Source organism: Deltaproteobacteria bacterium, from assembly GCA_016180855.1.
GTDB lineage: Bacteria > UBA10199 > UBA10199 > JACPAL01 > JACPAL01 > JACPAL01.
This window is the reverse complement of record JACPAL010000009.1, coordinates 114,889-164,510: the sequence shown is the minus strand read 5'-3', so window position 1 is coordinate 164,510 and position 49,622 is coordinate 114,889. Positions and strand designations below refer to the sequence as shown.

The following is a 49,622-nucleotide window of genomic DNA, read 5'->3' as shown; positions in this document are numbered from 1 at the left end:
CGATCCCCCACGCCTCCCGATTCTCTAACGGGGACCGTTTGCCAGGCGACGCTATTTCCAAATGAAAGTGTTGAAAGCCTCGATTGAACCCCTGTGACCGTTCCACCGACCCCTCGGCCAGACGCCATCCCGACCATCCCGTCACAGAGATTCTGAACGAAGAGCTGAGAGGTACTCATGTTCGTCTCCATCCATCCCAATCTCTGCAGCCCATACGTCATTGCAACCCTGAAATAACGTCATCCCTCCCGAACTGAGCGCCGAAAGCGCCGTTGTTGAGATCAGAAACGCAGCGAGCGGTGAATGAATACCGAAGAGAGAGACGGTTTTCACAATCCCCGGCATCGCTACCTTCATCCCGAGGTTCATTGCGAGAGACGTCCCAAGCATCCCGCCCAGTCCCGAGGCGGTCGTCAGTTTTGTCCTGAATCCGTCTTTCCAGGCATCAAATTCGGTGTAGCGGGTTGAGTAGAACGGACTCCCCATCAGCAGACCGGTCGTCAGTGCGTAGTTCCCTGACGTCGGCTGGTAACCTCCACCAGAATCAACAGGCAGGTAAGTTCGAGAACCCCCGGAAAGTTGCATCTCAAAAGCGCCATCGTCTTAAAGGAAATTTGGTTACTTGAAAAATAAATTGGGGTATCTTCAAAGACGAAATGGATCTCACAAACTCCGCCAATCCGGAACTCGCGGAACTCCAGTGGAAGGAGTTGAGGACTCTTCTTGGTCCTTCCTTTAAAGAGGATCGTTTTCATCCACTCCTCTCACTCCTTGGCAATAGCCGCTTTTTGGTCGATTTCCTCTTAAGGCATCCCGAAATAATTAAAAAAAATCTGATCCGAAAAACATTTTCGGCAAGAAAAACAGAAGGGCGGATGAAGCAGGAGATCTCAACCCTGCTGAAAAAAGGGTTCCGGAACGACGACATTTCTGCCCAAAAGATTCTCCGGCTCTACAAATATTCTGAATTTGTCCGGATCACGGTTCGGGATCTATCCGCCCTCGCCTCTTTTGAGGAGATTGGCCTGGAGCTCTCATCGCTCGCCAACGCCCTGATTGATGGGGCCTGCTGGTCCGCCTTCAGGATCCTTGGAGAGAAATCGGTCCAGCCCCCCCCTTTTTCCGTGATCGGCCTGGGTAAGCTGGGAGGTGACGATCTGAATTTCAGCTCTGATATTGATATCCTCTATCTCTACCTCTCCGGCAAAGGGGCAAAAAAAAGCGGCTCCTTCAGGCAGGAACAGGAACAATTTGAATTCTTTGCAAAAGGGTCTGAATTGATTACCCGACTCCTTCAGGAACGGTCAGACGAGGGGATCTGCTTCCGGGTCGATCTCGACTTAAGACCGGAAGGGAGAAATGGTCCGATTGTCAATTCAATCGATGCATTAGAAAAATACTACGAGATTCGAGGCGCCGTCTGGGAACGACTCGCCTGGATCAAGGGAAAACATGCGGCGGGAGATGCCCGAGTCAGCAGGGACTGTCTCAAAAGGCTCACCCCCTTTGTCTATCCGCGAACCGCCAATCTCTCCGCCATTCAGGAGATTCGCAAGATGAAGGAGAGGATCAACACGGAGGTGGAGAGACTTTCCACAGGCTCCTTTCATCTCAAGCTCGGCCGGGGCGGTATTCGAGAAATTGAATTTTTTGTCTCCGCCTTTCAACTCCTTTATGGAGGCCGGGAACCGAAGCTTCGAAAGAGAAACACGCTCGATTCCCTCCGAGTGCTTAAAGGGCTTTCGCTCCTCCCGGCCCAGGAAGAAAACAGCTTGCGGGAGGCGTATATTTTTTTTCGGCGTCTGGAAAATCGCCTTCAAATGAGAGAGGAACAACAGCTTCATTCCCTTCCTTCCTCACAAAAAGAGATCAGCATCCTCTCACGACAAGCAGGATACAATGAGCCAGACCGTTTTCTGCAGCAGCTCCATCGGCACCAACGTGAGGTTGCCGCCTGCTTTGAGAGACTAGCCGGCTTTGGAGCGATGGCCGAGGCGCGTGGTCCGGTCATCAGCCACTGGAATGAACTGAATCAGGAAATTTCGGCGGAGTCCGACCTCGAGGAACGGCTGGAGATCCTGCGTCGTTTCAAGAGGTCGCGGCTAAAGCGAATCGAGGACCAGGACGAAGCAGGACGCTGGCCTCTCCCCCAACTCTTTCGAGAACTGACGATCATCGCAGAGACAATCCTTCGCGGGGGGCATCAGATCGCCTGGGAGGAGCTGTCACGAAAAATCACCCCTCCCGAAGGACCGTTCGCTGTTCTCGCAATGGGAAAATTTGGCGGGAAGGAACTCAACTACTTTTCTGACCTGGACCTGATCTTCCTCCTGGAACGACCGGACGAAATGGCTTTTTACACCAAGTTGTCAGAGAGAATCATCTCCGCCATTTCACTCCTCACGGCGGCCGGACGTGCCTACTCGATTGACACCCGGCTCCGCCCGTCCGGAAGGGCTGGCACACTCGTCTCAACACTCGATTCATTTGAAGAGTACCACCACAAATTCGGACGGATCTGGGAACGTCAGGCGCTCATCAAGGCCCGCCCTGTCCTGGGGGAGGAAAACTTTATCCGGAAGGTCGACCAGCTTCTGGACAAACTGATCTACGAAGAGCCGCTCAGCCAGGATCCGGCCCCCGAAATCTATCAACTCCGAATACGGATGGAGCAGGAACTCGCCAAGGAATCACCCGGTCATTACGAAATCAAGCTGGGACGTGGTGGGTTGGTCGATATCGAGTTTCTGGTGCAATATCTGCAATTACTCCATGGCCGGGAGGAACGGAACTTAAGAAAACAAAATACCCTCGAGGCACTCACAACCCTTCAAAGAGGCGGAATTCTCAACCAAAAAGAGGGCGAGTTCCTGCAGAATACCTACCTTTACCTAAGGGAGTTGGAAACCCGGATCAGGCTCTTTTTCGGTCGCGAGTCCGACACCTTGATTGAAAATGCCGACTGGCTTTCACAACTCGAGAACCGATACTTCAACCACTCGATCGTTGATCGATTTCTCTCATGCCGTGAGAAGACAAGGGCTATTTTCGAGAAATATCTACACCCTTAAACAGAAAACAGTTCACGAATCGGCCTTCCCTCATAGAGAATCCGATAAACATTTTCGCAGATCGGCAGACGGATCTCCAATTTTTTGGAAAGAAAATGAACTGCCTTAGAGGTCTCCAAGCCTTCAGCGACTCCGGAACCACTGGAGATGATCTCCTCAACGGATTTTCCCTGGGCCACCTCTATTCCGGCCTTTTTGTTACGAGAGAGTTCTCCCATGCAGGTGACGATCAGATCGCCGACCCCTGACAAACCATGAAAGGTTGCCGGATCGGCCCCCAGTTTCTTGCCTAAGGCGATCATCTCATGAAGCCCTTTCGTCATGAACATCGCCCGTGTGGAATGACCATAACCCAATCCATCCGCCATGCCACAGGCGATCGCAATGACGTTTTTGACTGCACCCCCGACAACGACGCCCGTCACATCGGAAGTCTGGTCAAGAAACAGACAGTCGGACTCAAAATAATTCCGAACTATCGTTCCAACCGCCTCTTCGCGACTTCCCAAGGCAACCGCACTTGGATGCCCCTCTGCCAGTTCACGGGCAAAACTGGGTCCAGAGAGGTAGGCAATCTGCCTGTGATACCGGGGAGGGGTCAACTCCTCATAAACTTCAGATAAAAGCTTACCCGTGGCAGTTTCGATTCCCTTCGCAACATTTAATAAAATACTCGGGGGGTCCAAACGCGGGATGATCTCCTTTAGAACCGGCCTCAAAAACTGGGAAGGGATAGCACAGATAACCAGTTCGGCCCCCCGAGTCGCCTCATCCAGATTCTGGGTCGCCTTAAGCGAAGGATCGAGTGGGATGCCGGGAAGAAAACTGTCATTCTGGTGTTGTTCTAAAACCTGTCGGACAATCGCCGCTTCTCTTGCCCAGAGCGTCACCGGGATCTTTTTTCGGGCCAGGTGGTTCGCCAGTGCGGTCCCATAGGCCCCTCCTCCGATCACAACGGCTGATTTCTTGTTTTGACTCATTAAATCGATCCCGCTATATCGGAAACCATGCTGATTGTCCTTAAAAAAGAAGCGGCCCAGAAAGAGATTGACGAACTCCTCGAAAATATCCGTAAGGCCGGTTACAATCCTGATTTTCTTCCCGGTGCGGAACGGACGGCGATCGGCATCCGTGGTAATACAAAGTATATTGATGAAGCAGAATTACACTTGAACAACGCCGTTAAAGAGGTCCTTCACGTCACCAAACCTTATAAGCTCGTCTCACGCGAATGGCGAATCCAGGATACGCTCATCCGACTTAAGAATGGTGTCACGTTCGGCGGCAGTAATCCCCCTGTGATTATTGCAGGGCCTTGCAGTGTCGAGAGCGAGACCCATGTTTTTGAAACGGCCGAATGCCTTTTTAAAAACAAGGTCAAGGCAATCCGCGGAGGGGCGTTCAAGCCAAGGACAAGCCCTTACGCCTTTCAGGGGCTTGGGGTCGAGGGGCTCAAATATCTCCGGAAGGCGGCTGATCAATTCGGACTTGCCGTGGTGACGGAACTGCTCCATCTCGAAACCCTGGATGAGGTTGTCCGGTATGCCGATATGATCCAGGTCGGTGCCCGCAATATGCAAAACTTCGAGATGCTGAGGCGTCTCGGAGAGATCCGAAAACCGGTTTTACTGAAAAGGGGGATGGCGGCAACGATTGAAGAATTTCTATTGGCCGCTGAGTACATCCTGGCGGGAGGGAACGATCAGGTCGTTCTCTGCGAAAGAGGAATCCGAACCTTCGAGACAGCAACGCGAAACACACTCGACCTAAACGCCGTGGCCTACATCCGGGAGGTCTCCCACCTGCCCATTATCGTCGATCCCTCTCACGGCACGGGCCGCGCCTCCCTCGTTGCCCCGCTCACCCGAGCGGCAATCGCCGCCGGGGCAGCCGGAGTGATCATTGAGATACACAAGGAACCGTCCAAGGCACTCTCCGACGGATTTCAGACACTGAATTTTCAACAGTTCGAAGAGCTGCTCCGCTCTATTTCGCTCGCGCGGAGTGAATCCGACGCTCGCTAAAGTCAAGGGAAGATCCAGCTCTCCCCTTGACAATCCCCATCGGGGATCCACGACGCGCGCAGAGTACCACGCCCTTGGACGTGGGTGAATGCTTCTGTTGTGCGCGTAGCGCGTGGTTTTAAAGTGCCATGGGTTTGCCCATGGCTATCTACTTCTCCAGCACGAAGGTAATCTTCGCGTGAATCCGAAATTCGGCAATCCGACCTTTGTCGACTTTTGCGGTCTGACGGACAATTTCGATCCCGGTAATCCCGCGAAGCGTCTTGGCGGCTCTTGTGACCGCCTGTCGTGCGGCATCATCCCAGCTTTCGGTTGATGAAGCGACCAACTCAGTGACTCGTGCGACTGCCATAATCTCCTCCTTTTTTTCTTGTTAGAACCTCACTGAAAAATCCGGTGATATAATGAAGTGCCGATCCGATTGAAACAAACAATGTCACCCACAGAAGTCCCATACCGACGGCATGAGGATTCAAAAAATAGAATTGATGATGGACCAGAAGAAATCCAAGGGCAATGGTCTGAATCAAGGTTTTCCTCTTCCCCCACCAAGAGGCGGCGATTTCTATCCCCTCCGCCGCTGCCATCGAACGAACCGCCGTGATCGTCACATCGCGCGCGACCAACAAAACGACGATCCAGGCAGGGACACGGCCCAAAGAAAGGAGCATGATGAGGACCGACATCGAAAGAAGTTTATCGGCCAGCGGGTCCAAGAATTTTCCAAACGAACTAACGACGCCGTATTTTCTCGCATAGTAACCGTCCACGGCATCGGAGATCCCGGCAATCGTTACCAACACCATGCAAATCCAACTCAATGTTTTCGTCATCAGAATACGGTCCGGATCATGATCGTTCATCATCATCATGAGAAAAACGACGATTATCACAATAACGATCCTTCCGTAAGTCAGGTAGTTCGCGATCCCCAGTAACTGATCGGTGGTAAGAGGCTTGCGAGCTCTTGTTCGCTCCATCCAGGGCATGGGAGTGGCGCTACCATAATTTGAGGGATTGCCAAAAGAATTAATTATTTCTAGGTTGAGGTTGTGGATTTATCCCTGACCACCGACTTCCTGGTGATTGGCTCCGGTATCGCCGGTCTCTCCTACGCCCTCGAGGTCGCCGCCTATGGCTCCGTCCTTCTGATCACCAAGAAGGAGAAGGCAGAGGCCAATACGAACTACGCCCAAGGGGGAATCGCAGCGGTCTTTTCCGCAACAGATTCAATCGATTCACACATTGAGGACACCCTCAAAACGGGGTGTGGGCTCAGCGATCCGAAGGTGGTTCAAACGATCATTTCCGAGGGGCCTGCCCAGATCAAACATCTTCTGGATCTGGGGGTTCATTTTTCAAAGAGAAGCACCACGGAGTTTGATCTCGGACAGGAAGGCGGACACAGTCAACGCCGTGTCCTTCATGCCAAGGATCAAACCGGGGCAGAGATCGAACGAACCTTTTTGGAAGCGGCCAAACGGAGCCCCAACCTCCGGATCCTTGAGCACCACATGGCGATCGATCTCATCATCGGAAATCAACCAAAACGTTGTCTCGGCCTCTATGCATTAGATCGCCTGACCGGGGAGATTAAAACGATCCGGGCAAAAACGATCTTCCTCGCCACGGGAGGGGCCGGGAAGGTTTATCTCTATACCTCCAATCCCGATATTGCTACGGGCGACGGCATGGCGATCGCCTACCGCGCGGGGGCCCGGCTGGCCAACCTCGAGTTTGTTCAGTTTCATCCCACTTGCCTTTTTCACCAGCAGGCAAAATCATTTCTGATCTCGGAGGCAGTCCGTGGCGAAGGGGCAATCTTGCGGCTTAAATCGGGCGCCCCTTTCATGTCCCGGTATGACTCGGCAAAGGAGCTCGCAACACGCGATGTTGTCGCCCGCGCCATCGATACGGAATTGAAGCGGACTGGTGACGACTACGTCCTTCTCGATCTCAGCCACAAACCGGCCTCCTTTCTCAAGGAGAGATTTCCCGGTATCTACAATAACTGTCTTCGCTATGGAATCGATATAACAGAACAACCGATTCCGGTTGTTCCTGCGGCCCATTATTTTTGTGGGGGCGTTATGACAGACCTTGAGGGACACACGAACATTCCGGGACTTTATGCGGCTGGAGAGGTTGCCTGCACCGGCCTGCATGGGGCTAATCGCCTTGCCTCAAACTCTCTCCTCGAGGCGGCGGTCATGGCCCATCGCTCTGCCCTCACCTCCATTCAGGAGATCCGGTCTGGTGTATCCGCCTCCGCTACGACTTCGACGGACAGGCCGATTCCGAACTGGAACCCGGGCACCGCAACGGACTCCGACGAACAGGTCGTCATCACACAAAACTGGGACGAGATTCGTCGGATGATGTGGAATTATGTCGGGATTGTCCGCTCCACCAAGAGGCTCCTGCGTGCCCGACGCCGGATGAATCTGCTCGCGGAAGAGATTAACCGTTATTACTGGGATTTTAAAATTACGCCGGATCTCCTGGAACTTCGAAACATTGCCACCGTGGCCGATCTGATTATCCAGTCAGCCCTCTGGCGGCGCGAAAGCCGCGGGCTTCACTACACACTCGACACTCCTGAGACAAAAGAAGAATTTCGGAGAGATACGATTATTTAAACTTCCAAACCAATTCAGAACTCGCCGGAATCCCGACCATTTTGAGGAGAAAGGATTCGCCCGAACGGATCGTCTTCGGAAAGCGGACCCGATAAAGGCGGGACCAGGGATCCAAATAGGAATAGAGAATCTTCTGTTTCTGCGAGATCGGCTGGTAATCGGCACTGACGGCCCTCACCGTTTGCCCCTCAGACTCCAACAGAAAATTCCAATCAGATGTTCTCGTGCCAAGACTTGAATCGCCGCCGGAACCGACATAGAGGGCAACCATAAAATCGTCATACCGGGAGTTGTCCGAGAGATCCTCTTTTTTCAACCGGTCCACCTCCTTCGGAGACATTGCCAGCAGTAAAGAAAGCTTGTCCCGCCTCGCTTCACGAAAATCAACACTCAAATAGGTTGCATGCCATTTAAGCTTCATTTCAAGGTTGTCGGTCGTGAACACCCTTGCGTGACGGCTCCAGTGATCCAGGACCTTCCCGTAATCGGAGGCAGCAGAGGCGCTAACAACAAGCAGAAAGAAGAAAAGGACCGCCCTGGCAGTCTGTTGACAAAGGGGATTGAAAGGATGTTGAGAAAGGTCCCAGATACGAGGCAGGCTGCTGAGACGCGACGCAGGCGTACTTGCCTGTACGTCGAGGAGCGATCGAAGCAGACAACGAAGTAGATGGGCCTTTCTCAACATCCTGCTAAAGATGTTTCTCAATCCATTGTTCCAGATCATAGAAGACTTTCCGCTTCTGTACCTCGTTAAAAACCTCATGATAGAACCCTTCATAGAGCTTGAAGCTCTTGTCTTCAACTGAAATCTCTTTGAAAAACTCTCTCGCCCCTTCCGCGGAACAGATCTTGTCATCCCCCGCCTGCAGAAAAAGCGAGGGAAGGTTGATTTTGGGGGCCAGCGAAAAGAGGGATTCCTGATTTTTAAGGATCAGATCCCCCAGTCGGGCGGTGATTTTTCTCTGAACCAACGGATCCTTTTTGGTCGCCAGGACCAGTTCACGATCATGAGAGATGAAATCAAACGGAATCTCGTTCGCCAGTGTCAAACGAGGGAGAATCTTTGAGAGCATTTTCCCCGCCGTTACCTTAGCGGCCGGAACCTGCAGGGCCAACCGGACGTTGGGAGAGGAGAGGACAATCCCCGTCGGCCTCCCGTTGCGCAAGCCAGAATGTTTTGCCACATAATTTAAAGCAAGCTGCCCTCCGAAGCTGTGTCCGACCAGAAAGAGCTTCTTTCTGGATCTCTGAGAGACCATTTTAAGAAAGAGGTGAAGATCCTCCAGAAAATCGTCTATTGTCTCCGCATAGGCACGTAACCCCTCGGAATGACCGTGGCCACGGAGGTCAAAGGCGTAAACCGAACAGCCGGCCTTCATAAAATAATCAAAAAACGACCCGTACCGACCGGAATGTTCCGCCAAGCCATGGACGATTGCGAGGGAGGCCTTAGGGGAAGCAACCTCCCGCCTACGGAAAAAAAGTTTAACCCCCCCCTTCCCCTTCAGAAACCCCTCTTCGAAGCCAGGACGGTTCACGAAAAAAAACCTTTTTTCTTTTTAGCGGCTGATTCGCCAGAAATTTCAGCAAACTCTTTTAAGAGCTCCTCCTGCCGCCTGTTCAGATGTTTGGGGATTTGTACCTTGAAATGGACAACGAGATCCCCCCGCCCCTTGGAGCGCAACCCCGGGAACCCGAGCCCTTCTACGGCCACCTTTTCACCCGTCTCCGTCCCTTTTGGGACATGAATTTTTCTTGGGCCCTCCAGCGTCGGAACCTCGATCTCTCCCCCAAGCGTCGCCGTCACCATGCTGACCGGAACCTGGAGGTGGAGGGTCTGCCGTTCCCGAACAAAATGCTCATCAGGCTTAAGATGTATAAAGACATAGAGATCACCACGCCCGGCTCCTTCACGCCCCCCTTCCCCTTCGTGATGGAGGAGGAGTTGTGTCCCCTCATCAACCCCGGCCGGGATTTTTACCGAGAGTTTTTTGGATCTATGTTGACGCCCCTCCCCCTCACAATCATGACAGGGATCGGTCAGCACGGCCCCCTCTCCATGACAGACGTTGCAGGTCGTCGCCACCATGAAGAAACCCTGTGTCCTGCCGACCTGTCCCGACCCACCACAGCGAGAGCAGCTCTTTCGGGAGGTTCCCGGCTTTGCCCCACTCCCATGGCAGGTGCTGCACGCCTCCAGCCGGCTGATCTCGATCTCCTTTTCCGTCCCTTTATAAGCCTCCTCGAGAGTAATCATGATCTCCACCGACAGATCCGCCCCCCGACTCCGACCATGCCGACCACGGCGAGGACCAAACCCGAAAAACTCCTCAAAAAGATCACCAAAGCTCGAAAAAATATCATCAACATCTGTGAAGTGGTGAAAGCCTGTCCCGGAGAGCCCGGCGTGGCCAAACTGGTCATATCGCTGCCGCTTGTCAGCGTCGGAGAGGACCTCATACGCCTCTGAGGCCTCCTTGAATTTCTCTTCCGCCACCTTGTCGCCCGAATTTCTGTCAGGATGGTACTTGAGTGCCGCCTGGCGATACGCCTTCTTTACCTCGTCCCCTGTCGCCTCACGAGGGACCCCTAGAATATCATAGTAATCTCTCTTGGACACAGGGGGAGTAAGTTAACCATCTGTTCTTCTTTGTCAAACCGGGAATGTGGAGGTTTCTACTACTTGGTGACACTAAATATGCCTGAGGTAGTACTCGTAGAGCCACTAATATAAACCTTATCCCCCAGGATAAAGATGTCACTGATATTACCCATGTCGGCCAGTGTCTCAAACGAGGAACCGTCTTTTTTTACCTTCAATAACGAGGCAGCCGTTCCACTGGAGCTGGAGTTCGAAATGTAGAGATAGTCACCTGAGACCGCAATCCCCATCAATCCACCTTTAAGCACCATGTCATTCAAGAGGGGGGTCGCCGATCCCCCAGAGACGGCAACCCTTTTGAGGTCCCAGTCAGTCCCTATGCCACTGTAGCTGGAGCCTCCATCGACGTAGTAGAGATACGAACCGTCACTCACAAATCGAATGACCGGATTACTCACCGTTACGAGCTCCGTAACAGCTGTACCCGATCCGAGGGGGCATTTCGCTAATGCCGTTGGAACAAAAGAGTCATTGATTTTATATAAAAAATAGGCGTTCGATGAATCGATCGTCATGTTGGTTGGGTTGGTCGTACCGGTCGGCTGACAGACGGTGCTGATTGATCCATCAGCAATGAGGACCCTGTCAACACTATCGGTTCCATCACCAAAGTAAAGATAGGTCCCATCATTCGGGATGCCGTTGTCAAAAGAGGAAAAATCCGCTGTGGCCAGAGTTGTCGGGGTACAAGTTCCTGAGGTATCCGAAAGGAGACAACTCCTGATGCTCCTGCCACAGCTGGTCGATGGGGCGTAGTAAAGCGCCGAGGCGGTAATTGACATCTTCATCGGGATGCAGATGTCTTGCAAAAAGCAGTTTCTCACCCCTGTGACAAGATCGCACCGGCAGATATTCCCTGTCGTCAAGTTTCCACTATATTCAAAAAAGTAGCAGGCGGACGAATCGCACACGAGTTTCGACATCGTTGTGGCATTTGAGGAACAGATAGGGCTCATCGAAGAGGTTTCGGTCTCCTCATCACTCGTTGTTGTGCCCCCCGTACTGCCGGTTGTTGAGCCACTGTCGGAGCTTGTGCCGCCCATACTCGTCGTACCACTACTTGTCGTCTGACTACTCCCCGTGGTAAATGAAAAGGTGTAAGCCGAGGTGAGGGCCTTTCCTGTAATCGACTTGATCCCGGTCCCGAGTGTAATCGTGTACCGGGTAGAACTTCCGAAAGAAGAGGTTGGGCTGAAAAGTGCGGATTTTGAGGAGTCACCATAACTCAAGCTCCCGCTCACAAGCCGTCTCTCCCCTGCAACCACAAGGGACGCCTCATCTCCTGCATCACCTGATTCCTCATCGATCACCAAACTGCTCGAGGCCGCTTGGGAGAGGGAAAAGTTTGCCAGTGTTAAGGTGGAGCTATCCACCTCTTCATTAAAGGTGACAGAAACGGTCGCCTTGCGACCGACATCGGTTGAGCCATCAGAGGGAGAGGTGCTGCTTACAACAAAGCCGTCTTCCGATGAGGCGGTCGCATCAGCTGAGGTCCCTTCCACGTTCGCCGCACAGGCGGCAAGAGAGAGAACCGACCAAAGTACCAAGAGCCTGAAAAGTGACACCAACTCCTTCATTCAAAACCTCCTATTCTCAAAACAGGGGTATTTTAATCCTTTTCGCCTTAACAGACAACGAGAAAGAGGGTGACGATAAAAATGCGTCAGATCTGCAATCGTTGCCGGCGATTTTCCATAATCTGCAGATAACTCGTCTTCATTGCAGCGGAAAGAAAGGAAATGCCGACCAGTCTTTTCCACTCCTCCTTGGCTTTCACAAAGACATTTAAAATTTCTTCCACATCCCGTTTATTTAAAGCGAGTTTTTCCAGGGCGAAATAATCAATCAGAATTTTCCTGTTCAAGTTTCTTTTCTTGCCGCAAAGCGGGAGAGCTATTTCCTCGGCATCGGCTCCAAGTACAAGCGTGGTGTTTAGAAAATCATAGGCCGGCGCCAATTCCACCTTTTCTTCCCGGGAAATTAGCGAAAAATTTTTCAGATGCATGTCCTCATTGCCAACCAGATAATTAAAAATGGTGCGCGCAAACAGTTTTCTTCTTTCCAAAAGAGGAAAAGTGGCATGGCGATCCAAAATCGGGACCAACCGCTCCATGCTGAAATCATATTTTGTGTTTCGGGTGTTGCCAGAGAGCTGTGCAAAGTCTTCCAGGGGAAGTTTCTGTTTGTGGGTGGTCCGATCAAAACGGCGGATGAAGTAGGTGCGGCTCCCCTCTCTGGAATAGACCAGTCCATGCAGGGGAGTTTCAATCCCGACTTTCTTTGCTAGACGCATCGTCAGATCTTCGTTTTCCGGAAGCTCGGGGTAGAGTTCGTGCGGAGGCTTTAAAATAAACCGGCCTCCCACATCGGTGATTTCAAAAAGCCCGGCACTGGGTCGCAGTTTCGCACTTAATTTGATCTGCACCCCTTGGATCGATATTTTATGGGCCCGCTTTCTGGCTTCAACCCGAAGCTCTTCTGCATTCAAAGGGAGCGGTTTTAAATTTTTCAGTTGCGGGGAGAGAAGCCGCAATCCCTTTTGAGAATATCTTTCTCCTGCGACAACCGGTTCATAGGTGATGGGACAGATGGGGGAGCGCATTAGGGCCCTTTTATTTCTTCGACGGTGACGGCTCCGACTAGGTCGGCTCCCACGGTCACCAGTTGTCCGAAAAAATCATCCCGATCCAGTTTGGCCTGCCGGAGCAAGGCTTCCAATGAAGCTCCTTCCGGAAGGAGCCCGTCAAAAAAGGGGGGGAAAGAGTCAAAGTGATAATTTCGTTTTGTCGTCGGGAGGGTCAGGGAAACAGGGGGGCCATGGTATTTTTCAAGATATTCGAACCGACAACTTTTGTTCTCTTCTTCAATCAGAAGCCCAGTCGGTTTCCCATTAAAAAAAATGTTGGCCTTTCTCATTCTTCGTTCCTTTCCGGCTTAAGGAGCGGGCTCCTCAATTCCATTTTTATATTCAGGACGTTTAAAATTTTAATAAAAGTATCCATCTGAATCGTTGTTTTGGCATGCTCCATATCAAAGACGGCTGTTTTTCCGATGCCGGCCAACCTGGCTAATTCCTGTTGGCTTAGGCCACTTTTTTTCCGGTGAAACCGGATCGTGGAGGCCAGGTTGCGATAGAAATCATTATATATTGACATAGCATTTACTGCTTTAACAGTAATTTATAGTATATTATATAGGAACAAGAATGGCGTCAATAAAAAAACTTATATTTTTACTAGTATAACAGTAAATAACACACAAAAGCCCCTCGCTCGATTGACATAAGAGGTTGATGTGATAGCCTAAAAAAGGAAATTTTCGTGGGAGTAATCCTTCGACAGGCTCAGGGCTTGTACCAAGTTGGGGTTATGGAGTAGCACAAGTCTTGTACGAGCGCTGAGGGCTTCGACTGAGCCCTCAGTGGTAGAGCGCAACCTTGCCAAGGTTGATGTCGCGGGTTCGACCCCCGTCTCCCGCTCATTTTACTTACGTTCCGTGCCCAATCCGTCCCAATCGTAGCGGTCAATTTGCTTCAGTGGGTGGCGAGGAGGAGAGAGAAAGGTGTTTCGCCCTCATTGGGTCTTATGAGCGATTGAGACTCACCCCTAAATTTATTTCGTCTCTTGTTTCGATTATTATATCGGCGCTGCCAAAACCGGGTGCCTCATCATATGCTGTATAATTATATAATCTTATCCTTACATTGCCGAGCTTGCCCCTCTCTCCAGGAGGAGTGTTGCGTTCGATCGAATAACTTCCAGTATCTTCTAATTCAATCTGATCCTCAGCAAAAGAGGCGAAGAGGTAGCTCAGGTTGAGCTGATCAAAACCTCCTGGACTCCAAGTTATCTCAATCGGCAAGTCATCGAACACAGAATAGCTGCTCCCATCCTCGGGGGAGGTTATGTCGGGGCCACCCTGAGATGAAAACGAAACATTTGTTTCAATGCCGTCGTCTGTGTCCGTATAAGTTATCGTATAATTGCTTCCAACCTCTGGCAGACTAACCGTCGCCCCATAAAAATCAGAAACAAAGGTGCCATCACGCCAAAAGAAACCTGCACTACTATCGTAGGTTAATGTGGTTGTTTCTGTTTCACCTTGGTGATTGACGATTGTCGCCTTGAAGCTTTCACTCTGATCAAACTTAATTGGGACGCCAAGAAGCCCCCGTGTCCTTAAGCCTACGCCTACCAGAGCCGTCCCACTCCGCTTATATTCCTTAATGCTTACATAAAGTTTCAGATCGGATAAACTTAAGGAATCTGCTCTGGAACTGGATAAGGGCCACTCTTCACCAAGGCCGCAACCTTGAATCATGATAAAAAGACTAAAGAGAAGGAGTTTTTTCATAAGCAATTCCTGTCAAAACAGACAGCCATTATCATTTCGGGATTGGGTCTTCAATCTCTATTCCCATAAGCCAGGTTCTCCCGATAAGGCTAAAAAAACGATTTTCGATCCCGAAACAACCACTGAGGAGGACATGGCCGTCTCCATTTGAATATGGAGATCCTCAGTCGCGGGTTCGACCCCCGTCTCCCGCTCATTTTACTTACGTTCCGTGCCCAATCCGTCCCAATCCCCTCTTCCCCCTCACAAAACGATAATAATCATTCGTGAGCTCCGTATGATAGCCGTCGCGTCCCAAAAGGGCCTCTCGTTGCCACTGCATTTGATCATCTCGAAATCTCTTGGCCACCCTCTCCAAGGAATATCCCTGTGATCGCATCAAATCGATATAAGGACTCACAGGAACGGGGGGATAAAATTCAACCTCCACGGTTCTAAACCCACCCCCTACTCGATCTCTGTATCGAACAACGGACGGGACGACACAATAGTGAACATTCTCTTTTTCAGCGTACAAAATCGCCCGCGCATACGGTTCCCAATGATGCCCCCAGAGCTTACCGGCATGATCCTCTCCATGAGCACGATCAACAGAGACCAGACCCCCAGTCTTTGGATCTCTGGAAAAGATCGTTCCAATTCGGTCTCTCATCGTCCCCTTGTTTGTCCGCGTCCAGGGGGGAACCTCAAAAAAAACTCTTTCAACACCATCCTCATAACGGTCCGCCAAGGCCGCCTTCATTGTTTCCACATTAAGGGGAAAGTCTCGATCGGCGCGTGCCGCGCGATGACCAAATTTGGCCGATGCAATCCTCGCAATATGAGGAATCCCAAAAAGATCGCCTTTCCCAAATGGCATCGGGTCCCGACCGGTTGCCTGAATCGCCACGCGATAGATCGCAAAATCGGGGAGATACCAGTGGTTCGAGAACAGAGCCGTAGCCGCCCCTCCTCCCTGCCTCGTCGCCTCACCTAAATATTGACTCCCCCTCACAACCACCTCTTTCACCCCTGTACGACTCAGGAGTTCGAGTTGTAATTCCTGATCCAATCTCATCGCCTGCCTCCTCAGCCGCTGTTCCGGACGATAATTTGCAATCATCGACGGCCCCTTGATCCCGGCGATCCTCATCCCCTCAAATTTTTGTCTAAGGCCATACTCCTGCCCGGAGCTGTTAATGGTCAGTCGGATCGTCCCATCGGACGGATCGACGGAATGGACAATTTTAGATGAAGGGGGAAGTCCTATAAAAAGAAGCGAGGAGAACAAAAGAACCGCGTCGGATGAGACGAGATAGAAAGAGGTTGTAATACTCACTTCCCCAGCAACCGCCTTTTTTGTGTTGTCAAAGACATTGACGAGAGACGCTCCAAGAGAAATGAAAAACAACGGGGTGGTCACGAACGGATTCATGAGGAGCCGACTTGCCTGGGCGACCGGTTTTAGGGTCAAAAAGTCAAAAAATCTTCCAAAAACCCTGCGTCCGAAAAGGGCAGAAAAAGTGGTTGCTGCATTGAGGGAGGGGAGCGTCATGAGGATGCCAAAAGTCGTACGGGGAAGAATCTTGCTCGGTGACTCCCCTTCATGAACCGATTGATAAATGGAATACCCCAACATCCCCAGAGGAGCTACAGAGGGAAGCACCAGACTGGCCGCAACAATCCCGCTATTCAACAGGAACTGATTTCTTGCGTCCCGTTCGACGGATGGCGACATCAGGAGGGATGTCGGATGTTTGACCTAAAAGTTTCGTGTGACAAATCGCACCGCATGACCAACGCATCCTCTCTGTTGTCACGATAGTACTCCTTGCGGACACCTACTCTTTTAAAACCGTACTCTCGATACAACTGAATTGCCCCCTTGTTGGAGAGGCGAACATCTAAAAAAATCTCGACTGCCTTGAGCATTCTTGCAGATTGAAAGAGAAAATCCATGAGGCGCCGTCCGTGTCCACGCCGGCGTGTTCGAGGGTGAACGGCGATACTGATGAGATGAATCTCCGGACCGACATGCCAGAAATCAATATAACCGGCTATCCGCGCCCTCTCCCGAAGCACATAAAGATGGGCGATCTCCAGCAGGAGCTCCGTTTCAAACATGTTTCTTGAAAACGGTTGAGGAAAGGACCGATTCTCGATTTTCAATATACCGTCGATGTCCCTTAAGGTCGCCTTTTCAATAATGACTGATTTTGCAGGAGGCATGAGGCGGTCTTCTCATGAGACCGGCCGGTGAGGCGAGGAAAAAATCTCTGTCTTTGCCATCTGGGCCCTCGGCCCCAGTTCCTCTTCAATCCGGATCAGCTGGTTGTATTTTGCAAGCCGTTCGGATCGGGAAAGGCTTCCTGTCTTGATCTGTCCAGCCCCTGTCCCGACGGCAAAATCGGCAATAAAAGGATCTTCCGTCTCTCCCGACCGATGAGAAACGATGGTTCGATAACCAGCCTTCCAGGCAAGATGCATTGTCTCTAATGTCTCTGAGACGGTCCCAATCTGGTTGAGTTTAATGAGGACTGCATTGGCCACCCTCTGTTCAATCCCCCTCTCCAAGCGCTTCTTGTTTGTTACAAAGAGATCATCTCCAACCAGCTGAACCGTTCCGCCCAACTGGGAGGTCATGTAGGCCCAGCCCGCCCAGTCCTCCTCGGATAGTCCATCTTCAATTGAAACAACCGGGAAATCCCGTTTCAGTTTTCTATAATAGTCCGAGAGCTCCTGGGCTCGCTTTAAAACGCCTTCTTCGGAGCGGAGTCGGTATTCATTTCGAACGAAGAACTCGCTCGCGGCAACATCTAAGGCAAAATAAACTTGCTCTCCAGGCCGATAGCCCGCCTTCTCCACCGCATCGATCAACAGCTGTAAAATTTCCCTGATCGATTCGACACGCGGCGCAAATCCTCCCTCATCCCCCACAGCAACCGAGAGATTTTTAGCCGTCAGATTCTTTTTAAGCGATTGAAAGACCTCGGCCCCGATTCGCAGAGATTCGGCGAAGGTTGATCCGGCCGGAACAATCATAAACTCCTGAATGTCGATATTGTTGTCGGCATGGCGACCCCCGTTGATAACATTCATCATGGGGAGAGGCAGAAGAGTGCCGGGCCGGCCTGCCAGTTCAGCAATCGAACGATAGAGGGGGATTTTTCGGGATCCAGCAGTCGCCCGGGCATAGGCGATAGAAACGGCCAGAATGGTATTTGCACCGAGACGGGATTTCTCTTCGGTACCATCCAGATTCAGAAGAAGCTGATCCAGCTCTTTCTGACGACCAATCTCATAGCCGATCAGACGCGGCCCAATCTCCCGAACGATATGCTTGATCGCCTTTTGCACCCCACGACCCAAAAAGCGGTTTTGATCCCCATCACGAAGCTCCAACGCCTCAAAACTCCCGGTTGAGGCACCGGAGGGAACCGCCCCTCTCCCAACGGTTCCATCATCGAGGCGGATATCTACCTCCAAAGTTGGCCAGCCGCGTGAATCCAGTATCTCTCTCCCAACAATCTCCCTGATTTTAGCCATCGGTCCCCCTTTTTTCGCCGGCAGGCTTAAAATAATGAAGTTTCGTTGTCAACGAACGGAACTTCTGATAGAGAACAATGATTGATGTCATCTCTCTACTCATCACTAACCCCCAAGGAACGGGATACCGTTCATCTGGCTCTCACCGGAGAATCGATCATCGACTGGCCGCGTTTTCACTTCAAGAACCTGGACGAGGTGCGCCATTTCTTGAGAATCAACGAGTACCACCTGGAGGAGACCAAAGACTCCGATCGACTCATGGCGGTTCACAACGAGGCGGTTGGATATCTGCGTGGACATCTCCATCTGAATCTTTCCGAAGAGCTCATGAATCCGCAAAAAATACTCGAGGTCTTTCTCGCCGCCTCTGATTTCTCAAATCCGGCCCTTCAATCACAAGCCTGTGCGCTGCTGAAGACGATGCATGTTATCAACCACATCGACGGCCAGGAGCTGATCTTTCATTGTCCCATCATGCCACGCGACCTCTACAGCCTTGTTTGCGACAAGATTGAAAGGGTCCTCTCCGGACCGATCCGCAGAAAGGTCCCTGCCCTTCAGTATACGTGTGGAAGAAAACAGAAGGAGAGTCTTATCACACGACTTCTGGCAAAACGCTCAACACCGGCAAGAAACAATGACAAGGTCCGTTACCAGATCGTTGTCCCAACACGTCAGGAGGTTCTCGAGATACTGCTCCTGCTTTTTGATTCAGTCGTCCCAATGAACTACGTCGTCCCCGGACAATCGGTCAACGATCTGTTTGATGAAAAAGAGCTTCTGGAACTGAACCTCCCGCTCCCCGATTATCTCCATCGACGACTCAGGGAATCCGCAGACAAAAAAAACCAGCCCCACTCCGTCATGGCAACAACCAGCCCTGAATACTCGGGCAAGAGTTATCACGTTATGAAATTTACGGCGGACCTCCCTGTCCGTATGGACCGTTATCTGGAGCAGGCGAATATACTCCGAACCGAGACACTGGGATGTATCACGCACCTGCTTGTTGAATTTCAAATTATAGATGAAGCGACCTTCCGTGAAAACAATCAGGGAGAAAACGAGCATTCCCGTTACAAGGAACGCCAGAAATTGGGTGTGAACCATCGCCTGACGGGAACTTCAAAATAATGCCGGTCTTCCTTCTCGCAGGAATCGCCCTGCTGCTTGGCTTTTTCCTGATTCTGCTCTCGGCACTTTTTGACAGAAAAAAAACGACCCCCTCCTCTTCTCTTGAGGAACCTTTGATCTCGCTTGAAGTTCTCCAAACGGTTTGCCTCGCACTCGTCGATGAAATGAAGTTGCAAATGATCGAAGCTGAAAAAAAAGAGAATGGGATTGATCTCCTCGCCGAGAACCCAGCCCCGATTATCGGAGGAAAATATCTTTTTAGAGGAATTCTCCTGAAAAAAGGGGAAACAGTCCCTTTACCGCAGATCATCGAGTTCTCTAACACGGTCACTCAGGAACGAATCTCCAAAGGAGTTCTTGTCACGACCGGCCAACTGCCTCCCGAGGTTTCAAGGCTGACAGAGCTGGCCCCGATGGAACTGATCGATGGGAAACGATTGAAACAATTGATGGAGAAATACCAGATTCCGTTTGCCCTCACCCGCTGAAGTCAACAACCAGATCCATTTCCCCCTCCCACCGGAGGGAGAGGGCCCTCTATTCCGTCATTCTCTTATAAATTTCCTCTTTCTTCCCCTCTTTGATCAGACGATCGTTGAGCCAGATCTCGCGAAAGGCAACAAGTGTGCAAGCGACAATAGCAACTATCATCACGAGGATCGCAATGTTGTCCGGCTGGGTGATAATATGAATAAAATGATCCATAACTTTTGTTGCAACTTTTAGATGAATCAGATAGAGGTGTCAACCAGGTTTTCCTAATATGATCAATTACTTATCCTCATTAGATCCACTCTGGATATCACTGGCCCCCCTTGTTGGGGTTAACCTGTTTTTTCTAACGACCCTCCTTATTTTTTCAATCACTTACAAGAGCCGTCCGCGGCATGAGGATGTCGACCGTAAGGAGTATTCACGGTTCCTCTCCAAGTTTCTTGTTGAGTACTGGTATTGGATCTGGGGACCCGTTGAAAGGCAGTTGGCACGATGGCGTGTAAGCCCCGACACGCTGACATTAACCGGCCTCTTTTTTTCAGCGGTAGCCGCCTACTTTTTTTACCGGGGGACTGTTGGAGCAGGCGGATGGATCATGATTTTCGGTGCCACATTCGATCTCCTGGACGGTCGCGTTGCACGTCTCATACATCGTGAAAGCCGATCGGGGGCCTATTTTGATTCGGTCATTGATCGGTTTGCCGAGGCGGTTGTTTTTCTGGGACTTGCCGGGTGGTACCGTGACAGTTGGGTCCTCTATTTTGTCGTACTCGCACTGATCGGATCAATGATGGTCTCCTACACGCGGGCCCGCGGGGAGGGGGTCGGCATCAAGGTCACGAAAGGGATCATGCAGCGACCCGAAAGGATTGTCTATTTGGGGGTCGGCTCTGTCTTTAGTCCCATAGCGGCCTCTCTCATCTCTCCCTTTTATTTTGTACCCCATGATTTTCTGACGATTCTCGCCCTCGTCGCGATTGCCGTTTTGACGCTCGTCGGATCGATCTACCGGATACAATACGTCTTGATCCAGCTCGATCCAAAACCACAGAGCCGCCGTCTCTTCCGGCGGTTTGTGCAGAGATGGTTCATGATGCAGTGAGAACTTAAATACCTAACAGGATGTTGACAAAGGCCCATTTGCTGCGTTGCCCGCTTCGTCCGCAATCCTCACGTACCACGAAAGTACGCTCCGGTTGCGGATTACGCGGGCGCCTTGCATCTGGACCTTTCTCACCATCCTTTGGTGAAAAGGGGTTTGTCAACAGACTGCTAACTACTGTTGATAGGCCGGAAGATCAAGCGACGAAGGAAGCCGGACATCAAATCCCTGTTCCGGCACCGGCATCGGGCGCTCACCGGCATAAACCGGGTGTCTTCCATATTGCCTGTTCCAGTCGGCGACCGAGGCGTTCTTGAACATGTTCTCAATAATCTGCCTCCAGCCAATCCCGGTATTGTAGGCACAGAAAGAGACCTCACCCAATTGGGTCCCGTAAGGGATGATGCACATCTCGGTACGACGAAAATCATAGTTAAAGAGATCCTGAAACCACATCCCGGCAACAAACATAAAATGCCACTGGTCCCTCTGCCGTTCACGGCCCACTCCGTAATTCCCCTTGCCACCCCGGAGACCACCCCCCGTTGATTTGTCAAACTTGAGCATAAAGTCTTTCAGGGTCAGGTTGGTTGGTGCCTTGGAGACATCATAATTCCGCAGGAGCGAACAGCCGACCTCGAGCTTGGTCAGCCAGTGAGGCTGGCAGGCGTCGGTAATTTTCTGCACGTCTTTAATAATACCCTCCAGATTCAAAAATTCCGTGAGGGGGAGCCACTCCTTGCTCCTCTTGTCGACAAAGAGCGCCATGCCGGTCCCGCAGTTCGGATGACACCCACACTTGAGCGTACCCCATTCCTGGTGAGGCCCTTTCAGATAATCAGCCAGATCGGAAAACGGACCGATCGCTGAAAGCGGAAACCAGTCACGCAGTGGCTCGGAGATTCCTGTCTGCTTCTTCATGTCATGCGCAAGATGAGAAAGCGTGTATCTCATCCGCATCCGGTCTTCATCGGAGACATCCTCGTCCCGCCCGGTGAATGAAACCGGCTGAAAAGAGACAAATGTAATCTTGTCACAATTTTGCAATGCAAAATCGACGATCTGCCCCACCTGATCATCATTAACTGTGTTCACAAGGGTCACCACCAAAACGACATCGATTCCCGCCTCGTGAAGATTGGTGATCGCTCGCAACTTCACGTCAAAAAGATTGGAGATCTTTCGATGTTCGTTCGATTCGTTGCTGACACCATCAAACTGGAGATAAGCGATCCTCATCCCTGCCTCGTACGCCTTTTTGGCAAATTCAGGGTCCTGAGCGAACTTGATCCCGTTCGTTGCTGCCTGAACGCTAAAATAACCAATCTCCTTGCAGTAACGAATGGCATCCAGGAAATACGGTGAAAGGGTCGGTTCACCGCCAGAGAACTGGACCGACATCTGGCGTCGTGGCTTGATCTTGAGCGAGTTTTCAAGGATCTGCTTGACCTCCTCCCAGGAGAGCTCATGGACATACCCAACCTGATTGGCATCCATAAAGCAGGGATCGCACATCATATTGCAACGATTCGTCAGATCGACCGTCAAGACAGAACCTCTTCCATACTGAATGGAAGAGGATCCATGATTTCGAAGCTCCGTCATTGGCGACTTAAAATCACGTCCCGGATAAAGCTTTTCAATCCGTTTCAAAAAGGCGGGGTCAATCGACATGACGTCCTCGAAACGACCGTGTTTAGGACATTCCTTGACCATTTGGATTTTTCCATCCAATTCGACGATCTGTGCCTTCACCTCCCCCGGTTTTTCCTCTATGAGATGGGCATAATCCTTTGCCCCATTGACGATCTCTTCGCGAACCTCTTTGACACAACGAGGGCAGAGGGAATCGGTCGTTCTTGGCCAACCCAACTGTGGAAAGGAACGCTCGCGACTCTTGATGAGCGGAGCCGGGGCCCATTGGGGCTGAAACGGTTTTCCCTCATGCATTTTGTTGATCAGACCAAAAACGGGCCAAAGCAGTTTGGCCATTCTGACCACGGCCCTGTCAAAAAACTTGATCCCTCCCTGCTCCAATTTTTTTGAGGAAAGCCCCTTCTCCCCATGGGGTGAATAAAACCGATCCGCAGGAACACGACCTGCTTTTTTCTGCTCTTCCTGCATCTTCTCCATCTCTTCATAGGCAACTGCTGTCATCTTCTCCTCCTCATCGTTTAGATCATTCAAAACGTTCTAAACATTTGATATTACTAGCTAATTTCCATTATTGATAGCGCCGTAGCGCGGAAAGTCAAGAAAAATGCAGGAGGATATCTCTTAATTGACTATCCGCACGATCCAAGATCCAGTCAGCGGCATTTAATTGTTCCTTTTTGTATGAGGTCGCTACCGCCAGACACTTCATGCCGGCTGCCTTGGCCGATTCGATCCCCCAGGGAGAATCTTCAACCACCAGACACTCATTGGGAAGCAGAATCTCTGACTCCGGAACATGATCACGATTTAACAGATTAAGCGCCGCCTGGTACCCTTCCGGATCTGGCTTGCATTTTTTGACATCATCCGCCGCAACAATAACCTGAAACATTGGCATCAATCCCTCTCCGGAGAGGATCGACAGGATTTCATTCTTGAGGGCGCCGGAGACAACACCCATATAATAATCAGGATGCAAAGAGGTAATCAGTTCCTTGATATTGGGGTAGAGCAACGAATGACCGACCGTCTCTTTCAAAAAAGCACTGTTCTTTTCAGCCATCATCTCCTCAAGCAGTGCCGAATCCAGTCGCTTCTCATGTTTCTTAAAGACCGCTTCGAGCAGGGCTCGATCGTCAAGCCCTAGGTAATCTTGATAGTATTCCTCTTTTGAAAGTGAGATTCCGTGGAAGAGCAGAACCGCCTGAACAAGACGACAATGAAGGGGCTCCGTGTCACAGAGAACTCCATCAAAATCAAAAAGGATGGCACGTAGCATAAAAGAAACAGATTACCCGTAGCGGATCGCCAGGACCTGAAACTCCCGCACACCACGAGGCGTTGTTGCCCGTACTTCATCTCCAATTTTCTTGCCAATCAGTGATTTTGCAATCGGAGAGATCACCGAAATCTTCCCGTTTCGAACATCCGATTCATCCGCGCCGACAATCTGGTAGCAGACCTGATCTCCTGTCTCCGTATCCGATAGTGTGACAATCGCTCCAAAAACAATCTTGCTCGCATCGATCTGGGAAGGATCAATCACATGAGCCTGCGTAATCTTGTTCTCCAATTCAGCGATTTTTTTGGTGGTCAGGGCCTGTTTTTCCTTGGCCGCCTCATACTCCGCATTCTCAGAGAGATCTCCGTGCCCACGGGCCGCCTCGATCTCAGCAACGATCTTCGGACGCTCAACCGCCTTCAAATATTTCAGCTCTTCCTGGAGCTTTTTCAACCCCTCAGGAGTCATCGGTATCAATTCTCTCTTCATATCTTCTTATCTCCCTGTTCCTTTATTTTGCTTCGCCCACAATGTTTCCTGGATGTTCTCTTTCTTATTGGCCCAACGAGCCATCACAAAAAAAAGATCCGAGAGCCGGTTTAAATATTTAACGACTTCCGTCGGAACGGTCTCCTTTTGGGACAGCAAAAAGACAACGGCTCTTTCTGCGCGGCGACAAACAGTCCTTGCCAGATGTAGGGCCGCCCCAACCTTCCCGCCACCAGGGAGGATAAAGCGGTTCAGCGGATCCAGCATCGCCTCCAACTGATCAATCATCTGTTCCAAAAAAGGGGTCGCCTCTGTCTCCAAAAAAGATCTCTCCTCAACCTTTGACGTCTGAGGCGCAGCAAGGATCGCCCCAATCTCAAAAAGATCGTTCTGGATCCTGCCCAACGCCTCGGCAATTTTATCAGGAGGATTCTCCGCAAGGACCTGACCGATCACCGCATTGAGCTCATCGACCGAACCATACGCCTCAATCCTTCTGTCTGACTTGTAGACCCTCTTTGCGCCAAAGAGTGAGGTCTCTCCTGTATCACCTGTCTTCGTATAAATCTTCACCATGGGAGGATCTGTCTTAAAGTTAAGGTCTCCTCCTGTCAATTGTTCAACGGTCAGTGGGTTAAAAAAGACTCTTTTTTGCCATTGGCCTCTTAGTTCCAAATTAAACAATCCACTGAAAAATCATAGACTCGCAGGAGAAATCTCGATTATGAGAGTGTGGCCTCTGTTTTGCTTTGTCTAATTGTTGTCGAACATAAAGGGGGGCTTATGAAAAAAAATAGTGTGTCAGCGAAAATGAGGTTGTTTTTGGGAATTGGCCTCTTTTTCTTCTCTCTCTCAGGTTGTTTTGGCGGGACAAGAGGAGGGGAAGGAGAAGACAATAACAATCAGGCTAAGCCGGGAGACTCCGATGACAGTAATCAGAGCAGTGAGTGTTCCGAGGGAGGCGGTTATTGCGGTACGGAAAAACTGGCGGTCACCGTCGACCTCAGTGACGCCCAGGCCCTTTTTACGGTCCAGCAAGACGCCAGTTCTTCTAGTTCCGGCCTTGTAGTACTCTCGGATCAGCAGGCCCTCACCACCAATACCAGTTCTCCCCTCTTTGCGGTGACCCCTTCCGGCATCAAGGGGATCATGGAGATATTGGGTGACTCCGGAAGTGAGGCAACCCGACAGCTCCCCCGTCTCTCCTATGTGGCAGCGAACAAGTGTGGTGATGTCTTCTTGGCCTTTGAACATTCCTGGATCTTCAGAAATGAATGCACCGACAGTACGGGGAAAGTGGTCGATCTTACAACGGCCAAAGATCCCTGGTCCCCCTCTTCCTGTTTCACTTGTCAGCTTTTCCATGTCAGTCAGAAAATCGGTTCGGCAACCGGACCGGCTGACCTGATCTGCGTCGACGATGGGATTGAGATAAGCACCTGGGACTCGAGAACGAGAGGGGTTCAATTCGACGATGACTGTAACGCCTATTACACGGCACATGTCCCGGGCAACTGGAAGAATCTTCTTTATAAGTACAATCCAACAACGAGAAATGTGACCGAGGTGATCAACGCCAACATCCAGTTCAAGCGTTTTCTCGTGACCAATAATGGTGGCGTATTGTACACCGGTTATACCTCGGTCGGTGACCAGGATAACGGGGGAGACAATTTCTTCCGCTATGTCACGCCGTGGGAAGAACTGATCCAGATTACGAGTGGCTGGTGGGACTACACCTTTGCCCCAATTGAATCAAAACTTGAAAACTGCAGTTCCTCCAACGACTACTGCATAGGGCAGATCCTGTTTTACGGCCCTGATCCCCTCATTGCCAAGGCACCTGAGTGGGACGACTCCTGCCTCTTCCGATTTGACCCTGCCTCAACCGGCTCCTCACGCTCAACGCAGATTGCCGACTGCAATATCGATATTTGGGCGTACATCAACTATGACGACGACAATAATCCCTTGAGCGATGCGACTCGTAAGAGTCGCTGTACCGAAGCCAAGGCGATGATGGGAGGCGGCAATCAGCCGGAAAAGATCCTGTTGTCCGACTATCAAGATAGCGACGGCTTGAACGAAATTTACGTGGTCGGTGATATCTATGAGAAAAACGCCAGTGAGTGGCGTTGTGATATCTGCAGCAACGGCACTCCGGGCTCTTCCTATTGCCACATCGGCACCACAACCCTCAGGCTCGATGCAACGACATCGTCGGCCTGTACCGCTTTGGGAGGAACCTTTGACACCTCGTCCAGCTGCTACAATAATCAGGTAGATAAAACCTCGACAGGAAGCGTCTGCACGGCCGCCAACCTGCCAACGAACATGAATATCAACAGCCAGTGGTGTGAATTTTCCGGTAACGCGAGCCGCTCCACACGCTCCGCCATTGCCCGGGTCGAGGAGAACTATGACGGGAACGGAAACAAGCGAATTACCCGCCTCTCGGCCGATGATGAAATTGTCTCTAACGGATGGGCAATCGGAAATCGTCTCCCCTATTCCGCCTTCAACGTAACCGATGGGACCTATGAACTCCTCGAGGTTGGAAATGCAACCCCGATCCTGACCGGCATCGAGGTCTACGAGCTCATGAAAGACCCCCGGAACTCAACGAAATGGTTTTTCAACGGGCTCCGCTTTGGCGATAACCAGTACATACTGGGGACCTTTAACCCCGATGCAAGTAATCCGAAAGGGACCTTGCAGGTGGAGAGTGGATTAACGGGACAGATTGATACGTTAGTCATTATTCCGGATTAACCCTCTACGGAGGCGACTGCTCGGTAGGCAGACCGAACAGCCCCTTCAATCGTGGCAGGAAGACCGGTGTCGGTCCAATCTCCCGCCAGAAAGAGATTTTTGTAGGGTGTTCTCTGTGGGAGCCTCATTGGATTAACACCAACCGCCGGCGAGAGGGTCGCCTCCGGCTCCTTCATCACGTGAGAATGTAAAAGTTTAGCCTTAACAGCCTCCGGAAAAATCTGAGACAATTCCCGCAGCGCGATCTGAACGAGTGTCGGACCGGGGATCAGAAGTTCGTTGCGTGCCCCGCTCATCACAACGGAATAATAGGGAGCCCCTTTGTCATGAAGAATTTGTCCCTTGTTAAATAACCAATGAATCGAGGTTCCCCAGAATCCGAGGAAGTCGTTCGGAATAAAGTCGCGATCAAACCAGAGATTGATGGAAACAATCGGTGAGGATTGTAGTTTATGAATCGGCTGAAAAAAAGGATCCTTGTAGAGGATCGATTCGGGCAAGAGCTTCTTCAAGGAGGAGAAAGGAACCGCCAGGATCACAACCTCTGGCGCGATCCTCCGTCCTCCTTCCAGTTCAACTTCACTCAGTTCTTGCCCAGAAAAATGAAGGCGGGTCACCGCTGTTTTAAGAAAAAGATGCCCTCCCTTTTTCTGGATAAATTCAGCCGCCGGTTCGGCATAGAGATCGGAAAGCCCTACTCTCGAAAACCCGATCACCGCCCCTTTTCTTCCTGAAACAAACGCCTCGTGAAGCATCGACTGGAAAAGTTTTGCGGAGCAAAGTCGTGGTTCTTCGTTCAGAGCAGCCAAGGCCAGAAGGTTCCAAAAACGTTCCTGAACCCTCTTGGATTGGCCCATTTGTTCAAGCCACCGTGGAAGCGCGATGTCTGTCGGCAGCGGTTCATTCTGGAGAGCCTTGCGAAGATTCAAAAAGGAGACCTTCTCCTGAAGCGAAAATCCCTGAAAACCAAACAGCCCTCCCAAAAGGTGCCACGGAGCCGGAAGAGGCCATGCCTGTAATCGAACCGGCCTGTTCCTTGCGGGGCCCGTAAGATCAACCCGAAAGTTATTTTGAAAATGGAGATCGTCCAGACGCCCGATTTTTTCAAGAAACCGCTTGGTCCCGCTGTAGCAACCCATGAAGAGATGTTGCCCGTTATCCAGAACAGAACCGCTTGCGGGATCGCGAAAGGAGTAGGCGCGTCCCCCCAAATGACCTCTCTTCTCAAAAAGCGTCACCTGATGACCATGCGAAGAGAGCTCTACGGCCGCTGTGAGCCCGGCCCACCCCCCTCCCAGAATAACAATTTCTTTCTTCACAAGAGCGATCCCAGCCAAACCCGGGCCAAAAGGAACCCTTTTTCGGGAGGTGAAAGAGAAACCTTTTTTCTCAAGACAGGAAATCGCTTTCTCTCGATCTTCTTTAAAAGGGCCTCGTAAAACGATCGCATCATCTCCGCCGGGACAACACCCTTCCTCTCTCTGCATGAGAGCGCATTGCGGGCCTCCTGAAAAAAACCGTGCGTACGGGCCGACTGAAACTCCATCAAGCGAATGAACCTCTCATTTTGGATTCGTCCCTCAAGTTCTTTTTGTGAATAACCGAAAAGGGAGAGGTCCTCCAGGGGAAGGTAGATGCGCCCCGATTGAAGATCCTGCCCCACATCGCGAATAATATTGGTGAGCTGAAGGGCGGTCCCCAGGAGACGTGCATAATGCCCATGGGCCTCAGACCGACCACCAAAAATCTGGTTGCACATCAATCCAACGGTTCCAGCCACATGATAACAATAAATCTCGAGATCCCGAAAAGTTTCATACCTCTTTTTTGAGAGGTCCATTTCAACGCCCGTCAGGAGGTCCAAAAAATATTTCTCCGAGATTTCAAACCGTTCAATGGCCTGCCGTAACTCCCTTAAAAAAGGAAATTCTTCATTCAGCGGACCGCGATAACAGGCGAGAAGCCGCCCCTTCCATTGGTGCAATTGCTGTCTTGCGCGCTTCTCATCCGTCGCCTGATCCACCTCATCATCTACGAGGCGGCAGAAGGCATAAACAGCAGAAAGGGCCTCCCTTTGCTCAAGTGGCAGAAACCGGAAGGAGGGGAAAAAGTTCGACCCACTCTTTTGCGCAATGGCATAGCTCGCAGAGTTTGAATTCATGAACGCCCCAATCGTTGATGAAGAAAGAGAAAGGCCAGCTCTCTCTTCGTGAGAACAGGCCTGGAACGGAAAACATCAAATTCCACTTTTTCAATTTTTTTGAGGATTTCAAGAGGTCCTGCCCACATCAACTCCACCTGCCAGCGCAAGCGTCGACGCAGATGTTTGAGCAATGGTCGCCCTTCGGCAAACAGGTTTCGCGTCCTCTCAAACTGAAAGGCCATCATCTCCCGAAAAAACCGATTAAGCCTCCCCTCTTGCAAGTCATTCAACGAATAACCGAACCGGACCAGATCTTCCTCCGGAAGGTAAACACGTTCTTTTTTGAGATCGATCGCAATATCCTGCCAGTGATTTACAAGCTGGATACCGGTGCAGATTTTGTCGGAAAGTCGATGGAGTTCGGGATCGTGATAACCAAAGAGGTAAAGGACCGCCCGACCGACCGGGTTGGCTGAATAGCGACAGTACTCCTCCAGTTCTTTGAACGTCTGATATCGGTTTTTGACAACATCCCATCGAAAAGCAGTTAAAAGATCAGCCAACAGGGAGGGAGGAATCTCCGTTTTCTGAAAGGTCTCGGAAAGGGCCAAAAAAATCGGGTGGTCCGCCTTTCCCCTCACCGCCTCTTCCAGTTTTCGACCCCAGATATCCAATTTTTCAAGCCGGTTCCCATTTAAGGAAATCTCATCCGCAAAATCATCGGCCGTTCGCGCAAAGGCATAAAGGGCAAAAACATACTTCTGGAGAGGCCGCGGAATAAACCACCCCACCGGAAAATTTTCATCGTGCCGCCTGGCAATCGCCTCACAATGCTGAAAAGGACTGTCATTCATCGCTTTTTTCAATCTCATGTTCCGAAAATTGGGTGACTTTCCACTCTCCCCCCTTCAAACGGACCCGAATACGGGCCTCCTTACGAATCTCCTCGAACTGATCCGGCTGGATCTGGAGCAAAAAGAGATAAACTCCCTCGTCACCCTTTCGGTCGCCCTGAAGCAATTTGATTTTAACCTCCGGTGGACGAGTCGTCGAATCAATGGTCTGCCCCCGCGTCAACAGGAGCCCTTTTTCAACTTTGTCACGTGCCAATCCGTCGGTCAGCTTTTCTGCCTGCTCCAGATCAATACGTTGATAGTAGGCATTCGCAAAATGGCGCGCAACCTGCTCGGCTTGAGGTGTGCAACAGGCAGCAAACAGCAAGAGAAGGATGATTGGGATGGACCTCACGGCTATTCGAGAATTGCCTTCCTCAGGAGGTCGGTGTCAACCTCTCGTCCCTGATAAAAATCATCAAAAATACGGCTGGCAGCCCCATAGAAAGCCAAAAGAAGCTCCAACTGTAATTTCATAAACAAGGCGTCTTCGGCCTCCTCCCCCTTCAATCCCGCCGAGGCCTCTTCGAGTTCGGTTTGACACCGGTTAATAACCCGGGTCGAGTCCTCGATCCCTTTTCGAACACGGTCAAAAAACTCTTTCAGAAGTTTTCGAGGATAATCGCGATGGGCCTCATAAAAATCCCTGCGGTCTCCCTTAACCCAAACCTTGCGGACGAGTCCCGCCTCCTCGAGCATCCGGACGTTGACACTGATATTCCCCTTGGAAAGCCTAAGCTGTTCGGAAATCTGGTCGAGAGAGAGAGGATTTCGTGAAAGAAAAAGAAGTGAGTAGATCTGCCCCCCAACCCGTGAAACCATTCCGAGCATGTTGGCGGAAATCTTGCCGGCACTTTCAATGAGGCTGTCCCGAACCTCCGGGAGATTTTTTGCCGTTTTCTTTTTTGATGAACCTTTGGAGATCAATTGAAGAGGCATAGGGCTCGATCTAGCAGGGGGCCTGATGGCTGTCAATCGGGCAACGCTTGTTTAGAAGCACTGCAGCATGTATAGAAGACGGCCATGATCCCTTATCAGGACATCCAGAAAACGCGACACTTCCCGTTTGTTACAATTCTTTTGATCCTTATCAACGCCTCTGTTTTTGCCTATCAACTTCTCCTGCCTCCTCCCGGCTCCAACCGACTCCTCTATGAATTTGCCGTCATTCCTCTGGAGTTCAAACGGGGCGGAAACCTCCCCTTTTCGATGGGACCAATCCCGATTGTAACGACCTTCACGAGTCTGTTCCTTCATGGAGGAATTCTCCACCTGATTGGCAACATGCTCTATCTTTGGATATTTGGTGACAATGTGGAGGATCGACTGGGACCGGTCCGTTTCCTGATCTTTTACACACTCTGCGGAATCATCGCGAGCTTCACCCAAGTTTATGCCAATTTCAATTCAGAGATCCCGATGGTCGGCGCCTCCGGTGCGATTGCCGGCGTCCTGGGGGGGTATCTCTGGATAGCCCCTAAGGCAAAGGTGAAGGTGCTCATCCCGGTCTTCTACTTCCTAAGGACGGCTATTCTCCCTGCCTGGATCGTCCTCACGGGCTGGGCCCTCATCCAGTTTCTTCATGTGCAGCTCGCACCTCCAAATGCATCCGGAGGGATCGGATACTACGCCCACATCGGTGGATTTGTTGCGGGACTTCTCCTTTTGCCTGCTTTCAGGAGAAGGCGAAGATAATGAGTCCTCCCTCTTTTGACGAATGGATAGAGTCTCATTGTTTCACCCCTTCAGAACTGGAGGACTATCTTCTTTGTCCTTTTCGTTTCTATGCCTCCACTTATTTAAAGGTTAAACCACCACAAATCAGCGGACCGGAACTGACCCCCCTTGAAATTGGCTCCATTCTCCATGCCATCCTTGAAGGAACCTTCAAAAAATGCCTGAAAAAAAGAGAAGATCTCCTCCCTCTCCTTGCTCATGAACTGAAGAAGGTCACTGCGGAGCGGACCGACCTGATCCCTGTACTGATTGAACACCAGAGGATACGAATGGAACGAGCCCTGTTCCATTTTTTTGAGAAGGAGATCGAAGAAAAAAAAGAGAGGCCACACTCTTCACTGAAACCGTCCTATTTTGAGTGGAGGTTTGAGTCCCTCTCAATCCCGGATGGCACGAACAATCCAATCAAGATCAAGGGACGGATCGACCGGATTGATATCGATCCAAACCGGAAGCGCTTTCTGGTCATTGATTACAAGACCGGCTCACAAAAGATCACGGGCAATCAGATCCGGAAGGGGCAATCACTGCAACTCCCCCTTTATATCATGGCCGTCAAACAGCTGCTCCTACCAGACCATGAACCGATCGGCGGGCTCTACTATCACCTTTCCGATCTGACCTGTGACAAGGGGATCATTCACGCCGATCAATTGCCGGAGAATCTTGAGATTCATCCCCGATCGTCCTCGCTCGTCCCATCAGCGGAATGGGAGGCTCTTTTCAAGACAGCCAACGGGAACGTTGTCTCAATTGTACAGGAAATCCGACGCGAACACTTTGCCTCAAAACCGGAACCGTGCGAACCTTGGTGCCCCTATCGTGATATTTGCCTACTAAGGAGTCACCGGGCCTGAGATGAGCCTTTGTCAACCTCCTGTCAGTTTCTCATTAGTTTATATTCCAACGAATCAACGAGCGCGAGCCAGGACGCCTCAATGATATTTTCAGAGACGCCGACCGTGCCCCATTTTTCTGTGCCATCGGTCGATTCAATGAGGACACGAACAAGCGAGGCGGTCCCTTTTCCGGCCGGCAGGACACGGACCTTATAATCAATCAAGCGAACCTCCCTCAACTGGGGGTAAAACCGCTCCAGCGCCTTGCGAAGGGCGTTGTCCATCGCATTCACCGGCCCTTCCCCCTCAGCGGCGGTATGTTCCTTCTGGCCATCGACCTCGATATGAATCGTTGCCTCGGAGCGGGATTTCTCACCCTGTGATTTTTTTTCGTCAATCACACGAAAACCGATCAGCCTGAAGAAATCTCTCTTTTGATGGAGCGCCTTTTGGACCAGCAGTTCAAAGGAACCCTCGGCCGCCTCAAAATGATACCCCTGCCCTTCCAGCGCCTTGATCTGTTCAACGATCTTTTTAGCCATCGGGTCTCCCGATCCTAATTTGAGACCCTTGGCAGCCGTCTTCTGCAAGACATTGGACTGTCCGGCCTGTTCTGAAATCAGAACCCGTTGACGGTTTCCAACAACCGAGGGATCAATATGTTCATAGGTTGCACTATGCTTCATAACGGCGCTGACATGAATTCCCCCCTTATGGGCGAATGCGGAATCACCTACAAACGGCTGCTGACTCCAGGGATTCCGGTTGGTCAGTTCATCAACAAAATGAGAAATCTCCCTCAAATTTTTTAATTGTTCCGTGGTTACACAAGAGATTCCACATTTGAGTTTCAAATTAGGGATAATGGAAATGAGATTTGCGTTGCCACAACGCTCCCCGATCCCGTTGATCGTCCCATGAATCTGAACGACACCGCTCGAAACGGCCGCAAGCGAGTTGGCCACCGCAAGCTCACCGTCGTTGTGACAGTGAATTCCGAGAGGTCGATCAAACCGTTTTCGGACAATCTGAATAATTTTGCTGACCTCATCGGGTAATGATCCTCCATTCGTGTCGCAGAGCACAATCGTGTCGGCCCCTACCTGACTAGCTGCCTTAATGACCTGAACGGCATAGGAGGGATTCGCCTTATAACCATCAAAGAAATGTTCGGCGTCAAAGATCACCTCCTTCACGCGTCCCTTCAGATAGTCGATCGAATCGGTGATGATATCGAGGTTCTCTTGGAGAGAGACTCCCAACGCCTTCTTGACATGCAGGTCCCAGCTCTTCCCAAAAATGGTGATGACAGAGGTACCGGCCTTGAGCAGGCTGTTCAAAACAGGATCGTTCGCCGCCTTAACCCCCTTGCGACGCGTGCTCCCAAAGGCAACCAGCTTTGCCCTTTTGAGGGAGGGGGCTGCACTGAAAAATTCGTCATCCTTCGGATTCGATCCGGGCCATCCCCCCTCAATGTAGTGGACTCCGATCTCATCGAGCTTCTCGGAGATCCGAATCTTGTCCTCGACCGAAAAGCTGATCCCCTCCCCTTGAGCCCCATCACGAAGGGTGGTGTCATATAATTCAATTTTTTTCTTCATTTTTTGCCCAAACCAAACGCCTTGTGAAGGGCCCTGACGGCCTTCTCCATCTCGGCCTCGCGGATGACGACCGAAACCTTGATCTCTGAGGTGGAGATCATCTGGATATTCACACCCTCTCTCGCCAGCGTCTCGAACATCCTGGAGGCGACACCGGCATGACTCTTCATCCCGACGCCAACGATAGAAACCTTGGCGATCTTCTCATCCGCCTCAATCTTCTGGGCACCAATTTTCCGAACCTGCTGGTGCATGATCCTGAGCGCCTTTGGCAGTTCGATCTTCGAAACAGTAAAGGTCAGATCAGTATAACCGTCCTCGCTGATGTTCTGGACAATCATGTCAACATTGATATCCGCCTTTGCCAGCGGGGCAAAAAGACGGGCGGCAACGCCCGGACGATCGGCCAGACCTCGTACGGCGACCTTTGCCTCATTACGGTCATGGGCAATGCCGCTGACCACCATCTCTTCCATCGCTCTGTTTGTCACAAGTGTCCCTCCTCCTTTACTGCCGTTTTTTTTAACCGGCAGGAATGCTGATTTAACCCAGACCGGAACCCGGTAATTCGCCGCAAGCTCCACCGAACGACTTTGCAGGACCTTTGCCCCCGAAGAGGCAAGCTCCAGCATCTCCTCATAGGTGATAATCGGGATCAGACGCGCCTCCGGACAAACCCTCGGATCGGCCGTGTAGACCCCATCGACATCGGTATAAATCTCGCAGGCGTCTGCCTTGAGGGCGGCCGCGATCGCAACGGCAGTCGTATCCGAACCTCCGCGTCCGAGCGTCGTAATATTTCCCTCAGGATCGGTCCCCTGGAAACCGGCAATCACCACAACGGTGTTTTTGTTCAATTCCTTATGGATGATCTCTGCATCAATCGACTTGATCCGGGCCTTCGAAAAGCTCGAATCCGTCAGGAGCCGTACCTGATGTCCCAGAAAGGAGCGGGCCGGGACCCCCATCGACTGGAGGGTGAGCGCCAGGAGGGCGATCGTTACCTGTTCCCCTGTCGAGACAAGCTGGTCATATTCACGCCCGTCTGGTTCTTTAGAAACCTGCTTGGCCAGATCGACAAGCCGGTTCGTCTCCCCCGCCATGGCAGAGAGAATGACGACAACCTTGTTCCCCTTGTGTCGGCTCTGCCTGACACGCTCCGCAACATTCCGGATCCGCTCTGTACCCGCAACAGAGGTGCCTCCGTATTTCTGAACAACCAGCATCGGTGGAATCCTTAAATCAGCATAGAATAACTCTCAAGGGGAGTTTCGAGCAGCTTTCAAGGAAGGAGTGAGGCTGCCATTGCTTGCCAAACGGTCCTGTTAATCGCAGGACCAGCCCTGTATCCGATTGGCATCTCAAGTAATTCCAGCCCTATCCCAAAATGTTGCACCTGCTCACGAACCCAGGGACGAAGATCCCCCTTGTCGGCAAGACGACAGACCTCTTCAAGCTCGGGATACTGATGAAAAATCCATCGACTCATGTCCCGCTGATAAAAAGAGAGAAACCTTGGATCAAAATCGGGATCCCTTGAGAGGAAACGGACCAAGGCAAGACCTCTTTCATCACTGCGTGGGGAGAGTCGTCTCCCGGTTATTACAGAAAGGATATCAATGAGATCAAATCTGCGAATCATTCCTTTGGAGAGGAACTGTCTTTCAACCCCCTCTAATAATCGATTCGCCACCCTCTGGCGAGCGGCGGATAGCGCAACGGCGGTCATAACCGTCCCAAAGAGGAGGAGTCCGGCCGGCAAGGCCAAGTACTTCGAGGGAAATAACCGTGAGGCCTCCGGGGAGGAGGGAACCGGTCTCTGCAAAACCTGCCCCCCCGCTGGGGAGTCGTACCCTCTGAGGGTACGTTCTTTAGGCTCGCTTGAGCAACCTTCATCCGAGACAACCGATGACTTCATTGATGTTGGTGCACAGAATTTTTCATTAAGGAGGAAAAACAAAATGAGACCTGTAAATCAATCTCGATCTTCTTGCCCGATTCGGATCGACACGCCGATCCAAGGGGTTGCAGCGGCGACCGTAGCCACAGGAATAGCCATCAGCGTAATAAGCGCTGTTCGTGCTGCTTTTCAATATCATCAGCTGTTTAGCATGGCGTATAGCGCAGGTCAGCGGCAACGATTTGCACCTTCTACTGAACTTGACAGACATTGGGGCGATCTAAGGGCAAACTATCATGTTGCGATAAAGAGAGTAGAGACCAAGACAAACCAGTTAGTCAAAGGCGGTATGGCCCTTATCTTTGTAGGGCTTCTTATCTATTACTCCGTAGGGCTTCTTATCTATTACTCCGTTGACTACTGGGGGCGGAGCCAGTCGAAATGAAGCTCCCCGCGGCAAGACCGCGGGGTTTCTTGGCGGAATCCCCGTAGCCATCGACCCTCCTCTGCCAATGCTTCGGATCTCCTGACCATTCATCCCTGCCGCAAGACGGAAGGGTTTTCTGGCGGAGGCGGATAACCGCCGACATGATCCAGACTCCCGGTTCCATCGAGCTCTTACCGCCTGTGTTTTTGCCTCTCCGAGGACTCTTGGTACACTTTTCGGATAAGCATGAAAGAAATCGAGCAACCTTATTTATTCAATATCGATGACCTTGCCGTCGGTATTATCCATTAAAACATAAGGAGAACTAAAATGACATCCCCAAGACTCGTTGATAAGCTAGAAAGACAGGGGGACCCAAACCCTCAATATTTGCCGCAAGAGTCCAAACCCGGCGACGGTTCAACTAATCCCTATTTTGGATCATGCTATAGATCAGTTCGTAGTCTAGAACAACCATTGGTTGGGGCCGGTCTGGCAGGTGGAGTAGGATCATTGGTATTTATTAGAAGAGGTTTTCTAATGGGGGGGCGCCAAGGGGTTGTAACCGCCTTGATGGGATGCTTTATGAGCCTTAGCGCCGCATCCTCTTCAGCATTCTCTTATTATGGACATAGAAGACAGAGAGAGTTTTCCACCCTGAATTTAATTCTATCGATTGCTTCTGGTGTTGCAATAATGGGGGCTGCCAGGGCTATACTATCTCCCAGGCAATTCATGACTCCCACTTCAATTAAAAATCTTTACCGTTCAATTGCACCGTTTGGATTCTTTATAAGTGCGTCCGCCGCATTGGCAACCGAGGTTGTCATGAACGCCGACCTGATGCCATCTGAGTTCAATTTGAGGCCGTGCTAATCCCTTTTCTCCCCATCTTATGAATCGCCTCCCCCAAGGAGTCTTCCGCCGATTCGTAGAGGATCTCCATGAGTGTCGGATGGGCGTGGATCGTTCCGGTCAGGGCCCTGACCGACAAGCCGTTTCTCATCACAAGCGCCACCTCCTGGATCATATCCGAGGCATGCGCCCCGCAGACAACAGCCCCTAAGATCTTTTCGTCGGTGGCGACATAGATCTCTGCAAATCCCTCTGTCTCTTCATGCACGATCGCCTTGGCATTGGCGATAAAGGAGAACCGACCCACCTTGTAGGAAAGTCCTGATGATTTGAGCTCCGCCTCCTTTTTGCCGATCGAGGCAATCTCGGGAATCGTGTAGGTGATCCGGGGAACGGCCGAATAATCAATCACCTTCTCATGACCGGTCATGTTCTCTGCCGCACAGATCCCCTCTGCCATCGCCCCATGAGCAAGCAAGGTTGATCCAATGAGATCCCCGATCGCAAAGATTCCCGGAACCGAGGTCTCAAGCCATTCACTCACCTTGACAAACCCGTTTTGGAGCTCAATGCCTAACTTGGCCAGCCCCAATCGATCAGCCCCAACCGTTCGACCAATAGCGACGAGGGCAATATCGGCAGCTATCTCCTCTCCGCTGGAAAGGATTGAGACCACCTCACTCCCCTTCTTTTCCATCTTCTCGACTTTGATACCGGTTCGAAGGACGACCCCTCTCTTTTCAAAGATTGATTTGAGGGTGCGTGAGGCAAGCCCCCCCTCCTGAGGCAGGATCTCGGACAGAAATTCCACGACGGTGACCTTGGACCCAAGGAGATTAAAGGCACAGGCGATTTCAGAGCCGATAACCCCTCCACCCACCACAAGGAGACGCCCCGGAAGAGATTTGAGCTTGAACAACTCATCGGTCGTTAAAATCGATTGGCCGTCAAATAGAAAGGCCGTCGGACGGATCGGCTGCGTCCCTGTTGCGAGCAGGATTTGCCGAGCCGATAGCGTCTCGGCACCAACAAGAATCTTATCAACCGCCTCAAGACGCCCCTCCCCCTGAAAAAATTCAATCTTGTTCCCTTTAATGAGACCTGCGATCCCGGACTCGAGTCTCTTCACCTTTTCATCTTTACCTTGAACCAGCTTGGCAAAATCGATCCGGGGAGGATCAAAATGGATCCCGACTTTTTCGGCCCTTCGAGCGCTTTCGATCATTTCAGCGGCGGCAAGATACGCCTTGGAAGGGATGCAACCTCGGTGGAGACAGGTTCCCCCCAGTTCTCCTTTTTCAACAAGGGCAACCTTGAACCCCCGTTGGGCTGCACGAATAGCGGCAACATACCCCCCAGGCCCCCCACCGATCACCACAAGGTCAAACGATCTCAATTTGCCTCTCCCCCTCTTTCATCGGGTTGGCCGATCTGATGAAGACCTCCCGATCGGTTTTCTGATCAAATTTCTCCGCCCATTCAATAACAACGATATGACTGCCGAGATAATCCTCCAGTCCCAAACTTGCAAGCTCTATTGGACTTTCAATCCGGTAGAGATCGACATGAACTAACGGACCGTAAACATTGACGAGCGTAAAGGTGGGAGAATTCACGTAATGGCGGTCATCGATCCCAAGCCCCTGAGCCATCCCCTGAACAAAAGTTGTCTTGCCACTGCCAAGATCCCCCTTGAGACCAATGACGTTCCCGAGACTCAGTTCCCGTACAAATTGAACTGCAATTTTTTTTGTCTCTTCTGGAGAGTGGGAGATAAATCTCATTCTATTGGCACATCTCCCTTTCTCACAGGATGTTGAGAAAGGTCCAGATGCAAGGCACCTGCAAGAGCGCAACCGGAGCGTACTTGTAGGTACGTGAGGATTGTGGGCGAAGCAGGCAACGCCGCAGATGGGCCTTTATCAACATCCTGTCAATTCCCGAAAGGCAAGAGGAATCTCTTCAATAACATCCGAGGCCAGAAAACCACGATCCCCCAGTCGACCGCGAACCTTATCACCCGCAAGCCCATGAAGGTACACAGAACCCAAAATCGCCTCAAGAAGTGCCCCCTCCATTGCGCCGGTTGAGACCCCTGAAATAAGGGCCCCCAACATGCCAGTCAATACATCCCCCATCCCGGCCGTCGCCATGCCGGGATTTCCGGTCGGGTTCACATAATAATCCCCTTCGGGTGTCGCAACGATTGTTCCCGCCCCCTTCAAAACGAGATGGCAACCGTATCGCTTTGCGAAATCTCTGGCGGTCCCCAGGCGATCCTCCTGAACGGCGGCCGACGACTTTCCGGCAAGCCGCCCCATCTCCCCCGGGTGAGGTGTCAAAACAAGAGGCTTGCGAACTCGCCTCAGTTCATCAACGACCCTCTCCAGGGCATTGATCGCATCCGCGTCCAGAACAACCGGTGAATTTCCTTTTTTGATCACCTCCAGCACAATTTTACGGATATCCGGAGTGACCCCGAGCCCCGGACCGATCGCGACGCACCCCATTTCCTCCATCAAATCAACAAGCGGTTTAAGCGCCTTGACGGTCAGTCGTCCCACGGGACTCGAAGGGAGCGGTTCGTACATCACCTCGAGAAGACCACGTGGAATCTTTTGATAACAACGATCAGGAAGCGCGAGCGTCACGAGTCCTGCCCCGGTCCGAAGCGCCGCCCGAGCCGCCATTAAAGGGGCCCCCAGGCGGTTTGTCGATCCACCCACTAAAAGAAAATGGCCGTAGCTCCCCTTGTGACTATCCGCACGACGTGGTCTTAAGAAAGAGCTGAAATCCTCAGGTGAAATAACCCGTCCACGAATTCCAACCTCGTCAAGAAGCGAGGAGGGATAACCGATATCGACCGAAACGACCTTACCGGCGTAATCAGGACCATCCCCAATATAAAGCCCAACCTTCGGCAGTCCAAAGGTACAGGTAAGATCGGCCCTAATGGAGACACCACAAGCCCTTCCCTGATCGGCCGACAGGCCCGACGGGATATCAAGCGCCACCACTTTTTTGCATGACTGGTTGATCGTTTCAACAAGCTCCTTCTCGCTTCCTTTCAACGGCTTTGAAAGACCAACCCCCACGAGCGCATCCACAATCAGATCGGAGTCCTGAATCAGCTGTCTCCAGTTGTTCTGTGAATCAAACCAGGACAAGAGATGGCAGTCGATGCTCTTTTCTTTAAGCCGTTTGGCGAAAATCCGGCCATCTCCTCCATTCTTTCCCTTTCCCGCCACAACGAGGACACGCTTGAGGGAAGGGAATTTTTTTAGGACAACCTCGGCCGCCCCCGTTCCAGCCTTGTCGATCAAGAGAGACTCCGGAATCTTGTATTTGGTAGAAGCAAGCTGGTCTGCCTTGAGGATCTCTTCCCGTGTCGCGATTCTCATGTCCTTCCCTCAACAATCTTTTTCATTTCACGTACCGCCTGCCCTATCCCGACAAACAGGGCGCGAGCGATAATTGCATGACCAATGTTGAATTCGACAATTTCTGAAATCGCCGCAACGGGGGCTGTATTTTGATAGTTCAATCCATGTCCGGCGGCAACCCAAAGCTCAAGGGAATGTCCCAGCCTCGCCGATTCCCTTAAAACCTCCCGTTCCTGTTCAACTTCCGATGGGGAAGTCACCTCGGCATAACGCCCCGTATGAATCTCAATCGCATCAACCCCCAATTCCTTTGCGATTTCAATCGAGGTTCGATCAGGATTGATGAAAAGACTGACCCGTATCCCCGATTTTTGGAGATCAGGCACCGAGTCACGGAGCCGCCTCTGAAGCTTCAGAAGATCAAGCCCCCCCTCCGTCGTTAACTCCTCCCTTTTTTCCGGAACAAGGGTCACACTGTGAGGACCAACCTCCTTCGCAAAACGAATCATCGACTCGGTCAGGGCCATCTCCAGATTGAGTTCCGTCTGCAGGGTCCGCTTGAGAATCCGGACATCCGCCTCCTGAATATGACGCCGGTCTTCTCTTAAATGGACGGTGATTTGATCGGCCCCCGCCTCCTCGGCCTGGACAGCAGCGGCAACCGGGTCAGGATAGCGTGTCCCGCGCGCCTGGCGCAGCGTGGCCACATGGTCGATATTGACTCCCAGTTTTGCCATATTTCTAACCCCTGAAAATCAGGACAACTGCTCTGAAACACAGGAGGCGATCTCCTGTGCCATCCTCTCAATATGTGTTGCATCCCGACCTTCGATCATCACACGAACAAGCGGCTCAGTCCCTGAATAACGGACAAGGAGACGCCCCGTTCTTCCCAACACCCTCCCAATCTCCTGAATTTTCCCCTGGATGGCGGGATACAGATTGAGATCCACTCTCTTCCGAACTCGCACATTTTTAAGAACCTGCGGATAGGCACTATAATGTCCGGCCAATACCGAAAGCGGCTTCTCCCGCCTCATCACTAAAGCAAGGAGCTGCAAGCCGGCCAAGATACCATCTCCTGTCGTTGAATACTGGCGGAAGACAAGGTGCCCGGACGATTCTCCTCCAAACTGGTATCCATCGCGCCTCATCCGTTCCATAATATACCGGTCCCCCACCGATGTTCGGACGAGATTGACACCGCATCGACCAAGGTATTCCTCGAGTCCGATGTTGCTCATGACCGTTGCGACAACCGTGCTCCCCTTCAATAACCCCCGCTCGTTTAAATCCTCGCCACAAATCGCAAGAATCGCATCGCCGTCAACCACCTCCCCCTTCTCATTCACAAAGACGGCCCGATCACCATCCCCGTCGAGCGCAATCCCCAAATCAGCCCCCCGTCTCTTCACCTCTTCCTGCAGAAGGGTAGGCCTCATGGCACCACATCCTTCATTGATATTCGTACCGTTTGGCAGAACTCCAATGGGATAAACAGTCGCTCCCAATTCCTCAAAGACGGTTGGGGCAATCTCATAGGAGGCCCCATGGGCACAATCGATGACAATCTTGACCCCCTCCAGGTCAAAATCCCTTGGAAAAGTCCCCTTGAGGTACTCAATATAGCGCCCTTTTGCCTCTCCCACACGGAATGCCTTTCCGACGCTGGAGGCCGACGCAAGAGATTTTGTGAGCTCCTCTGAAAAAACCAGCTCCTCGAGCCGTTTCTCAGCCTCATCGCTCAACTTGAACCCTTCGGCATCAAACAGTTTGATCCCATTGTCCTGAAACGGATTGTGAGAGGCCGATATCATGACCCCTCCGTCCGCCCGCATGCCCCCCGTCAAAAATGCAATGGCGGGGGTCGGCATTGGTCCAACCAAAAGGACATCGACCCCCATGGAACTGACGCCGGAGGCGATTGCCGTCTCGATCATGTAGCCCGAGAGCCGGGTGTCCTTCCCGATCAAGACCTTTCGATGATGCTTCTTGCCACGAAAGAAATAGGCCAGTGCCCTTCCGACAGAGAGGGCGACCTCTGAGGTCATCGGGTACTCATTGGCAACCCCCCGGATCCCATCTGTCCCAAAAAGAGACCGCTCCTTGGTATTGTTCATAGAGTTACCGGTTCTATATGGTCCCCGCCCCGATTTCAAGCAGGAGTTGTAGCTACCGCCCTGATTTAAGTGCCTCAACAATCTTCAAGACCTGGCGGGTCGGAGCCACGTTGTGGACGCGTAACAGAGAGGCTCCGTTCATCGCAGCAATCGCCGCAACCGCCTGGGAGCCATTCTGAACAGCCGGATGGAGCGGATCCTCCACGCCGAGAAGGTGACGAATAAAGCTTTTGCGTGAGGCCCCCACAACGACAGGCGCCTCCAAATGCCGAAATTCAGAGAGGCGACGGAGGATCTCCAAGTTGTGCTCCGCCAACTTCCCAAATCCGATGCCGGGATCAACCAAAATCCGCCCCCGATCGACTCCTATCGAGACGGCGATCTCGATCTGCTTCTTTAAAAAATGAATGATTTCGGAGACGACATTGATATAGCGGACCTCCTTCTGCATCGTCTGGGGCTCCCCCCGCATGTGCATAAGAACAGAAGGCACACCCGTTTGGGCAACCAGCTCTGCCATCCGAAAATCGTAGCAAAAAGCGGAGATGTCGTTGACCATATCAACCCCTTCTTTGAGCATGATTTCCGCGACAGACGCCTTGCGCGTATCGACCGAAAGCGGAATTTTCAAGCGGGGGCGAATCCTTTGAATAACCGGAAGGAGCCGGTGGACCTCTTCAGTCGCAGAGGTTGGTTGGGAACCGGGACGGCTCGATTCAGCCCCGATATCAATAAGGTCGGCCCCCTCCTCCTGCATCTTGAGTGCCTGTTCCAATGCCCGGGAGGGGTCAATAAAACGGCCGCCATCGGAGAAGGAATCAGGCGTGACGTTCAGGATCCCCATCACGTAACAGTTCCGTGAGAAATCAAATTGTCGACCACCAATGATCATAAAAAATAGAGTTAGGCCTTACTGAAACCTGGAAAAACCGACACGGGAGGTATCTCAGGCCTGGCCTCCTCGGGCATTTTTGAGGGCTTCTGCGGGGGTGGTGTTGTTTTATGAACCACGGGACCGAGATCCTCACTGCGGATCAGACGATCAATCTGATCCCCATCGAGAGATTCCCACTCCAGGAGTGCCTTGGCCAAGCGGTCAAGGGTTGCACGGTTCTCTTCCAGAATTTTTTTGGTCTTTTCGTAGTTACGATTTACGAGGCTGGAAACCTGTTCATCAATCCTGATCGCGGTATTTTCGCTGTATTCCTGATGCTGGGCAAAATCACGCCCCAGAAAAATCTCCTGCTCCTTTTGACCAAAACTCAAAGGTCCCAGCTCGCTCATTCCCCATTCACAGACCATCTTCCGGGCCAGCGCGGTCGCTTTCTCAATATCATCTCCAGCACCGGTCGTCTGTTCCTTGAAGATCAACTCCTCGGCACACCGCCCCCCCATGAGAACGGCAATCCGGTTCTCGGCATACGTCTTGGAATGGATATGCCTCTCGTCGATCGGAAGCTGTTGTGTCACCCCGAGCGCCATCCCACGCGGAATGATCGTCACCTTGTGAACCGGATCACTCCCGGGAAGGAGCTTGGCAATGAGTGCATGTCCTGATTCATGGTAGGCAATCTGTCGCTTCTCCTCCTCGGACAGGATCATGCTCTTTCGCTCGAGTCCCATAAGGACCTTGTCTTTCGCCAGTTCAAAGTCGATCTTTTCAACAGAGGGTTTGTCATACCGCGCCGCATTCAATGCCGCCTCGTTGACGAGATTCTCCAGATCGGCTCCCGAAAAACCGGGAGTTCCGCGAGCCACCACTGAAAGCTCAACCTCCGACGCCAGCACGGTCCGCCGCGCATGAACCTTGAGAATCTCTTCCCGACCTTTCAGATCAGGACGATTGACGACGACACGACGATCAAAACGACCCGGACGAAGAAGCGCCGGATCGAGGACATCCGGGCGGTTTGTCGCCGCCATGATAATAACCCCTTCATTCGACTCAAACCCGTCCATCTCAACGAGGAGCTGATTTAAAGTCTGTTCTCGTTCATCATGACCACCACCCAGACCGGCGCCGCGATGACGACCCACGGCATCAATCTCATCAATAAAGATGATGCAGGGGGCATTCTTTTTTCCCTGTTCAAAAAGATCCCGAACCCGCGAGGCCCCGACGCCAACAAACATCTCTACAAAGTCAGAACCGGAGATTGAAAAAAACGGGGCGCCCGCCTCGCCGGCAACCGCCTTGGCGAGGAGTGTCTTGCCGGTCCCTGGAGCCCCCACAAGCAGAACCCCCTTCGGAATGCGGCCACCGAGTTTCGTAAATTTCTTCGGTTCCTTCAGAAACTGGATGATCTCCTCCAATTCGTACTTCGCCTCATCGACACCCGCCACATCTTTAAAAGTCACCTTCTTCTGACTCTCCGAGAGACGCCGTGCCCGACTCCTCCCGAAACTGAGCGCCCGTCCTCCACCAACCTGGATCTGCCTCATGGAGAAAAAGAAGAAACCGAAGAGGAGGATCATCGGGAGCCAGGAGATCAGAATCTGCTGCCAGAGAGGGGTTTCCCGGCGCCGTTTATACTCAAGAACAGCATCCGACTGCGCCAACAGTTCCAACGCCCTTTCACTCTCGGCGGGACCGACCGTCTCGAACGCAGCCCCTTCCTGATAATCCTTCTTGAAGTTGCCGAGATACTCCTCATCCCGTATCATCACCTTCTCGACCTGATTTTTTGAAATGGCATCGAGGAATTCACTGAAGGTAATCGTCTTCTGAAGACTCGGACGATTCCCCATATAATGAAAAATCGTGACGGAGAGGAGGATGATAAGTGCCCAAAGTGCAAAGGTTTTTTGTGACTGTTTCATGAGTTATGCAAAAAGTAACATCAAATGATTGCCAAATCAACCTGCTTTGACAAAACAAAAACTTCCCAATTTTTTGTGGAATTTAATCCCTTCCGGCAGGCAAAGCGACTGCTCCTTTCGCGACGAATTTAACAGATGATCCAGTGTCAGAACAAAATCACTGCTTAAGCGGTAAGATCGGCCCGCACCTCTCTCAGAGAACCTCGCAAGAAGGCGATAACGAAGGGCCGAGGGCAACCTCTTATACTCTGTGAGAGACCACCACTTTTTTCTTGAAGGCCGCAAAAGCGTTTCAATCTGTGACGACAAAAAATCCTCATCGGCTCGAAGAAGGAGGGCGTTCAGCGACGATCGATTATCGAGACCGGGATTGATCTTGTGCAACTGACTCAAAAGACGACGCACCCTGTTTCTAAGATATTTACCTTCTTTATTTGAAGAGTCTTCCCGATAGGGAATCTTGAATTTCTTGGCGTAATCGCGGATCTCCTCTCGCGGAACAAGGAGAAGCGGTCTTAAGTAGTGACAACCCCTCTCCTCCCTAACCAGCGGGATTCCGCAAAGTCCCTTCAATCCCGCCCCCTGAATCCATCGGATCAGGAACGTCTCTGCCTGATCCGTTGCCTGATGGGCCGTTAAAATTTTTTTCAATTTAAGCCGCCATGCCTCTTTTTGAAAAAATTCGTAGCGGAGCCATCGCGCCCTCTCCTGGAGGTTGTTTTTTCGCCCCCATCGCGGGGCATGGCCAATCGAAACAGGGATTCCCCATTCCTGCCCGATTTTTCTCACGAATCGCTCGTCCAGATCCGATTCCCGCCCCCTCAGCTTGTGATTAAAATGTAACAGGTCAATTTTGGGTCTCTCGGAGGGAGGGAGATGCCGAACGATATGCAAGAGAACCATCGAATCGATCCCGCCGGAGACGGCAACACCGAGCCTCTCACCCCCTCTCCAGAAAGACCATCTTTTGAGCGTTTCTCTAAGAGTTTCTGTAGCTTTGTGCATTCCGGACATAGTTGTCGGCAGAAATCTTCAAAAAAGCGATCTCTTCTGCCTTAAGCTCCCTCTTTACCTTGGCCGGAAAGCCCAAGGCAAGGGTTCGTGGCGGAATAATCATCTTTTCAGTCACAAGGGAACCAGCGCCAAGAATCGACTCCTCACCGATCACCGCACCATCCATGAGGATCGATCCCATACCGATGAGGCAGCGCGATTTGACATGACAACCGTGAAGGATAACACGATGGCCGATCGTCACTTCATCCTCCAGAATGAGCGGCCAGGTGCCACTCGTAACGTGTCCGACACAGAGATCCTGGATATTGGTTCTTCTGCCAATCCGGATGTAGTGAACATCTCCCCGGAGGATCGTATTGGGCCAAACGGAGGAATCAGCACCGATCTTGACGTCGCCGATCACAATCACCCCCTCGGCCAGAAAAACAGAGCGGTCGATCTCAGGAATCATTTGATGGTGTGGAATAATCTTGGGCACAATCTGTCACATCTTGTATTTACCGAAGTCTTCTGGATTTAGCCCTTCCAATATCTCCGCCCACTTCTCTTCCTTCAATTTCTTTTCGCCTTCCCCTCCCCTCGCCAAATCGACGCTTCGGGATTTTTCAATCACCTTTTTATCAACATAAATCCGGGCATTCGTCCGAAGGGCCAAGGCAATGGCATCAGACGGCCGAGAATCAATGTCAAACTCCTTCCCGTCATGCTTCAAGTAAAGCCTGGCATAAAATGTGTTGTCACACAGATCGCAAATCTCAACACGGTCGACCTGAACCCTGAGCTCCCCCATAATGTTTTTTATCAGATCGTGGGTCATCGGCCGTGAAAGCTGGATTTTTTCGAGCTCCGTCGCAATAGCGGATGCCTCAATGAGGCCGATCCAGATCGGCAGGGCGTTTTTCTCCTCGAGATCTTTGAGGATGATAATCGGCATATTGGTGAACGGATCAATCGTGAGTCCGGTGACTTTCATTTCAATCAACAGAGACCTCCCCGCCCAGCGAATAGGGCGACACCTTCAGAATCTTAACAGGGATTATAGCACCGATCATCCGCTCCCGGCCAACGAAATTTACGATTCGTCCGTGAGGGGTCCGTCCGCTCAACTGTCCTCCTCCCTGAAGCGAGGGACCTTCCACGAGGACAGCTTCAATCTTGCCGATTCTCAAACGATTCTTTGCCTCACTGATTCTCTCTTGCAACAACTGGAGCCTCTGGAGGCGCTCTTTTTTGACTCCCTGCGGCACATTATCCACGAGACGGAACGCCTCGGTGCCGGGACGCGGCGAATATTCAAAATAATAACTCTGGTCAAAACCGACCTCTTCAACCAACTGCAATGTTTCCTCAAACTGCGGCTCTGTCTCTCCCGGGAATCCGATGATCATATCGGTTGTGATTGCAACATCCGGACAAACTTTCCGCAGGGCAGCAACTCTTCTCAAATAAATCTCCCGGGTGTAGGAGCGTCGCATCGCTTTCAAAATTTTGTTTGAACCGGATTGGACCGGGAGATGAATATGGGGGCACAACCTCCGGTTTCGGCCATATTCCCGAACAAGATCCTTTGAAAGATCCTTGGGATGAGGACTCGTAAAGCGGATCCGGTCAAGAGAGGTTCCCGCCTCAATAAGACGTAAAAGTTCGGCAAATGTGATTTTTGGAGAGAGTCGTTTACCGTAGGAGTTGACATTCTGCCCGAGCAACATCACCTCCCGTACCCCATTCCTTTGAAGCCCTCTGATCTCTTCCAGAATCTCCTGGGAGGACCTTGAAACCTCCCCTCCCCGTGTCAAAGGAACAATGCAAAAGGAGCAGGCATTATCACACCCCTTCATGATCGTGACATAAGCCTTGACCTGCTTTGTTTGGGAATTTGTCAAAGGAACCGGAAATTCATAATCAGAGAGGTCCTGAAAATCGGTATAAACGACTCTCTGATGGTTTCCCTTCACCCTCTCGAGAACTTCCGGCAGGCGGTGAATCTGATCCGTCCCCAGAACAAAGTCGACGTTTTGAAACCGTTTTAGAAGTTTTTCCCCCGCCTGGGAGGCGACACAACCCGCAACACCAACGATTGCACCGGCAAAATTCCGGCCGATGGTACTCATCGCCTTCTGATATGATTTTTCCCGGATGCTGCAGGTATTGATGAGGATCAGTTCTGCCTCTTCCGGTTTAGCCACCTGTTCATACCCCTGGCGAGCTAACAGCCCCTTCATCACCTCGGAATCCTGTTCGTTCATTTGGCAGCCAAATGTCTTGATGTAGGCCTTCATCAGTAACTCTCAGTTATTAACAAACCCTTTCTACAAAGGATGATGAGAAAGGTCCAGATGCAAGGCGCCCGCAAGACCACAACCGGAGCGTACTTTCCCGGTACGTGAGGATTGTGGTTGAAGCGGGCAACGCCGCAGATGGACCTTTCTCATCATCCTGTTAGAAGTCTCGATCGAGCTTGATGTGTGTGAGAAGCTTATCAATACCATCCTCATCGGTATAACCCAGATCATCCAAAATCTCGTCTACCTCGCTTGGCGAGGCAGTCCCTCCCCCATCAAAGTCAAGCTCCTTACGGCTTTTAAGGTCATGACGAATCACATCGATATAGCGGTCAGGGTGCTGCTTCACAATCCCTTCCACGTAGCGATTGAGTCGATCGACCGCCTTTTTCTTTTTC

General features: G+C 51.5%; 51 protein-coding genes and 1 tRNA gene (1 of these 52 running past the window's edge). 11 read left to right on the top strand and 41 right to left on the bottom strand.

Annotated features, from left to right (window positions below):
- Both HYT77_05315 and HYT77_05310 read right to left on the bottom strand, forming a co-directional pair.
- The coding region (locus HYT77_05315) for a hypothetical protein (protein MBI2067413.1) at positions 1-179 on the bottom strand (179 nt) is incomplete at its 3' end.
- Positions 142-585 carry a hypothetical protein gene (locus tag HYT77_05310; GenBank protein ID MBI2067412.1) on the bottom strand — a complete coding sequence of 148 codons (444 nt, stop codon included), beginning with the start codon at positions 583-585 and terminating at the stop codon, positions 142-144. The genes HYT77_05315 and HYT77_05310, both read right to left, overlap by 38 nt.
- Before the next feature lie 71 nt (positions 586-656).
- Between HYT77_05310 and HYT77_05305 the strand changes: the two genes are divergently transcribed.
- Complete coding sequence (locus HYT77_05305) at positions 657-3,071, top strand: hypothetical protein (protein ID MBI2067411.1); 2,415 nt, start codon at positions 657-659, stop codon at positions 3,069-3,071.
- Here HYT77_05305 and HYT77_05300 read toward each other — a convergent pair.
- Positions 3,068-4,051, bottom strand: coding sequence for an NAD(P)-dependent glycerol-3-phosphate dehydrogenase (locus HYT77_05300; GenBank protein ID MBI2067410.1), 984 nt, complete (start codon positions 4,049-4,051; stop codon positions 3,068-3,070). The two genes, HYT77_05305 and HYT77_05300, sit on opposite strands and share 4 nt — an antisense overlap.
- Positions 4,052-4,078: 27 nt before the next feature.
- Here HYT77_05300 and aroF point away from each other — a divergent pair, with 27 nt between their 5' ends.
- Positions 4,079-5,095: a 3-deoxy-7-phosphoheptulonate synthase gene (aroF, locus tag HYT77_05295; protein ID MBI2067409.1), complete on the top strand. Its 1,017-nt coding sequence runs from the start codon at positions 4,079-4,081 to the stop codon at positions 5,093-5,095.
- Between the two features lie 148 nt (positions 5,096-5,243).
- Here aroF and HYT77_05290 read toward each other — a convergent pair whose 3' ends face one another.
- Complete coding sequence (locus HYT77_05290; GenBank protein MBI2067408.1) at positions 5,244-5,447, bottom strand: dodecin domain-containing protein; 204 nt, start codon at positions 5,445-5,447, stop codon at positions 5,244-5,246.
- Complete coding sequence (gene pgsA, locus HYT77_05285; protein ID MBI2067407.1) at positions 5,425-6,084, bottom strand: CDP-diacylglycerol--glycerol-3-phosphate 3-phosphatidyltransferase; 660 nt, start codon at positions 6,082-6,084, stop codon at positions 5,425-5,427. Before pgsA ends, HYT77_05290 begins: the two co-directional genes overlap by 23 nt.
- A gap of 63 nt (positions 6,085-6,147) precedes the next feature.
- On the opposite strand from pgsA, the gene nadB reads away from it, so the two are divergent.
- The gene (gene nadB, locus HYT77_05280) at positions 6,148-7,734 is read left to right on the top strand and encodes an L-aspartate oxidase (GenBank protein MBI2067406.1); all 1,587 of its coding nucleotides are present in this window, start codon (positions 6,148-6,150) and stop codon (positions 7,732-7,734) included.
- Here nadB and HYT77_05275 read toward each other — a convergent pair.
- The 7 genes from HYT77_05275 to HYT77_05245 form a co-directional block, all read right to left on the bottom strand.
- A complete protein-coding gene (locus tag HYT77_05275) occupies positions 7,727-8,419 on the bottom strand; it encodes a hypothetical protein (GenBank protein ID MBI2067405.1) in 693 nt (230 codons plus the stop codon). The genes nadB and HYT77_05275 overlap by 8 nt on opposite strands.
- A 4-nt stretch (positions 8,420-8,423) precedes the next feature.
- Positions 8,424-9,272 carry a lysophospholipase gene (locus HYT77_05270; protein ID MBI2067404.1) on the bottom strand — a complete coding sequence of 283 codons (849 nt, stop codon included), beginning with the start codon at positions 9,270-9,272 and terminating at the stop codon, positions 8,424-8,426.
- Positions 9,269-10,354: a molecular chaperone DnaJ gene (gene dnaJ / locus HYT77_05265; protein ID MBI2067403.1), complete on the bottom strand. Its 1,086-nt coding sequence runs from the start codon at positions 10,352-10,354 to the stop codon at positions 9,269-9,271. Before dnaJ ends, HYT77_05270 begins: the two co-directional genes overlap by 4 nt.
- Before the next feature lie 59 nt (positions 10,355-10,413).
- A complete protein-coding gene (locus HYT77_05260; GenBank protein MBI2067402.1) occupies positions 10,414-11,973 on the bottom strand; it encodes an Ig-like domain-containing protein in 1,560 nt (519 codons plus the stop codon).
- An 86-nt stretch (positions 11,974-12,059) separates the two neighbouring features.
- On the bottom strand, positions 12,060-12,998 hold the full coding sequence (locus HYT77_05255) for a HipA domain-containing protein (GenBank protein MBI2067401.1): 939 nt from the start codon (positions 12,996-12,998) through the stop codon (positions 12,060-12,062).
- Positions 12,998-13,312, bottom strand: a complete 315-nt coding sequence (locus HYT77_05250) for a HipA N-terminal domain-containing protein (GenBank protein MBI2067400.1) — start codon at positions 13,310-13,312, stop codon at positions 12,998-13,000. Before HYT77_05250 ends, HYT77_05255 begins: the two co-directional genes overlap by 1 nt.
- The gene (locus HYT77_05245; protein ID MBI2067399.1) at positions 13,309-13,551 is read right to left on the bottom strand and encodes a helix-turn-helix transcriptional regulator; all 243 of its coding nucleotides are present in this window, start codon (positions 13,549-13,551) and stop codon (positions 13,309-13,311) included. The genes HYT77_05250 and HYT77_05245 overlap by 4 nt, the downstream gene beginning before the upstream one ends.
- Before the next feature lie 257 nt (positions 13,552-13,808).
- On the opposite strand from HYT77_05245, the gene HYT77_05240 reads away from it, so the two are divergent.
- Positions 13,809-13,867 (top strand) — tRNA-Gly (locus HYT77_05240).
- 111 nt (positions 13,868-13,978) lie between these two features.
- Here HYT77_05240 and HYT77_05235 read toward each other — a convergent pair.
- From HYT77_05235 to eno, 4 genes are all read right to left on the bottom strand, one after another.
- Complete coding sequence (locus HYT77_05235; protein ID MBI2067398.1) at positions 13,979-14,749, bottom strand: hypothetical protein; 771 nt, start codon at positions 14,747-14,749, stop codon at positions 13,979-13,981.
- Between the two features lie 202 nt (positions 14,750-14,951).
- Complete coding sequence (locus HYT77_05230) at positions 14,952-16,466, bottom strand: hypothetical protein (GenBank protein ID MBI2067397.1); 1,515 nt, start codon at positions 16,464-16,466, stop codon at positions 14,952-14,954.
- On the bottom strand, positions 16,466-16,957 hold the full coding sequence (rimI, locus tag HYT77_05225) for a ribosomal protein S18-alanine N-acetyltransferase (GenBank protein ID MBI2067396.1): 492 nt from the start codon (positions 16,955-16,957) through the stop codon (positions 16,466-16,468). Before rimI ends, HYT77_05230 begins: the two co-directional genes overlap by 1 nt.
- 12 nt (positions 16,958-16,969) lie before the next feature.
- Entirely contained in the window at positions 16,970-18,274 is a 1,305-nt protein-coding gene (gene eno, locus HYT77_05220) for a phosphopyruvate hydratase (GenBank protein ID MBI2067395.1), read from the bottom strand.
- Positions 18,275-18,358: 84 nt separating this feature from the next.
- On the opposite strand from eno, the gene HYT77_05215 reads away from it, so the two are divergent.
- Entirely contained in the window at positions 18,359-19,411 is a 1,053-nt protein-coding gene (locus HYT77_05215; GenBank protein MBI2067394.1) for a TIGR04552 family protein, read from the top strand.
- Positions 19,411-19,899, top strand: coding sequence for a restriction endonuclease (locus HYT77_05210; protein ID MBI2067393.1), 489 nt, complete (start codon positions 19,411-19,413; stop codon positions 19,897-19,899). The genes HYT77_05215 and HYT77_05210 overlap by 1 nt, the downstream gene beginning before the upstream one ends.
- A 49-nt stretch (positions 19,900-19,948) precedes the next feature.
- On the opposite strand, the gene HYT77_05205 is transcribed toward HYT77_05210, so the two are convergent.
- Positions 19,949-20,116 (bottom strand): hypothetical protein, encoded by a 168-nt coding sequence (locus tag HYT77_05205; protein ID MBI2067392.1) that lies wholly within the window; start codon positions 20,114-20,116, stop codon positions 19,949-19,951.
- A 58-nt stretch (positions 20,117-20,174) separates the two neighbouring features.
- On the opposite strand from HYT77_05205, the gene HYT77_05200 reads away from it, so the two are divergent.
- Positions 20,175-21,008: a CDP-alcohol phosphatidyltransferase family protein gene (locus HYT77_05200; GenBank protein MBI2067391.1), complete on the top strand. Its 834-nt coding sequence runs from the start codon at positions 20,175-20,177 to the stop codon at positions 21,006-21,008.
- Between the two features lie 174 nt (positions 21,009-21,182).
- Here HYT77_05200 and HYT77_05195 read toward each other — a convergent pair whose 3' ends face one another.
- The 4 genes from HYT77_05195 to HYT77_05180 form a co-directional block, all read right to left on the bottom strand.
- On the bottom strand, positions 21,183-23,000 hold the full coding sequence (locus HYT77_05195; protein ID MBI2067390.1) for a radical SAM protein: 1,818 nt from the start codon (positions 22,998-23,000) through the stop codon (positions 21,183-21,185).
- 259 nt (positions 23,001-23,259) lie between these two features.
- Positions 23,260-23,943 carry an HAD family phosphatase gene (locus HYT77_05190; GenBank protein ID MBI2067389.1) on the bottom strand — a complete coding sequence of 228 codons (684 nt, stop codon included), beginning with the start codon at positions 23,941-23,943 and terminating at the stop codon, positions 23,260-23,262.
- A 12-nt stretch (positions 23,944-23,955) separates the two neighbouring features.
- Complete coding sequence (gene greA, locus HYT77_05185) at positions 23,956-24,435, bottom strand: transcription elongation factor GreA (protein ID MBI2067388.1); 480 nt, start codon at positions 24,433-24,435, stop codon at positions 23,956-23,958.
- A gap of 6 nt (positions 24,436-24,441) precedes the next feature.
- On the bottom strand, positions 24,442-25,008 hold the full coding sequence (locus tag HYT77_05180) for a cob(I)yrinic acid a,c-diamide adenosyltransferase (GenBank protein MBI2067387.1): 567 nt from the start codon (positions 25,006-25,008) through the stop codon (positions 24,442-24,444).
- Between the two features lie 210 nt (positions 25,009-25,218).
- On the opposite strand from HYT77_05180, the gene HYT77_05175 reads away from it, so the two are divergent.
- Positions 25,219-27,207 (top strand): hypothetical protein, encoded by a 1,989-nt coding sequence (locus HYT77_05175; protein ID MBI2067386.1) that lies wholly within the window; start codon positions 25,219-25,221, stop codon positions 27,205-27,207.
- Here the strand turns inward: HYT77_05175 and HYT77_05170 are convergent.
- The 5 genes from HYT77_05170 to HYT77_05150 are packed head-to-tail and all read right to left on the bottom strand — an operon-like array spanning position 27,204 to position 31,182.
- Positions 27,204-28,526 carry an FAD-dependent oxidoreductase gene (locus tag HYT77_05170; GenBank protein ID MBI2067385.1) on the bottom strand — a complete coding sequence of 441 codons (1,323 nt, stop codon included), beginning with the start codon at positions 28,524-28,526 and terminating at the stop codon, positions 27,204-27,206. The two genes, HYT77_05175 and HYT77_05170, sit on opposite strands and share 4 nt — an antisense overlap.
- On the bottom strand, positions 28,523-29,368 hold the full coding sequence (locus HYT77_05165; protein MBI2067384.1) for a phytoene/squalene synthase family protein: 846 nt from the start codon (positions 29,366-29,368) through the stop codon (positions 28,523-28,525). The genes HYT77_05170 and HYT77_05165 overlap by 4 nt, the downstream gene beginning before the upstream one ends.
- The gene (gene hpnC / locus HYT77_05160; GenBank protein ID MBI2067383.1) at positions 29,365-30,222 is read right to left on the bottom strand and encodes a squalene synthase HpnC; all 858 of its coding nucleotides are present in this window, start codon (positions 30,220-30,222) and stop codon (positions 29,365-29,367) included. Before hpnC ends, HYT77_05165 begins: the two co-directional genes overlap by 4 nt.
- Positions 30,197-30,598 carry a hypothetical protein gene (locus tag HYT77_05155; protein MBI2067382.1) on the bottom strand — a complete coding sequence of 134 codons (402 nt, stop codon included), beginning with the start codon at positions 30,596-30,598 and terminating at the stop codon, positions 30,197-30,199. The genes hpnC and HYT77_05155 overlap by 26 nt, the downstream gene beginning before the upstream one ends.
- Before the next feature lie 2 nt (positions 30,599-30,600).
- Positions 30,601-31,182 (bottom strand): MarR family transcriptional regulator, encoded by a 582-nt coding sequence (locus HYT77_05150; GenBank protein MBI2067381.1) that lies wholly within the window; start codon positions 31,180-31,182, stop codon positions 30,601-30,603.
- Positions 31,183-31,266: 84 nt separating this feature from the next.
- On the opposite strand from HYT77_05150, the gene HYT77_05145 reads away from it, so the two are divergent.
- Together HYT77_05145 and HYT77_05140 are read left to right on the top strand one after the other, a co-directional pair.
- Positions 31,267-31,938, top strand: a complete 672-nt coding sequence (locus HYT77_05145) for a rhomboid family intramembrane serine protease (protein MBI2067380.1) — start codon at positions 31,267-31,269, stop codon at positions 31,936-31,938.
- On the top strand, positions 31,938-32,837 hold the full coding sequence (locus tag HYT77_05140; GenBank protein MBI2067379.1) for a PD-(D/E)XK nuclease family protein: 900 nt from the start codon (positions 31,938-31,940) through the stop codon (positions 32,835-32,837). The genes HYT77_05145 and HYT77_05140 overlap by 1 nt, the downstream gene beginning before the upstream one ends.
- 23 nt (positions 32,838-32,860) lie before the next feature.
- Here HYT77_05140 and HYT77_05135 read toward each other — a convergent pair whose 3' ends face one another.
- Genes HYT77_05135 through HYT77_05125 form a run of 3 tightly spaced genes read right to left on the bottom strand, consistent with a single transcriptional unit; the run spans position 32,861 to position 36,245 of the window.
- Positions 32,861-34,420, bottom strand: a complete 1,560-nt coding sequence (locus HYT77_05135) for a citramalate synthase (GenBank protein ID MBI2067378.1) — start codon at positions 34,418-34,420, stop codon at positions 32,861-32,863.
- A complete protein-coding gene (locus tag HYT77_05130; protein ID MBI2067377.1) occupies positions 34,417-35,646 on the bottom strand; it encodes an aspartate kinase in 1,230 nt (409 codons plus the stop codon). Before HYT77_05130 ends, HYT77_05135 begins: the two co-directional genes overlap by 4 nt.
- A gap of 56 nt (positions 35,647-35,702) precedes the next feature.
- Complete coding sequence (locus HYT77_05125) at positions 35,703-36,245, bottom strand: hypothetical protein (protein ID MBI2067376.1); 543 nt, start codon at positions 36,243-36,245, stop codon at positions 35,703-35,705.
- Positions 36,246-36,381: 136 nt separating this feature from the next.
- On the opposite strand from HYT77_05125, the gene HYT77_05120 reads away from it, so the two are divergent.
- Positions 36,382-36,765, top strand: a complete 384-nt coding sequence (locus HYT77_05120; GenBank protein ID MBI2067375.1) for a hypothetical protein — start codon at positions 36,382-36,384, stop codon at positions 36,763-36,765.
- Positions 36,766-37,603: 838 nt separating this feature from the next.
- Here HYT77_05120 and lpdA read toward each other — a convergent pair.
- The 12 genes from lpdA to HYT77_05060 form a co-directional block, all read right to left on the bottom strand.
- On the bottom strand, positions 37,604-38,998 hold the full coding sequence (gene lpdA / locus HYT77_05115; GenBank protein MBI2067374.1) for a dihydrolipoyl dehydrogenase: 1,395 nt from the start codon (positions 38,996-38,998) through the stop codon (positions 37,604-37,606).
- The gene (gene tsaE, locus HYT77_05110; GenBank protein MBI2067373.1) at positions 38,985-39,386 is read right to left on the bottom strand and encodes a tRNA (adenosine(37)-N6)-threonylcarbamoyltransferase complex ATPase subunit type 1 TsaE; all 402 of its coding nucleotides are present in this window, start codon (positions 39,384-39,386) and stop codon (positions 38,985-38,987) included. Before tsaE ends, lpdA begins: the two co-directional genes overlap by 14 nt.
- 138 nt (positions 39,387-39,524) lie before the next feature.
- Positions 39,525-41,003, bottom strand: coding sequence for an NAD(P)H-hydrate dehydratase (locus tag HYT77_05105; protein ID MBI2067372.1), 1,479 nt, complete (start codon positions 41,001-41,003; stop codon positions 39,525-39,527).
- Positions 41,000-41,722, bottom strand: coding sequence for a pyridoxine 5'-phosphate synthase (locus HYT77_05100; GenBank protein ID MBI2067371.1), 723 nt, complete (start codon positions 41,720-41,722; stop codon positions 41,000-41,002). Before HYT77_05100 ends, HYT77_05105 begins: the two co-directional genes overlap by 4 nt.
- 18 nt (positions 41,723-41,740) lie before the next feature.
- Positions 41,741-43,105, bottom strand: a complete 1,365-nt coding sequence (locus tag HYT77_05095) for a phosphoglucosamine mutase (protein ID MBI2067370.1) — start codon at positions 43,103-43,105, stop codon at positions 41,741-41,743.
- A 52-nt stretch (positions 43,106-43,157) separates the two neighbouring features.
- Positions 43,158-43,997 (bottom strand): dihydropteroate synthase, encoded by an 840-nt coding sequence (folP, locus tag HYT77_05090; protein ID MBI2067369.1) that lies wholly within the window; start codon positions 43,995-43,997, stop codon positions 43,158-43,160.
- 11 nt (positions 43,998-44,008) lie between these two features.
- The gene (locus tag HYT77_05085) at positions 44,009-45,925 is read right to left on the bottom strand and encodes an ATP-dependent metallopeptidase FtsH/Yme1/Tma family protein (GenBank protein ID MBI2067368.1); all 1,917 of its coding nucleotides are present in this window, start codon (positions 45,923-45,925) and stop codon (positions 44,009-44,011) included.
- Between the two features lie 36 nt (positions 45,926-45,961).
- A complete protein-coding gene (tilS, locus tag HYT77_05080; GenBank protein ID MBI2067367.1) occupies positions 45,962-46,930 on the bottom strand; it encodes a tRNA lysidine(34) synthetase TilS in 969 nt (322 codons plus the stop codon).
- On the bottom strand, positions 46,905-47,393 hold the full coding sequence (locus tag HYT77_05075; protein ID MBI2067366.1) for a gamma carbonic anhydrase family protein: 489 nt from the start codon (positions 47,391-47,393) through the stop codon (positions 46,905-46,907). Before HYT77_05075 ends, tilS begins: the two co-directional genes overlap by 26 nt.
- Positions 47,394-47,426: 33 nt before the next feature.
- Positions 47,427-47,927, bottom strand: a complete 501-nt coding sequence (locus HYT77_05070) for a bifunctional nuclease family protein (GenBank protein ID MBI2067365.1) — start codon at positions 47,925-47,927, stop codon at positions 47,427-47,429.
- Positions 47,917-49,221 (bottom strand): tRNA (N6-isopentenyl adenosine(37)-C2)-methylthiotransferase MiaB, encoded by a 1,305-nt coding sequence (gene miaB / locus HYT77_05065; GenBank protein ID MBI2067364.1) that lies wholly within the window; start codon positions 49,219-49,221, stop codon positions 47,917-47,919. The genes HYT77_05070 and miaB overlap by 11 nt, the downstream gene beginning before the upstream one ends.
- A gap of 160 nt (positions 49,222-49,381) precedes the next feature.
- On the bottom strand, positions 49,382-49,622 hold the 3' portion of the coding sequence (locus HYT77_05060) for a hypothetical protein (GenBank protein ID MBI2067363.1). It continues 113 nt past the right edge of the window; 241 of the gene's 354 nt are visible here — the last part of the coding sequence; its start codon lies beyond the right edge, outside the window; its stop codon occupies positions 49,382-49,384.

Bases quoted from the DNA above. Each gene is read 5' to 3' on its own strand.
- HYT77_05310 (MBI2067412.1), bottom strand. From the start codon at position 585: ATGCAACTTTCCGGGGGTTCTCGAACTTACCTGCCTGTTGATTCTGGT.
- HYT77_05305 (MBI2067411.1), top strand. From the start codon at position 657: ATGGATCTCACAAACTCCGCCAATCCGGAACTCGCGGAACTCCAGTGG.
- HYT77_05300 (MBI2067410.1), bottom strand. From the start codon at position 4,051: ATGAGTCAAAACAAGAAATCAGCCGTTGTGATCGGAGGAGGGGCCTAT.
- aroF (MBI2067409.1), top strand. From the start codon at position 4,079: ATGCTGATTGTCCTTAAAAAAGAAGCGGCCCAGAAAGAGATTGACGAA.
- HYT77_05290 (MBI2067408.1), bottom strand. From the start codon at position 5,447: ATGGCAGTCGCACGAGTCACTGAGTTGGTCGCTTCATCAACCGAAAGC.
- pgsA (MBI2067407.1), bottom strand. From the start codon at position 6,084: ATGCCCTGGATGGAGCGAACAAGAGCTCGCAAGCCTCTTACCACCGAT.
- HYT77_05275 (MBI2067405.1), bottom strand. From the start codon at position 8,419: ATGTTGAGAAAGGCCCATCTACTTCGTTGTCTGCTTCGATCGCTCCTC.
- HYT77_05260 (MBI2067402.1), bottom strand. From the start codon at position 11,973: ATGAAGGAGTTGGTGTCACTTTTCAGGCTCTTGGTACTTTGGTCGGTT.
- HYT77_05255 (MBI2067401.1), bottom strand. From the start codon at position 12,998: ATGCGCTCCCCCATCTGTCCCATCACCTATGAACCGGTTGTCGCAGGA.
- HYT77_05250 (MBI2067400.1), bottom strand. From the start codon at position 13,312: ATGAGAAAGGCCAACATTTTTTTTAATGGGAAACCGACTGGGCTTCTG.
- HYT77_05245 (MBI2067399.1), bottom strand. From the start codon at position 13,551: ATGTCAATATATAATGATTTCTATCGCAACCTGGCCTCCACGATCCGG.
- HYT77_05235 (MBI2067398.1), bottom strand. From the start codon at position 14,749: ATGAAAAAACTCCTTCTCTTTAGTCTTTTTATCATGATTCAAGGTTGC.
- HYT77_05230 (MBI2067397.1), bottom strand. From the start codon at position 16,466: ATGTCGCCATCCGTCGAACGGGACGCAAGAAATCAGTTCCTGTTGAAT.
- rimI (MBI2067396.1), bottom strand. From the start codon at position 16,957: ATGCCTCCTGCAAAATCAGTCATTATTGAAAAGGCGACCTTAAGGGAC.
- eno (MBI2067395.1), bottom strand. From the start codon at position 18,274: ATGGCTAAAATCAGGGAGATTGTTGGGAGAGAGATACTGGATTCACGC.
- HYT77_05215 (MBI2067394.1), top strand. From the start codon at position 18,359: ATGTCATCTCTCTACTCATCACTAACCCCCAAGGAACGGGATACCGTT.
- HYT77_05210 (MBI2067393.1), top strand. From the start codon at position 19,411: ATGCCGGTCTTCCTTCTCGCAGGAATCGCCCTGCTGCTTGGCTTTTTC.
- HYT77_05205 (MBI2067392.1), bottom strand. From the start codon at position 20,116: ATGGATCATTTTATTCATATTATCACCCAGCCGGACAACATTGCGATC.
- HYT77_05200 (MBI2067391.1), top strand. From the start codon at position 20,175: ATGATCAATTACTTATCCTCATTAGATCCACTCTGGATATCACTGGCC.
- HYT77_05195 (MBI2067390.1), bottom strand. From the start codon at position 23,000: ATGGCCAAACTGCTTTGGCCCGTTTTTGGTCTGATCAACAAAATGCAT.
- HYT77_05190 (MBI2067389.1), bottom strand. From the start codon at position 23,943: ATGCTACGTGCCATCCTTTTTGATTTTGATGGAGTTCTCTGTGACACG.
- greA (MBI2067388.1), bottom strand. From the start codon at position 24,435: ATGAAGAGAGAATTGATACCGATGACTCCTGAGGGGTTGAAAAAGCTC.
- HYT77_05175 (MBI2067386.1), top strand. From the start codon at position 25,219: ATGAAAAAAAATAGTGTGTCAGCGAAAATGAGGTTGTTTTTGGGAATT.
- HYT77_05165 (MBI2067384.1), bottom strand. From the start codon at position 29,368: ATGAATTCAAACTCTGCGAGCTATGCCATTGCGCAAAAGAGTGGGTCG.
- hpnC (MBI2067383.1), bottom strand. From the start codon at position 30,222: ATGAGATTGAAAAAAGCGATGAATGACAGTCCTTTTCAGCATTGTGAG.
- HYT77_05150 (MBI2067381.1), bottom strand. From the start codon at position 31,182: ATGCCTCTTCAATTGATCTCCAAAGGTTCATCAAAAAAGAAAACGGCA.
- HYT77_05145 (MBI2067380.1), top strand. From the start codon at position 31,267: ATGATCCCTTATCAGGACATCCAGAAAACGCGACACTTCCCGTTTGTT.
- HYT77_05140 (MBI2067379.1), top strand. From the start codon at position 31,938: ATGAGTCCTCCCTCTTTTGACGAATGGATAGAGTCTCATTGTTTCACC.
- HYT77_05135 (MBI2067378.1), bottom strand. From the start codon at position 34,420: ATGAAGAAAAAAATTGAATTATATGACACCACCCTTCGTGATGGGGCT.
- HYT77_05130 (MBI2067377.1), bottom strand. From the start codon at position 35,646: ATGCTGGTTGTTCAGAAATACGGAGGCACCTCTGTTGCGGGTACAGAG.
- HYT77_05120 (MBI2067375.1), top strand. From the start codon at position 36,382: ATGAGACCTGTAAATCAATCTCGATCTTCTTGCCCGATTCGGATCGAC.
- tsaE (MBI2067373.1), bottom strand. From the start codon at position 39,386: ATGAGATTTATCTCCCACTCTCCAGAAGAGACAAAAAAAATTGCAGTT.
- HYT77_05105 (MBI2067372.1), bottom strand. From the start codon at position 41,003: ATGAGAATCGCGACACGGGAAGAGATCCTCAAGGCAGACCAGCTTGCT.
- HYT77_05100 (MBI2067371.1), bottom strand. From the start codon at position 41,722: ATGGCAAAACTGGGAGTCAATATCGACCATGTGGCCACGCTGCGCCAG.
- HYT77_05095 (MBI2067370.1), bottom strand. From the start codon at position 43,105: ATGAACAATACCAAGGAGCGGTCTCTTTTTGGGACAGATGGGATCCGG.
- folP (MBI2067369.1), bottom strand. From the start codon at position 43,997: ATGATCATTGGTGGTCGACAATTTGATTTCTCACGGAACTGTTACGTG.
- HYT77_05085 (MBI2067368.1), bottom strand. From the start codon at position 45,925: ATGAAACAGTCACAAAAAACCTTTGCACTTTGGGCACTTATCATCCTC.
- tilS (MBI2067367.1), bottom strand. From the start codon at position 46,930: ATGCACAAAGCTACAGAAACTCTTAGAGAAACGCTCAAAAGATGGTCT.
- HYT77_05075 (MBI2067366.1), bottom strand. From the start codon at position 47,393: ATGATTCCTGAGATCGACCGCTCTGTTTTTCTGGCCGAGGGGGTGATT.
- miaB (MBI2067364.1), bottom strand. From the start codon at position 49,221: ATGAAGGCCTACATCAAGACATTTGGCTGCCAAATGAACGAACAGGAT.